Origin of the sequence: Massilia sp. CCM 8734 (assembly GCF_011682155.1) — a bacterium.
GTDB classification, from domain to species: domain Bacteria; phylum Pseudomonadota; class Gammaproteobacteria; order Burkholderiales; family Burkholderiaceae_D; genus Telluria_A; species Telluria_A rubra.
The window spans coordinates 1-53419 of sequence record NZ_WHJI01000005.1 but is presented as its reverse complement, the minus strand read 5'-3'; the positions used below and the strand labels follow the sequence as shown (position 1 = coordinate 53419).

The following is a 53419-nucleotide window of genomic DNA, read 5'->3' as shown; positions in this document are numbered from 1 at the left end:
TGGGCAGCAACCGCACATGCGGCTTGAGGTCGGACTGGTTGCCGGAAAAGCGGATCGTCGCCACCACCCGGTCGGCCACGCGCGCCACGCTGCAGGTGTTGGCCTGGCAGTCGACCGTTTCGTAACTCAGTTCGGCGCGCAGTTCCAGCGCCAGCTGGAAGCAGACCACGGCGCGGCAGCCGCCATCGACCTTCACGCAGCGCGGCTCGGTCAGCGGGTAGTGCTCGTAGACGACCACGTAGCTGCCCGGCGCCAGGTTGGCCACCGTGGCCTCGCCCGCGCTGCCGGTGACGGCGCTCGCTTCCAGGGCTTCGTACGACGGCGTCCAGCGGGCCGCCTCGAAACTGTCGATGCCGGACGGGTGGCGATACACGCTGACGGCGCCATTCGACACCGGCGCGCCGGTCCGGGCCTCGTGCACGGTCACCTCAAGCGACCCGGTACGGGCGTCCTTCAGATTGTTCTTGCTGCTCATGTCATTCTCCTCAATGGAAAGTCAAAGGTACCCGGGCAGGCGCCGGCGCTCGCGCATCGAGCGAGGCGCACAGGAAGCTCGTATCGAGCGTGCTGCGCAGCGCCCAATGGGTCAGCAGTTTGGCCAGCAGGACGTTTTCGTCTTCCGGCCCGACCAGGCCATCGGCGCGCGCCTGGCCCAGCACCGCGAACACCAGCGATGGCGGGGCGCGGTACATCTGCGCGGGCGCGTTCTCCCAGCGCCGGTACAGCGATAACAGGGCCGCCGGCTGGCGCGACGCCACGTCGAGCACCTCGGGCAGGGTTTTGCCGCGCAGTGCGGCGGGCCGGTGCCGGATCAGCAGCTGCACAAATGCCGGCATGCCGCGCCGCAGCCGCCCCAGGAGATCGACCGTCTCCGGCGCCAGGGTCGCGCTCGGGTAGTAGTCGTGCCACACCGTGGCCAGGCGCTCCCATTGCGGATGCGGATACAGTGCCTGCCCCATCGCGCAACTGAGCATCACGCGGATCCACGGAATCGGATGCGGGTCGTCGGGGCTTAAGCGAAACACGAACACGCGCGGCAGGCTGACCACGCCGATCAGGCCCAGGGTCGAGACCACGCCGACCCGCGCCACCGACCAGAAGTCGGCCACGATCTCGGAGATCCAGCGTTCCCACCACTGCCACACCTCGCGCTGGTGGGCATCGCTTTGCTGCATCGCCTGCAATCGCGGGCGCAGCGAATTGACCAGGTCGAGCAGGGCCGCGCCCTGGTGCCCGACCTCGTGGATGAGGGAAGACGCGATGCCGCTGCCGATCATGCGTTCGCGCGGCACCCGCACTACCGCCACCGGGTTCTCGCCGCCGCCCGGCAGGCGGGTGCGCGCGCGCCGGATCGCCGCGCCCGGCCCCCGGTCCAGGTAGCAAACCACGGGCGGCAGGCGGTAGTAGTTACCGGGCAGCGCCAGGGCGTCGGCCGCGACCGCGTCCAGGCCCGACAGCCACACCCCGTTTTCGTGCTCGCTGCGCTGGGTGATGACGTCGTTGAACAAATCGAACTGGGTCAGGGTGGCGTTGAACTTCAGGCGCAGGAAGGTAAAGCGGCGCTGGGCCTCAGCCGCCGTTGCGCTCGCGCGCGCGCCGGCCAGCCAGTGCTGGAAGGCCGACACCAGCGCCTGCAGCTCGCGCCGCCCCGTGACCAGGTAGCGCTCGAGCGCCGCCTGGGCCGACGGCAGCAGCGCGGCGGCCGGCACCATGGGCTCGATCAGGGCAAAGGGTCGGACCCGCGCCAGCCTGGTTTGCAGGGAGCGCGCCTCCTGTTCGAGCAGCGACGCGGCATACGGGCTCATGACGGTCAGGCGCCGTAGATGACGATCTTGTTGCCCTGGCGGCTCCAGCGTCCGCTGGCGCCACGGCCCCCGCCCGCCGACATGCCGCCACCCGCCGCCATGCCGCTGCCGCTTAATCCTCCCCCACCGCCGCAGCTGGCGCAGCCGCCCGAGGCGCCGCGTTTGAGCAAGCCGGGCGCATGCTGGCGTGCCGCCGCCATGGCCGCATTCTGGGCAATCGCGCGCGGGTCGCCCGAGCCGCTCGCCTGCGACGCCTTCTGCACCGTGTCGGCGGCCAGGCGCACGAACTGGCGCGCGCCTTCGTACTCGCGGTCTTCGCCACTCATTTCACCTTCCAGGCCAAGCGCGCCGCCGGCCGCCGAGGCCAGGCCGCTGCCGATCTTGGCGCCCAGCGGGCCACCGAAGTAGCCGCCGATGGCGCCACCGGCCAGCGGCAGCGCTTTTTTGGCCACGCCTTTGAGCACGCCGCCGACGGCTTGCCCGATCGGCGAGCGGATGACGCGGCCGGCGGTGGAGCCGACCTTGCGGATGAAGTCGCCCAGGAACTGGTCGAGCTCCGCTTCGCTGTTCACGTTCAGCAGCTCCTGCGCGAATTCCGCTTCCTGCTGTTCGTTCAGACTGGCCTCGCCACTCCACTCACCCTGGCCGAATTCGAACTGTTCGCCCTCGAAGCTGGAGGTTTCCTGGCCATATTCCATTGTCGTGCGGTCGATGTCATGCATGATGCGCTCCTCTAGAAAAATGAAACAACAAGGTGAAACAACGAAGTTAAACAACACAGCGCCCGGATGGACAATTCGTCCGGATCAGCAATCGTGAAGAATCAGTTGGCCCGCCTGGCGGGTCCAGCGTCCCTGCGTGGCCGGGCGCGCGTGCACATGCGGCAGCAAGCCCGGTGCGACCTGGCGCGCGGCGGCCTGCACGGCGGCGCGCGCGGACCGCGGCGATGGGTGGCCATCCTCGCCCGCACGGCCGGCGTGGCGCGCGGCCTGGTCGGCCAGGCGCACGAGCTGGCGCGCCAGGATGAATTCCTTGTCCTCGGGGCTGAGTCCTTCGAGTTCGAGGCCGAACATGCGCGCACCGAGGTTGATGCTCACCGTTTTTGCGCTGGCGCCACGCGCAAGGCGGCGCTGCGGCGACAGGATCGGTTGCACCGCGCGCAGCAGTTCGGCGACCAGCAAGGGACCCATGGGCGAGCGGGCCACGCGCGCACCGCGCACGCCGGCGCCGGCGATGGCGCGACTTAGCACGCGGCGCAGGTCGGCCGGTTCGGCCGCTTCGAGCAGTTCGGCGGCCAGCGCCAGGTCGGCGCTGTCGTCCGAGAGCGAGCCGGCTTCGTCCTCCTGCGCGCGCGGCGCGGGATGGGTGAAGATGTCGAACACCGGACTGTATTCAAGCAAGCGACGGTTCACGGGCGGCCCCTTTCATCTGTGCTGGATGCGCGGGGAAGAAAGGTGATGCTGCCGCGCGTCCTGCTTTATCCATTGCAAGGGCTGTGCCAGCGTGCGTGAGGGGCAAACGGCCGGCTTGCCGGCATCGGCGGCGAAACGCGTTTCGTGAAAGCGGTATAGTGACGCCGGCACGGCGAAAAGCGTTTCGCGATCGCGCCGGCCTCCCACTGTGAAGGAGAACGCATGCGTCAATGGATGTTTGCAATCGGTACGATGCTGGCCACATCGGCAGTCTGCGCGGGCGAAGCGACGGGTCAGGCTGGCCCAGCGCCGGTGGCGCAGCAGCAGCAGCAGCAGCAAGGCACGCACCCGCACATCGCGGCAGAACTGCTGGCGATGGTGGAGCGCGACCAGGAAGTGCGGCGGCGCCAGGACGCCGCACGCGATTCGGAATCGATCAGGGCCGAGATGATCGCGCTCGACGCGCAGCACGAGCCGAAGATCAAAGCCATCCTTGCGGACATTGGCTGGCCGGGCGTCAAGGCGGTGGGTGCGCAGGGCAACCAGGCCATGTGGCTGCTGGTGCAGCATGCCTCGCCAGCCTTGCTCAAGCAAACGCTGCCGGCGATGAAGAAGGCGGCGCAAGATGACGAATTGCCATGGTCGACGGTGGCGCTGAGCATCGACCGCGACCTGCTTAACGACTACAAGAAGCAGCTCTACGGCAGTCAGCTATTCATCAACAAGGCGGGCAAGCCGGAACTGAGCCCGGTCGAGGATGAAAGCCGGCTTGACGAGCGCCGCGCCAGCATCGGCCTGGAACCCATCGCCGCTTATCTGCGCCGGTTCGAGGCGCCATAGCGTGTTGCCGGCGCGGCGGGTCAGGCCGTCTCTGGATGAAGCGTCAAGCGCGCCCATCCCGCCGTGCGGTTCTTCTCCAATGAGGGTGGCGTACAACCGCGCTTGGTGCGCCCAATGGGCGTCAGCGTCCACAGCCCGACTTTTTCGTCCTCCGGGATCTCCTTTTCATGCTCCCGGTCCGATCCCCATTGATGGTCGCACACTTGAAACCCTGCAATATCCTTGGGCCAGGCCAGTGCGCTGTAGAAAGGATCGTCCGCCATCACCAGCAAGCCTTCTTCCACGTGCAAGCCCTGCACTACCCGATCCGCCAGGCACAGCAACAGGGCGGACGGGAACTGATTCGCGCCCGATTTGTCGTGCATGTTCCACGCTGGCGGAAGCACGATGAACAGTTCGATCATCGGCGCGTGGACATGGAACAGGCCGATGGTGAACAACATCTTGCTCTTGTTTTTGTTCACCAGCGCCACGCGCTGCACCACGTCCGCGCCAGGCACAATCGCGCTCAAGGCAACCGGCAGGACGCGGCCGAAGCGGTTATCGATAAATGCGAGGATGGGGCCGCCGTATTCTTTCGACCAGTCGGTCTTTTCCAGCAGCGAAGGCGCATTCCTTGCGCGCAGCAGGTCTTCGATCTGCGCATGCCCCCAGACCAGCGCCAGATCGAGCGGCGTGCGGTGCAGGCGGGTGTGCAGACGGCTCAGATCGGCGCCGGCGTCGACCAGCAGCCTGGCGATGTCGGCATGGCCGGGGATGATCGCATGCATCAACGGACTCAAAATGCTGCCCGGATCGCCATCCGGCGCCGCGCCATTGGCGAGCAGCCACGTCACCGTGGCGAGATGGCCGTGGTAGGCGGCCTCATCTAATGCAGTGTCGGACCGCCCGCGCCGCTGATTGACATCGGTCCCCCGTTGCACGAGCAATTGGCAGATCTGCGTCTGTCCGCAGCGCGCCGCGTAGGCCAACAGGGTAGCCTTCGTCACAATGTCGTATTCGAGTTCCATGATGTCGGGCTGGGCATCCAGGGCAGAGCGGAGGCCTTCGATATCACCGGTCTCGACCAACGCGCGTATCCGATCGAGGCGGGCGAACGATGCCGTCACAGACGGGTCTTGGTTTTTCATATTCAACATGCTCCAGATGCCCTCGCGCGAAAACGCTGTTCATAAATGCAGGTATAGTAACCTGAACAGCGCGGCAATCTTTCCGGCGCGCCCCCGAGTTACTGTCCACCAAGGAGAAACAATGCAAGTCCGTCATGATGTTCTGTTTCACGCACTGCACGCCGATGGCCTGCTGATGCTGGCCAATTGCTGGGATGCGGGCAGTGCGCGCATTGTGGCCGCGACCGGGGCAAAGGCGCTGGCGACGAGCAGCGCCGCTGTCGCCTGGTCGCACGGGTTTGCGGACGGCAGCACGCTTCCGCGCGCGTTGCTGATGGCCTGCGTGAAGGGCATCGTGCGCGCCTGTTCCCTGCCCCTGACGGTCGATGCAGAAGATGGCTACAGCGACGATCCGGCGCAGGCGGCCGCGCTGGCAGGCGAGTTGATCGATGCGGGTGTGGTCGGGATCAATATCGAAGATGGCAGCGGTACGCCTGAACTGCTGGCGGACAAGATCCGGGCGATCCGGGCAGTTGCGGACGCACGCGGGGTGAACCTGTTCATCAATGCGCGCGCCGACGTGTATTTGCGCGGGATCGAGGCCAGCGAACGCGTGCAAGAAACCATCCGCCGCGCCGCCTTGTACGAAGCGGCCGGGGCCAGCGGCCTGTTCGTGCCCGCCATGGTGGCCGAGGACGACATCGCCACCGTCATCAAGGCCACGCGCCTGCCGCTCAATGTGATGGTGCGCGACGGCGTGCCGCCGCTGGCGCGACTGGTGCAACTGGGCGTGCGCCGCCTGAGCGCGGGTTCGGCTATTTCCGAAGCGATGTTCGGCTGTGTCGATGCGCTGAGCCGGCAGTTTTTGGACAGCGGCAAGGTTAACGAGGCGGGGTTGCCGCGGATGGGCTACGGCGCCTTGAATAATCTGATGACTTAGGTGAGACTGAGGCAAGTGCTCACAGTGGCAAAATTGGAGAATTCGATGGCAGCAATTCGGTTCGACACCTTGAAAATGGCGGAGCGTCTGGAGAACGCAGGTTTCTCCACAGCTCAGGCGAAGGTACAAGCTGCCATGCTTGCTGAGATAGTCAGTGCGGAAGATGCCAGTATTGTGGAGCGATTTGCGAGAAAAGAAGATTTCTCCCAAGAGTTGACTGGCATTCGCTCATCCATCGATAAATTGGACAACAACATAGACCGTACCGCCGTCGAGGCAAACGCCATCCTCGCTGAGGCCAAAGCTGAACTGGTGCGCTGGGTCGGTGGCGTCGGGATTCTGCAAATGGCGTTAATCGCCGCACTCGTTCTGACGCTCGTTCAGAAATAGTCGACGCGGCAAACCGCCACATGGCCGCAGGCGCACAATTGCCGACACGCTCCACTGAATCACACTCACAACCGGTTGCTAAGTACTGGGCGTCAAGGCAACCCATCCATTCAGCGAGTTTCAAGAGACGATCCGCAACTGACGGTCTATTCGACGTTTCGACGACATAAAGCCCCAAACAGCATGAAGCGCGATCGCAAGCATAGCTCGCGAGGTGATAACTGCCACCTGTTGTACGCCCTCAAAGGTAAAGACGAACTACGCACGACATTTGAAGCGATTCGGAGGCTGATGCTATATTTCGACGACATTGTAGAGGCCATGGTCGATCAGTCTGGCAGGTATGACGCGATCATACCGATGCCATCTGATTACCCGATCTGCCGGATTTACGCGAAGCGACTTGCCGGGCGCTACCATTGTGAAGTATGCGACGGCATCTTCGACAAAATCACGATGGGAGCGGCAAAACACCTATTGTCCACCAGCCCACTATCGGCACCTGAAAAGCGAAGAATCGCGTCGCGTCTCAGCGGACCAGATTTCTCGTTGAAGAACATTCCAACCAAATATCGCAAGTACTTTCCTCCTTTGGTCTTGTCCAAAAATTCTTTACCAAAAGAGTTCAAACGTTTTCTTCTCGCCGATGACCTGCTGTCAACAGGAACAACATTATTGGCGGCACGCCGGCTGATTCTTGAAGCTGTTCCTGATGCTCGTATAGATGCCGCCTGCCTGTTCAGCGCCGTTTGACACCCTTACTGTCTTGAGGTAAGCTTATTTTGTAGTCAGAGTGTGAGTGAGTCTCCCTGCTCTATAAATCCAGACGAGACCCGCGTAGGCACCCGTCACGGTCGGCCTGTAAAAGGCGAGTAGTGGCAGATTAGGCAGCGGCTAATCCTTCAATCAGTCGATTGTTGTCAGTTTTACGGAGGAGCGATCCTCCACTTCTTCCAGGCCCTGTGTCCGACCGACACAGGGCTTTTTGTTTTTTCCCTGGAACGGTGAGCCCGGCCGCAGCCCCGCCTTCAAAAACAGATTGTTCCAGGCTGATGGATCCGGGCGTGCATCCCCGGCACACGTTCCTAAAACGCCGACTTGCCAAAACGCGCCACGCCCTGGTTCACACCCGGCGGATCGAGCGTTTCCAGCTTGAGCGGCAGCGGCTCGCCGATCCAGTGCGCCAGGGTGGTGTGATCGGCCACGTCGTCGTCGGTCAGCGGATGCACCAAAGCGCGCAAGCCGGACGCTTCGAGCAGCGCAATGACCGCCGGCAGCATCGCTTCACTATAGTGAATCTCGTACTCCGGCAGCGGATGCGGGCCGACCGCATGCTCGCCCAGTTCGCCGACAAAATACAGTTCCGGAATCGCGCCACCCGCCTTCGCGTCGAGCAGGCGCTGGCGCAAGGCCAGTGCCTGGGCGCGTGTCGCGGCGTCGTAGTAAATGTGGGCGTGGTATGGGGCGTTCAGTTCGTCCATGAAAATCATCCTTTCCAAATGGTGGCAGCCCGAAAAAAACCGCCAGGGCTTGCGCGCTGGCGGTTTTTTAACAAGCGTTATGCGATAACGATTACTGAGGAGCCGCTTCCGCGCCTTCGGCAGCTTTCATCGACAGCTTGAGACGGCCGCGGTCGTCGGTTTCCAGAACCTTGACGCGCACTTGCTGGCCTTCTTTCAGGTAGTCGGCGACCGCGTTTACACGCTCGTTGGCGATCTGCGAGATGTGCAGCAGGCCATCCTTGCCTGGCATGACCTGGACGATCGCGCCGAAGTCGAGCAATTTGAGCACGACGCCGTCGTAGGTCTTGCCCACTTCGACCGAGGCGGTCAGTTCTTCGATGCGGCGCTTGGCTTCCTGGCCGGCGGCGGCGTCGACCGACGCGATGGTGACGATACCTTCGTCGCTGATGTCGATCTGGGTGCCGGTTTCTTCGGTCAGCGCGCGAATGACTGCGCCGCCCTTGCCGATGACGTCACGGATTTTTTCAGGATTGATCTTGATGGTGATCAGGCGCGGTGCGAAATCCGACAGTTCGGTTTTCACGTGCGGCATGGCCTTCTGCATTTCGCCGAGGATGTGATCGCGGCCTTCTTTGGCTTGCGCCAGAGCCACTTGCATGATTTCCTTGGTGATGCCCATGATCTTGATGTCCATCTGCAGCGCGGTAATGCCATTGGCGGTACCCGCTACCTTGAAGTCCATGTCGCCCAGGTGATCTTCGTCGCCCAGGATGTCGGACAACACGGCGAACTTGCCGCCTTCCTTGATCAGGCCCATGGCGATGCCGGCCACGTGTGCTTTCATCGGCACGCCCGCATCCATCAGCGCCAGGCAGCCGCCGCAGACGGACGCCATCGACGAGGAACCGTTCGATTCGGTGATTTCGGACACCAGACGAACCGAGTAGCTGAAGTCTTCAGGGTTGGGCAAGGCGGCGATCAGCGCGCGCTTGGCCAGGCGGCCGTGGCCGATTTCGCGACGCTTCGGTGTGCCGACACGGCCGGTTTCGCCGGTGGCGAACGGAGGCATGTTGTAGTGCATCATGAAGTCGTCGGTGTACTCGCCCATCAGCGCGTCGATCTTCTGGCTGTCGCGCGCGGTGCCGAGGGTGGCCACGACCAGCGCTTGCGTTTCGCCGCGGGTGAACAGGGCCGAACCGTGGGTGCGTGGCAGGATGCTGGTGCGGATCGCGATCGGACGCACGGTGCGGGTATCGCGGCCGTCGATGCGTGGCTCGCCGTTGAGGATCTGCGAACGCACGACTTTGGCTTCGATGTCGAACAGGACGTTGCCGACGTCGACATTGTCCGGCTGGGCGATGCCGGTGGCGGCAGCGTCGGCGGCCAGGGCGGCGTAGACTTCCTGGAACGAGGCTTTCAGCTTGGCGGTACGGGCAACCTTGTCCTTGATCTGGTAGGTTTCGTTGATGTTCGTTTCAGCCAGTTCTTTCACGCGGGCGATCAGCGCTTCGTTCTTGGCTGGAGCGGTCCACTCAACTTCCGGCTTGCCGCCGTCGCGCACCAGGTCGTGGATCGCATCGATCACGACTTTCATCTGGTCGTGGCCGTAGACCACGGCGCCGAGCATGATTTCTTCGGACAGTTGCTTGGCTTCCGATTCGACCATCAGCACGGCCGTTTCGGTACCGGCGACAACCAGGTCCATCTCGGACGTCTTGAGCTGGGTGGTGGTCGGGTTCAGGATGAACTGGCCGTTGGCGTAGCCGACGCGCGCGGCGCCGATCGGGCCGCTGAACGGGATGCCCGACACGCACAGGGCGGCGGAAGCGCCGATCATGGCGGCGATGTCCGGATCGATCTCAGGATTGACCGACAGCACGTGGATGATGATCTGAACTTCGTTCAGGTAGCCTTCTGGGAACAGCGGGCGGATCGGACGGTCGATCAGGCGGCTGGTCAGGGTTTCTTTTTCGGAAGGACGGCCTTCGCGCTTGAAGAAACCGCCTGGGATTTTACCGGCAGCGTACGTTTTCTCGACGTAGTCGACCGTCAGCGGGAAGAAATCCTGGCCTGGCTTGGCGTCTTTGCGCGCAACCACGGTAGCCAGGACAACGGTGTCTTCGATCGACACCATGACGGCGCCGGAAGCTTGACGGGCGATTTCGCCGGTTTCCAGAGTAACTTGATGTTGGCCGTACTGGAAGGTTTTCGTAACTTTATTAAACATGGGTAATCCCTTTCTATTTGCCGACAGATTTTCAGGCGCTGTCGTCCACCTCACCACAGGCAACATTGCTTGTTGCCTTTACTACTTTTTCGGGACTAAAAATGCAAAAATGCCCGCGACAGCAAGCTGTGCAGGCATTTCTTGATCAACTTGAATCGGCAAAAATTACTTGCGCAGACCGAGTTTAGCGATCAGATCGCGATAACGGGTAGCGTCTTTGCTTTTCAGGTAGGACAGCAGGCTCTTACGACGATTGACCATCATGATCAGACCACGGCGCGAGTGGTGATCTTTCGCGTGGGCTTTGAAGTGGCCGTTCAGTTCGTTGATGCGTGCGGTCAGCAGAGCGACCTGAACTTCAGGGGAGCCGGTGTCGTTTTGCGCACGGGCGTTGTCCGCGATAATCGCGGCTTTGTTGATATTTTCTACGGTCATGATGATACCTTTCACATGCGGTGCACGAGTCGCAACCCGACACACCGTGAACTTCGATTGATGAACCAGCCAAAACGGCCAGACCCGCAAGTATATGCGAAAAGCGCCCGGGCTGCCAGAAAAGCTTGCGCCGCAACGGTGTCCAAGGGAGATTTGAGCTTCCCAACGGTGGCGATGGCGCAAAAAACCGGGCAAAACCGCTGTGCTTTCACGGCGACGCGCCGGCTCAGGACGCGTACATGGCAGCAATCGCTTGCTCGTCGTACCCTTCCGCCACCATGCGGGCGCGTACCGCCGTGACCAGGCTGTCGGGCTCGAATGGCACTTCTTCGGGCAACTTGCCCAGCGCGGTGGCCATTATTGGATGCTCAAGCACCGGATTGTCAAGGCCGAGCGATAGCCGCAGCTTGAACAACAGCAGGATCTCAATCGGCGTGCGCTTCAAGTCGCCAAAATCGAAAAAGATCTGTCTGGGGCTCTGCGGCTGGGAGCGGAACGTATGAATATCGCAAGCGCCCAGGCACAGCGGCGCCAGCAAGGCCGGGTCCGGCGTGCGCCAGGTGTCGAACAAGGCGCTGAGGATGGGTTCGGATACGGCATCGCCGCTGCCCTGCGGCACCGCTTCCCCAAGGAAGTCTGCCAACAAGCGAAACATGAAATGACAAACCGGGAAACGATCCGCATTTCCGACATACCCGCGCCGATGCGCAGACAGTTGCATGCGCGCGAGCGTGAACGCCTGCTCCTTGCAGCCGAGCACCAGCCCCAATGCCGTCAACAGGACGCTTTCGGGGCTCAGGGATTGCAAGGTTCTGCCTGAGTGACGGCGTTCAAACTTCGCATGGTTGGCCATATCGATCATTTGCTTCGTGTAACTAGCGGCAAATGCATGAACACCGGTGCTTGACGCCCAGCGTTTTTGTTTGATGCTGCTGATCTCGAACCAGCCCAGTGTCACCATGGCGCACGTGCTCAATGTCGAGCTGAGAAAAGAGGACTCCCACGCTTGCCGCGGCGGATCGGTTGGCTCAGGCGGAAACAGGGGCTGCACGATGGTCGTGCCACGGGAAGCGAAATGCATCAGCTCGCTGCGATAGGCCGACGCATCATTGCGCCGCATCTCCTCGATAAAACGCCAGTGCATTTTCCACGATTTTTCCCACTTCGGGTCGATACCCGGACCTTCGACTGTCGCCATCATGCATTCCTCAAAACGCGTTTAAGTGTTACGTCCAGTCATTTTGCCTGATCGGCGCCAGCGCGGCCAGAACCGCAAGTCGTGAAGATTTCATCCGGCTGGTGCATGATGGGGTTTTGAGCGATTCCAAGGTGGTTTTTATGCAAACACGAGCAAAAATGGCAATCCTGAGCGTGGTGCTGAGCCTGGCCGGCTGCGCGGCGATGATGCGCACCCCGCCTGTGCCAGGCGACACGCTCGACGTGGTGCGCGCCAAGTTCGGCGAGCCGACGGCGATCCACGCCCTGCCCTCGGGCCAGGTACTGGAATATGCGACCGGGCCGTTCGGCCAGTTCACCTGGATGGTGCGCATGGGGCCGGACGGCCGGCTGGCCGCGTTCGAGCAGGTGTTGGGCGACGTCGGCTTCGGGCGCATCAAGATCGACCAGGCGACCAGGGCCGACGTGCTGGCGACCGTCGGCCGCCCGGCCGAGCGCTCCTACCTGGCGCTGTCGGACCTCGAAGTGTGGTCTTACCGCTACAAGGAGAGCGGCGTGTGGAACTCGATGATGCACGTACACTTCGACCGCAACGGCATCGTGCGCAAGATGATCAGCGGACCGGACCCCATGTACGAGGAAAAGCGCGGCTTTTTCAGGGATTGACGCGCCAGCTTCCGGATCAGGCTGGAGGGTCGCTCATGAGGGCGACGATGGCCGCTTCGTCGAAGCCCTCGCTGACCATGCGCGCCCGCACCCGTGCGATCAACTCATCGGGAACGAAGGCGACTTCTTGCGGCAAGGCGCCGAGCGCCGTGGCCATCAACGGGTGGTCGATCACGGGATTGTCCAGGCCCAGCATCTGGCGCAGCTTGAACATCAGCAGGATCTCGATGGGAACGCGCTGCATGTCGCAAAATTCACGGAGGAACTCCCCGCGCCCATAGGGCAGCGAACGCATCGTGTGGATATCGCACACCGCGATACACAGGTCGACCAGGCTGGCCGGGTCGGGCGTGCGCCAGGCATCGAACAAGGCGTTCACAATCGGTTCGGACCATCCCTGTTTGTTTCCAAGCGGCGTTGGTTCCTGCAGGTAATCTGCCAGCAAACGAAACATGAACAGAAAAACCGGATAGTCGTAACCGTCCTGGAAGTAGCCGCGCCGGTGCGCTACGAGCTGCATTCGTGCAAGCGTCAACGCCTGCTCGCGGCATCCCAGCACCAAGCCCAATGCGGTGTACATCACAGCCTCGGCGTGCAGTCTTTGCAAGGTGCGGCCGATATACCGCTGCGGAAATTGCGCATGCCAGCTCATGCTGATGAATTGCTCCGTGTAGGCCGCGCTGAACACGTGCACACCCGTTGCGCTATCCCAGGCATTGCCTTCAATGCTCGCGATGTCGAATACACCGATTTTGACGCTGATGTACTTGTCCAGAACACTGCTCAGAAAGCCGCTTTCCCATCGCTCGCTTGGCGGATCGAAGGGTGGGTCCGGACGCATCGGCTGGACCAAGGTATCACCGTGCAGGGCAAAATTGTCGAGATTATCGCCATACAGGGATGCGGCATCGTCAAGCCGGTCGAGGTGAAACTGGCGGTTGGTTTGCCATATGGCGGCCCATTCGGGGTGGATGCCCGGCCGTTCGAACGTCAACATACATTCCTTCCTACGTAAAAGAGGCCGCCTATCCCGGCAGCTTGCGTGCGCAACCTTACCATCAAGCCAGCTCCCGGCCGGATTCCGGCAAGGGTGGGGGCCTGGTCACCCGCACCGGCGCTACTGTCCGATATGTGGGATGCGCTGGCATTGTCCGCAAGATGATCAGCGGAGCGGACCCGATGCACGAGGAACAGCGCGGCTTTGTCAGGGATTGAGGGGCGGCGCGCTCAGGGTCTCATCGGACCGCGTGACGGGAAACTCGAAACTGCGCATCATCCCGGCCCGGTCCTCGACCGACAGCACCACTGTCTTGAGGCCTTCGACCAGTTCGATTTTCGGCGTCGGTTCCTGGTACCAGGCGACCCAGTTGGTCGTGCTCTCGAACGTTTCCGGCCAATCCATCCCCAGCAAACTGGTTTCGAACAGGCGCGCGCCCGACTTGTTGAACACAAGGACGTGATAGGGATTGTGAATCTGCAGCTTGGACAGGCCGACGATGTACTTCGATGCCGGATCGATCCACAAATAGGTCAGCGCGGGCACCGGGCGGCGGAACAGTTCCGCGCCGGACTTGCTGTCCAGCACACGCAAGCTGGAATACGTATTCGTGGAAAGGAAGGGATTCTGGTCCGTTGTCATCATCTGCAAGCGCGCAGCGCGCGTCGGGTCGCTCCAGTCATGATGGTGCTCCACCCGCAGGGCTGCGGATGCGGCGCTCAGGTCGATCACCTTCTGGTAAGCGAAGCTGTCGGCGCGGGCCGCCGGAGCAGCGAGTGCGATGGAACAAAAGGCGATGGCGAGAAATTGCCTGCGATAGCGAGAGGTCATCAACGGTCATCCGGTAAGGTTAAGTTGCGCCGCGACTATACCATTACCCCCTTATGGCCACGCCGGCTATTCCCCGACGCGCCTGCCGGCCTGTTTGCCCGGCGCGCGTGGAGGCGGCGCGCGCCAGCGACTGTCGCTCTTGAGCAGCACGACCGCCTCTTGCAAAAAGCGATACAGGGCCGGTTGGCCGAGCGGCACCAGCATGCTGCGCTCGTACGATGCCGTGCGCGGCCGGCTGGCCACATGCAGCAGGGCCAGGTCGATGAGCTGCTCGTGCTTGAGCGCATCGAGGGTGGAACGGTCGACCACGGTAAAGTCCAGGCGCCGGTGCGCGCCGATCATTTGCAGCGCATTCTTGATCTGCGGCACATCGATGCGGGTGATGTCGCCGGTGGCAATGAGCGGCTCCAGGTCGGGAAAGCGGTGACCGCCCGGCGCACCGAAGCGCTTGCCGCGCAGCGAGTGCGGCCCGTCGTATTCCAGCGGCGCCGCGCGTGGCGACACCACCAGCGATTCATCGTCCATCAGCGGGCCGGTCCAGAAATAACGGGTGCGCTCCGGGTCGCCGAAAAAGCGCGGATGCACCCAGGAAACGACCATCGTCAGCTTCCCTTCCTGCAACAGCACGTCAAGCCGTCGGCGTGGAATATACACCGATTCGAAGCGGTAGCGCCCGCCGGACATCTCGCTCAGCCGGCTTGCCAGACGCGCGTTGAGTCCGGCGGAAGGCTGGCCCGGCACGAACCAGGGCATGTAGTCGTAATAGGTGGCCAGTTGCACAGTCTCGGCCGCTTGCGCGAGGCGCAGCGCCAGCACCGGCAACAACATCGGTAGCAGGAAAATTCTCAACCGCATGAGCACGCCATCGACTTATCCACCCGCTAGCCACTCCCATGCCGTGTTGAAAGAACAGAACATCCGCCCTATTTAACCACGCCCAGGCGGCAGGCGGCGCGCCTGGCGGCACCATGCGTACCGCCAGACGCCACTTTCACTAAACCATCAGAAGTGGCCAAGCCAATTTCTTTACGCGGATGAAACTAAAGATATACTCGGACCCATGGTCCCCGCCTTCACGCCCCCTTCCACCCGCCGCCGTTACGCCGCCATCGCACTGACATTGCTTGCGCACGCCTTGCTGGTGTTGGGCTGGCAATATGCACGCCGCATCCCGCCCGTCGATAACGATACGGGCCGGAGCATTCAATGGGTCACGATCACAGCGCCAACGGCGCCAGCGCCGACCGTCCCGCCGCTGCCGGCCCCCAGAAAAGCCGCCAGCGCGACTGCGAATGCGCCGGCGCCGCGCGCTGTCGCCGCCACGCCAGCGCCAGTAACGCCCGAGCGAGTGGCCGAGACGCCGCCCGAACTTGTCGTGCCGGATGATGCGCCAGCCGCGCCGGCGCCGAGTGCGGCCGAGATCATGCGGCAAGCCCGGCGCAGCATCGGCCAGATCGACCAGGACTTGCGCAAGGCCCATCCGGGGCAACCGATCAGCGCGCCGGTCAGCAATGGCGCAACGCGCCTGGCGCAGGGCTTGCAGGCGGCCGCCGACGCCGCCCCCAACCGCTGGTACGAGGCGCCCAAGGTCACCGAGATCATCGACCCCGGCCCGTACGCGCGGCGGCGCTACCGCGTGGTGGGAGCCAAGGGCACCTACTGCATCACGGTCGAATCGAACCACGCGCCGGACGGTCTGGATATCGGCAGCAAAGGCATCCAGCACAAGAAGACCAACTGCGAAGAAAGCGAGCAGGCCGCCACCAAGCAGGCATGGTGAAAGCGCGCGTCAGCCCGGATGCGCCAGCGCCACGCCGTGGCCGAGCGACAGTTCGAGCAGCGCGCCTTGGGTGTCGGAGGTGGCCAGTTGAAAGCGCGGTTGCGCCTTGACGCCGATTGCCGGTGGGGGGAGATAGCGATAAGCGCGCGGATGCGCCGTCATCAAGTCGCTTTGTAGCACTCCGTCCACGGCACGGTGGTCAGGGACTGGCCGTCGATCATGGTCCAGTTGGCGCCTGCGGCGAAGCTGACCCACAGTTTGTTCCTGCTCGCGTAAGCCATGCTGCCGTCATCGCCGACGAAGAAAGGGGGCGACTCGTTGCTCACGGCCTGGTCCAGATCCACGAGCTTGTCGGCCTTGCCACCGCTGGCGCGGTACAAGGCGGCTGCTTGTACTCCCCACTCCTGCGAATCGTCGCCACCGATGAAGTACAGGGTATGTCCTTGCGCACCGACCAGCACCACGTTGTACGGTGCGGGCGATCCGCCGAAATCGAGGTCCACCCTGGTCCAGGGCCCGCCAGCGCCGGCCTTGCGCACCAGATGGCGGCGCTGGCCGGTGGCGCGCGTGGCTAATTGCACGCCGTCGGCGCCGGTGTGCACGAAGGATTGCGCCGTGACGCCAGCGGCAAGCACGGGAGCGCCGCTGATCGCCTCCCAGGTCTTGCCACGGTCGGCGCTGCGTACCGTGCCAAAACTCGCGCCCACCACGATCTGGCCGGTGGCGCTGGTGCGGGCCCAGTAGATTTTCTGGAACGTGCAGGAACTGCCTTGCGCGGCGCCGGCGGCGACGCACAAACCGGCGAACATGAGCGAGGAGAAGCGCAGGCGGCTACTCCTGCGCATTGACCCGCTCGATCTTCGAGTGCAGCTTGTTCAGCCCTGACAGATAGGCCTTGGCCGAAGCGACGATGATGTCCGGGTCCGAGCCGACACCGTTGACGATCCGCCCCGAGCGCGACAGGCGCATCGTGACCTCGCCCTGCGACTGGGTGCCGTTGCTGATCGCGTTGATCGAAAACAGCACCAGTTCGGCGCCGCTGGCTGCTTCTTTTTCGATGGCGTTGACGGTGGCGTCGACCGGGCCATCGCCCTCGCCTTCGCAGGCGAACTCCTTGCCGCCGATTGCAAACACCACTTTGGCGCGCGGGATTTCGCCGGTTTCGGAGCGCTGCGAGAGCGACACGAAGCGGTAGTGTTCATCTTGCTGCGCGTGTTCTTCATCCGACACCAGGGCCATGATGTCTTCGTCGAAAATCTCGGACTTGCGGTCGGCCAGTTCCTTGAAGCGGGCAAAAGCGGCATTCACTTCAGCCTCGGATTCGAGCACGATGCCCAGTTCGCGCAAGCGTTCCTTGAAGGCGTTGCGGCCCGACAATTTGCCCAGCACGATCTTGTTGGCGGCCCAGCCCACGTCTTCGGCGCGCATGATCTCGTACGTTTCGCGCGCTTTCAGAATGCCGTCCTGGTGGATGCCCGATGCGTGCGCAAAGGCGTTCGCGCCCACCACCGCTTTGTTCGGCTGCACCGCAAAGCCCGTAATCTGCGACACCATTTTCGACGCCGCCACGATCTGGGTCGTGTCGATGCCCAGTTCCAGGCCAAAGTGGTCGCTGCGGGTACGCAGCGCCATGACCACTTCTTCCAGCGCGGTGTTGCCGGCGCGTTCGCCCAGGCCGTTGATGGTGCATTCGATCTGGCGCGCGCCGCCGATCATCACGCCGGCCAGCGAGTTGGCCACCGCCAGCCCGAGGTCGTTGTGGCAGTGGACCGACCAGATGGCCTTGTCGGAGTTGGGAATGCGCTCGCGCAGGCGACGGATGGTGGCGCCGAATACCTCGGGCACGGCATAGCCGACCGTGTCGGGGAAGTTGATGGTGGTGGCGCCTTCGGCGATCACCGCTTCGAGCACGCGGCACAAAAAATCTTCGTCGGAGCGGCTGCCGTCTTCGGGCGAAAATTCAATGTCGTCGGTGTACTGGCGCGCGCAGCGAATCGCAATCTTGGCCTGTTCGAGCACCTGTTCCGGCTCCATGCGCAGCTTCATCTGCATGTGCAGGGGCGAGGTGGCGATGAAGGTGTGGATGCGTTTGCGTTCGGCCGGCGCCAGCGCTTCTGCGGCGCGCGCGATGTCGCGGTCGTTGGCGCGCGAGAGCGAGCAGATGGTCGACTCGCGCACCGCACTGGCGATGGCGCGGATGGCCTCGAAGTCGCCCGGCGAGGCGGCGGCGAAGCCGGCTTCGATGACGTCGACGCGCATGCGCTCCAACTGGCGCGCAATGCGGACCTTTTCATCCTTGGTCATCGATGCGCCGGGCGATTGCTCGCCGTCGCGCAGGGTGGTGTCAAAAATGATCAGGCGATTCGAATTCGTCATGGCGGCTCCATTGGGCAGGGTAAAAAGGCGAGCTTGCGCCGGCCGCCATCGGATCGATGGTCAGCGGCGTTCGCTCTGGTCGACAGGTTCGTCGTCGGTTTGCACGATGCTCACCGGCTTGCCCTTGGCAAGGCGCCATGCGTACACCACATAACCGGACAAACCATAGATAACAAACAGCGGCATCAGCACTTTTGGCGGGTCGATCGAGACCAGCGCCAGCGCCAGCGCGATCAGGAACACGACGATGAAGGGCACCGACTTGCGGAAGTTGACGTCCTTGAAGCTGTAGAACGGTACATTGGTCACCATGGTCAGGCCGGCGAACAGCGCGATGCCCCACGAGATCCACGGCAGTTGGGAACCGGAAAACCCGAGGTCGGTCATCATCAGCACGAAGCCGGCCACCATGGCGGCGGCGGCCGGGCTGGGCAAGCCCTGGAAGAAGCGCTTGTCGACCACTTCGATATTGGTGTTGAAGCGCGCCAGGCGCAAGGCGGCGCCGGCGCAGTAGACGAAGGCGGCCAGCCAGCCGAATTTGCCGAGGCCGCGCAGCGACCATTCGTAGATCACCAGCGCCGGCGCGGCGCCAAACGAGACCATGTCGGCCAGGCTGTCGTACTGGGCGCCGAATTCGGATTGGGTGTTGGTCAGGCGGGCGATGCGCCCGTCGAGGCCATCGAGGATCATGGCGATGAAAATGGCCCAGCCGGCGTGTTCGAAGCGCTGGTTCATGGCCATGACGATGGCGTAAAAGCCGCAGAACAGCGCGGCCGTGGTAAAGGCATTCGGTAACAGGTAAATTCCCCGGCGCCGCATCGGGTTGCCTTCGGCATCGACCCGGCGGCCGATCTTGCTGAAGCGGGACAGTTTGCCGCCCTTCGCTTTCGGGACTGAGGGCTTTCTGCGGCGTGGGAAGGTCGGCATATGTTTCCGTTTCAAGTAATGGGATCGCTGCATCCAAGTAAGTGCGCATAAATTCTTGTAATTTCTGCACACTTACTTAGCCGCGTCCGAAGGTGGAGCGGCCGCCATGAAATTGGCTGGTTTCCCACTCATTATAGTGGGAGCACCGTCAACTTAGCGATCAGATACTTTTACTTGAATTTCACCTTTCCTACAAGACGCATCTGCAAGGTGGTTTCGCCCGGTTCGAAGCTTGGCTCGGCCACTTCGGTGCTTTCAGCCTTGGCGGAGCGCAACATCATCGGGGCGCTGTCTTGCTGGGCGTAGTTGCCCGAACCTTCGTAGTCCAGCGTATCGATCACCGCTTCGCTCATCTTGCGGCCCATCGCGCTGGCGATCGCGGCAACGCGCTCGTTCAGGTTCCTGTAGGTGGCGATCAGGCGCTCGTCGTCGAGCTTACGGATGGTAGCGGGCGCCAGGCCGAAGTTCAGGCCGTTCAGGGCCAGGACCTTTTGCACGGCGGCCGTCATTTTCGGCAGGTTGGCGAGGTTGGTGGTTTTTACTTCCAGATACTGGCCAACCCTCCAGCCGGTCGGCACGAGCGGGCGCGGCTGCGGCTGGCCGTCAGGACGGGGCACCACTTCCGGATAGATCGGGTAAGTGTAGTAGTTGACCGTTTTGAGGATCGCTTTCGGATCTTCGCGGCGCACGATGTCGGTGCCCTGCTTCATCTTCTGGTTGACGCGCGAGGCGGCGGCGGCTTTGTCCTTGTCCTGCTCTTCAATAAAGAAGGTGGCGACGACCTGGTCGTTCGGATGCGTGACTTCACCGTAGGCGGGAACGATCACCAGCGCGCCTGCGGTCGCGAGCGTGTTCTGGGCGAACGCTGGCAAGGCAAAGGCGACGGCGGCAATGAGTGCAATTTTTTTGAGGGACATGATTTTCTCCAGGTGAATGGCAAGCATGCGAGGTAGCGGTACCTCATCAGCTTGGTTAACCCGGACGATAACCGGAATCGGACGAACCACGTACCGTTGTAATCAAAATTTGCAAATTTGGGAAGGTTGCTTACATTTGGGATACATCGCTCCCGCGCGGCGGGAGCGATGCGGGCGACACTTAGTTCTTCGACTGATCGACCAGCTTGTTCTTGGCAATCCACGGCATCATCGCGCGCAGTTTTGCGCCAACTTCTTCGATCGGGTGCTCGGACGTCAAACGACGGCGCGAAATCAGGGTCGGGGCGCCGGCCTTGTTTTCCAGGATGAAGCTTTTTGCGTACTCACCCGTCTGAATATCTTTCAGGCACTGACGCATCGCATCCTTGGTCGCCGACGTCACCACTTTCGGACCCGTCACGTACTCGCCGTACTCGGCGTTGTTGGAGATCGAGTAGTTCATGTTGGCAATGCCGCCTTCGTAGATCAGGTCGACAATCAATTTCAGCTCGTGCAGGCACTCGAAGTACGCCATTTCCGGCGCGTAGCCCGCTTCGGTCAGGGTTTCGAAACCGGCCTTGATCAGCTCGACCGCGCCGCCGCACAGAACCGCTTGCTCACCGAACAGATCGGTCTCGGTTTCTTCGCGGAAGTTGGTTTCGATGATGCCGGCACGGCCGCCGCCGTTGGCCATGGCGTACGACAGGGCGATATCGCGCGCCGAGCCGGACTTGTCCTGGTAGACGGCGATCAGGTGCGGCACGCCGCCACCGGCTGCGTAGGTTCCGCGCACGGTGTGGCCCGGGGCCTTTGGCGCGATCATGATCACGTCGAGGTCGGCGCGTGGCACGACCTGGCCGTAGTGCACATTAAAACCGTGCGCGAAGGCCAGCACCGCGCCCTGCTTGGCGTGCGGCGCCACGTTCTCGGTGTACACCTGGGCGATGTTTTCATCAGGCAGCAAGATCATGATGATGTCGGCGGCTTTGATCGCGTCGTTGACTTCGGCAACTTTCAGGCCGGCTTGCTCGACCTTGGTCCAGGAAGCGCCGCCCTTGCGCAGACCGACGGTGACGTTGACGCCCGAATCGTTCAGGTTCTGTGCGTGCGCGTGGCCCTGCGAGCCGTAGCCGATGATGGCAACGTTCTTGCCTTTAACGAGGGAGAGGTCGCAATCTTTGTCGTAAAAAACGTTCATGATAATTTTCCTATAATTTTTGGTGTGGGACGTGCGCGCCCTGGATCAGGACCGTGGGCACGGATTAAACTTTGAGGATGCGTTCGCCGCGGCCGATACCCGATCCACCGGTACGCACCGTTTCGAGGATGGAGGCGCGGTCGATGGAATCGATGAACGCGTCGAGCTTGCCTTTGTTGCCGGTCAGCTCGATCGTGTAAGTCTTTTCCGTGACGTCGATGATGCGGCCGCGGAAGATGTCCGCCGTGCGCTTCATCTCTTCGCGTTCCTTGCCGACCGCGCGCACCTTGATCAGCATGAGCTCGCGCTCGATGTGCGCGCCTTCGGTCAGGTCGACCACCTTGACCACCTCGATCAGGCGGTTCAGGTGCTTGGTGATCTGTTCGATCACATCGTCCGAGCCGCTGGTGACGATGGTCATGCGCGACAGGGTGGCGTCTTCGGTCGGGGCGACGGTCAGGGTTTCAATGTTGTAGCCGCGGGCGGAAAACAGCCCGACCACGCGCGAGAGCGCACCGGCTTCGTTTTCGAGCAGGACAGAAATGATATGGCGCATTACAAGTCCTCCGAGCCGAGCAGCATTTCGGACAAGCCCTTGCCGGCCTTGACCATCGGCCAGACGTTTTCGGACTGGTCAGTGATGAAGTTCATGAACACGAGACGGTCTTTCATGCCAAACGCTTCTTTCAGCGCGCCATCGACATCGCCCGGCTTGTCGATCTTCATGCCGACGTGGCCGAACGATTCGGCCAGCATCGAGAAGTCCGGCAGCGAATCCATGTAGGACTCGGAATAGCGCGAACCGTAATCGATCTGTTGCCACTGGCGCACCATGCCGAGGAAGCGGTTGTTGAGCAAAATGATTTTCGGCGTCAGGTGATATTGCTTGCAGGTAGCCAGTTCCTGGATGCACATCTGGATCGAGCCTTCGCCGGTGATGCAGGCAACTGTCGCGTCCGGATTGGCCATCTGCACGCCCATGGCGTACGGCAAGCCCACACCCATCGTGCCCAAGCCGCCGGAATTGATCCAGCGACGTGGCTTGTCGAACGGGTAGTACTGGGCCGCCCACATCTGGTGCTGGCCGACGTCGGAGGTAATGAAGGCGTCGCCCTTGGTGATTTCCCACACCTTTTGCACCACCGACTGCGGCTTGATGACCAGGTCGGAATCGGCGTATTTGAGGCACTCGCGCCCGCGCCATTCGCCGATCTGCTTCCACCAGTCCTTGAGCGGCGCGGCGTTGACCTTGGCGTCGGCGGCGTCGAGCTGCGCCAAAAATTCGATCAGCACGTCCTTGACGTTGCCGACGATGGGAATATCGACCTTGACGCGCTTGGAAATCGACGATGGATCGATGTCCACGTGGATGATCTTGCGCGGGTTGGAGGCGAAGTGTTTCGGGTTGCCGATCACGCGGTCGTCGAAGCGCGCGCCGATGGCGATCAAGACGTCGCAGTGCTGCATCGCCATGTTCGCCTCGTACGTGCCGTGCATGCCGGGCATGCCGAGGAACTTGTCGCTTGAGGCGCGGTAGGCGCCCAAGCCCATCAGGGTGTTGGTGACCGGGAAACCGAGCTTGTCGACCAGCTTGTTCAGCTCGGGCGAGGCATTGGCCAGGATCACGCCGCCGCCGGTGTAGATCATCGGACGTTCGGCCTGCAGCAGCAATTGCACCGCCTTGCGGATCTGGCCCGAATGGCCCTTGTCGATCGGCTTGTACGAGCGCATTTCGATATCCTTCGGATAGTCGTAGGCGCATTTGTGCATGCTGATGTCTTTGGGGATGTCGACCAGGACCGGACCGGGACGGCCGGTGCGCGCAATGAAAAACGCTTTCTTGATCGTGGCGGCCAGGTCTTTCACATCCTTGACGAGGAAGTTGTGCTTGACGCAGGGACGCGTGATGCCGACGGTGTCGCATTCCTGGAATGCATCCTGGCCGATCGCGGTGCTCGGCACCTGGCCGGAAATGACGACCATCGGAATCGAATCCATGTACGCCGTGGCCAGGCCCGTGACGGCGTTGGTGACACCGGGACCGGAAGTGACCAGGGCCACGCCGACGGTGTTCGAGCTGCGCGAATAGGCATCTGCCGCATGCACGGCGGCCTGTTCGTGGCGTACCAGGACGTGTTGGAATTTGTCTTGCTTGAAGATGGCGTCGTAGATATACAGTACGGCGCCGCCTGGATAACCGAAAACGTGTTTAACGCCTTCTTCCGCCAGACAACGGACAAGTATTTCGGACCCCGTGATGGTGGCCGATGATTCGTTGTTCATGATACATTCCTTTCAAGACCCATTGGGAGGTGATCGGATGCTCTTTCCTAACGAAATTCGCGTGGCGCGACAGTGCTCAGGCTTCCCTTCTTTCTGCGGTCACGGCGATCTTTCACGTACCCATAGATACGTTACGAACCGACGCTAAACGCAACTCGTTTGGCGTGAGTTTCTGTAGCGATTACTGCGAACCTCTCGCGCTTGTGGCGCGGGTTAGAGCAAACTGCCTACATATGAAAGCGCGTCAGGTCGAGCTTGGCCTTGTGTGGCGTTTTCGACTTGACCATACAGCTTCGGGGTTGCAAAGCGTCATATACCTTACTGCGTTGCACCATTGCGGTCAAGTTAAATCGGTCCGGCGTTGCCGCTTTCGCATCGCCGGGCAGGGCTGCAATGGTAAATACCATGCAAACAGGTCCATTCTTTGCTAGCATGCGTCAGTTTTCTCCAATGCCACAGGCTATGTCCCTGCGGCGCGTCCCTTCCCACCCTCGTTCGCATGGCCACAGACAAAGAGTTATCCGATTTTCTTGAGAATGTCGAACGGCGCGCCTTCAAGCAAGCCGTGTACGCCGTGCGCAAGGATGAAGCTGCGCTCGATATCGTGCAGGACGCGATGATCAAGCTCGCCGAAAAATACGGAGACAAGCCGGCCGCCGAGCTGCCGATGCTGTTCCAGCGCATTTTGCAAAACACCATCCTCGATTACTTCCGCCGCGAAAAAGTGCGCAATACCTGGGTCAGCCTCTTCTCGGGCATGGGCCGGCGCGAGGGAGAAGACGAAGAATTTGATATACTTGAATCGTTTGAGGCGGAACAAGGTTCGGCCTCAGCGGAGTCGAGCGCGGATCAGGTCGAGCGCCAGCAGACCTTGAGCCTGATCGACGCCGAAGTACAAAAACTGCCGGCGCGTCAACGGGAAGCCTTCCTCATGCGTTACTGGCAGGACATGGACGTGGCTGAAACAGCCGAAGCGATGGGATGTTCCGAGGGAAGTGTCAAAACGCACTGCTCGCGAGCGACTCATACCCTCGCCGAATCGCTGAAAGCCAAGGGAATAAAATTATGAACACCGACGATCTGAACTTTGCGTACAAAGTACGCCACGCCCTGAACGACCATCTCGACGCGCTGCCCGCTGAGACGACCGACCGCCTGGCGGCCGCGCGCAAGGCCGCCATGGCCCGCAAGAAGCCGCACGCCCCGGTCAAGGTCGCGCAAACCCAGCTGGCCGGCAATATCGGCGCCCTGTTCTCGTTTTCCTCGCTCGGCCGCATGAGCGTGGCCATTCCACTGATGGCGCTGGTCGCTGGCCTGGCCGGCATTTATCAGTACGAAGAACAGCAGCGCCTCGAAGAAATCGCCGAGCTCGACGCGGCTGTGCTGTCCGACGAGTTGCCGCTGACTGCCTACCTGGACCAGGGCTTCAACGCCTACCTCGCCCAGCGCGCCCAATAAGGATGACGCGCGCGACTTCGTCCCGGCCCTTGCTGGCGCTTGCGCTTGCATTGTTGACAACAAGCGGCATCGCCGCAGCCCAACTGGCCGCACCGGCACCCGCCGGCGCGCCCTTGCCGGCACCGGCCGCCGTGCCGCCGGGGCAGCCGGCAAAGCCGGTCGTGGCGCCCATTTCCACGCCGGCGCCGGCGATTGCCGCCAAGCCCGCACCGGTGGCGGGCAAGCCCATGTGGAAAGACCTGTCGCCGCCCCAGCAAGTCGCGCTCGACCCGCTCAAGGGCGAGTGGGACCGCATGGAGTCGGTGCGCAAGCAAAAATGGCTTGATATCGCCAACCGCTATTCGTCCATGAAGCCCGATGAGCAAGTGCGCATGCAGGAGCGCATGCGCGCCTGGACCCGGCTCACGCCAGACGAACGGCGCGTGGCCCGCGAAAACTACACGCTGAGCAAAAAGATCGACAAGAGCCAGAAATCGGCCGAATGGGAAAAATACCAGCAGTTGCCCGAAGAAGAAAAGAAGAAGCTGGCGCTTGACGCCGCCGCCGCCAAAAAGCAGGTAACCAACTTGCCGCCGGCGACGCAGCTCAAGCCGCTCGCGCCGAGCAAGCCGCCACCGGCTGGCTGTCCGCCTGGCACCATCCGCAACGCCCCGGCGGCCGTGCCGCGCTGCATCGCGAGCCCGTCGGCGGGGACGCCGCTGGCTGTGCCGGCCATCACCGCCCCACCTACCACAGCGCCGACCGCCCCTGCGCCGGCCAATCCCCTTTCCAATGCAAAATAGTAAGACCCCGGTTGCCACGCCCACCCTGAAACGTCGTCTGATCTGCATGGTGTACGAGCTGTTCCTGCTGACCGCCGTGGTCATGTTCGGCCTGCTCGTTTTCCTGCTGATCACGCAGAAAATGAGCCAGGGCGTGATCGAGCATGGCCGCACGGTCGTGCTGTTCCTCGTGCCGGGCGCCTATTTCATCTATTCCTGGACCGGCAGCGGCCATACGCTGGCCATGAAAACCTGGCGCATCAAACTGGTCAAGGTCGGCTATGCGACAGTGCCGCTCAAGGCTGCCGTGGTGCGCTACCTGCTGGGCTGGGGCTGGGTGCTGCCGGCGCTGCTTATCTGCTGGCGCTTTCACCTGACCGGCAAGAGCCAGGTGGCGATCGCGCTGGCGATCAATATCGTGGCGTGGGGCATGACCGTGTTTCTCGACAAGGACCGCCAGTTCCTGCACGACAGGCTGGCCGGCACCCGCCTCATTTCGCTGCCCAAGCCGGTCAAGGCCGACAAGGCGGCCAAGCCGGCCCAGGCGTGATCACGGGGGCGACATGAGCGAGGCCTTGTGTCCCCTGTGCGGCCGGCCCCTCGGCACACGCAATGTCGACCGCCATCACCTGATCCCCAAGACCTACAAGGGGCGCGAGCAGTTCGATATTCACAAGATCTGCCACCAGAAAATCCATTCGACCTTCACCGAGCATGAATTGTTCAAGTCCTTCCATACCTGGGAGGCCTTGCGGGAGCACGAGGATATCCGGGCGTTTATCGATTGGGTCGCAAAGAAGGACCCGGCGTATTTCTCGCGCAATGTGCGCTCGAATAGCAAAAAGAAGCGTCGAGCATAATCCACTTGGCTCTTCATTATCAATCGGTTAATATCTTGCTTGAGAAGGCTTAGGTTGGGCTTCCTTCTATCATAAGACCAGTCTGATCGATTTCCTTCTCACCTTAAAACGGATCATGGTTCGCGCCTGAATCCGTTTTTCTATTTGGACCAGCATGCTTCCCGTTTTTTCCGAAACCCACGCGATTTTCTTGCGGCGCCGCTCGACACTGTTTATCCCCGCCGGCACCGGGCATCTGCCCGAAACCTTCCTGCAAGCCTTCGACCTCAACCTGGCCGTACTCGGTTACGTTGCCTCGCTGCGCCTGCGCACGCGCCTGCGGACATTGACGGCGCAGGCGCTCACTGGCGTTCAGACTTGGCTATGGGCCATCCTGTCCACGCAAGTGGGCGCAGATCGCCAGCACACGCCACTGTTCCGGCACTTTCCCGATGACGTACCAAGCGACACCGGCGCGCTGTGGATACGCAAGGTCCTGACCCATTTCATGCAGGCCGAGGAACAGCCCTGCCTGCACTGCGGCCAGCGCAACACGACGCATGTGCTCAAGCCATGCCAGCACGTCGTGTGCGATGCCTGTTTCGACGGAAGCAATTACAGCGCCTGCCCCGTCTGCGAGCACCATGTCGACCGGACCTCCCCTTTCTTCACGCCTGACCAGGCGCTGCCGCTGCCGGCCGAGCGTGTACGCCTGAAACTGCTCCGCCTCGGTGATGACCTTGACGCTGGAGTGCGGGCGCTGGTGCTGTCGATGTGCGAACGCAAGCAGGTAATGTCGCCGCTCGATACGGGCGACTTTACAACGCTGGTGAGCGACTACGGACTGGACGTGCTGGCGTCGATTCCCGGACGGATTCCAGTGCGGGAAAATATCGCCCTGCTGTTCGGCACCTTGCTGCAGCGCTGCGAGCCTGGTGCGGTAATGGCGGCTGCGGCAGCCCATATCAACACCGCCACCGACGTGATCCGCCTGATTGCCGCTTACTCCGGGGCCGATCCCGCCTTGCACAAGCAGATCAGATACAAGCAGGTCCCAACGTCGCAAGTGAGAGGCATCAAGCGCTTTGCCGCCTACTATGGACCGGGGGGATTCGGACATGAGCAGTCAACGTGCATGCTCGAGGTACACGTCAAGCGCTTCAAGGTGGCCAGACTGAGCCGCCCTCTGCGCCGCGAGCTGCTCGGTTTGCTGGACCGTTTGCCAGTTCAATCGCTGGTCGAAGACATGCTGCGTCATCAGTCTTACTGGGTATGGGTTGGCCAGTTCCTCCATCCCGATGAATATCGGAAGCGCTATCCGCAGGTGGCATTCGCCTTCAGCGTAATCCGAAAAAAGGGGGTGGATGGTACGCCCGCGCCAGCGTTTGAAACCTACTACACGAAGCTGGAAAAAGCGGTCATGCGCAAGGATGCCAGCGCCATGATCGCGCTGCTGCGGCAGCGGCCGGGCGAACTGGCGCGGCGCTTCGACCACGCCTTGCGCGTGGCCGACGGCGACAGTGCTGCGAGCGCACAACTGCTGGCCGCCTTCGCGACCTGCGTGGCGCAGTTTTCAACGCCGGTCCTGCTCACCTTGTGCGCCCTGCTACCCACCCGCGCCCACGTCGGCAGCACCCGGATCTTTTGGCCGGCAAGCAACATCGTGACAGGCGTGGTCGCGCCCGACCATCGACCGGCCTTGCCAAAAGCAGTGATCGACCAATCGCTGGCCCTGATCGAGCGCGCGCTGCTGGCGCGTTTCTCGGCCAAGCCGCATTTCGGCGACTTCCTGATCGATGTTGCCTTGACCGACATCATGGCGCCGTTCAACGAGCGCACGGCAAGCCGCTCGGCTGTTCAGTTGCCGCGCGGGTCCACGCTGGCAGTCCCCCAAGGCAAGAAAGCGCGCCTGTTCCTGCACTGGTGCGAACCGCAGGACGGCGACGCTTATGCCAACTCCGACCTCGATCTGGGGGTCGGATTCTACGATGAAGATTGGAAGCTTGTCGGTGAATGCTCATACTGCGAGCTCACCTGGCGGGGACGCGATGGCGAAACCATTGCCATCAGTGCCGGCGATCTGCGCAACGCGCCCTTTCCCGATGGCGCGACCGAGTTCATCGACCTCGATTGCGAGCTGGCGCGCCGTCATGGCGTGCGCTATGCGGTCATGGAGATCAACAATTATTCCGGCTTGCCCTTCGAGGCCCTGGAACATGCGTTCGCCGGCCTGATGTTCCGCGACGACGTGCAGGGCGCGCACTTCGACCCACGCACGGTGGCGTTGAGGTTCGACCTGCAAGGCCAGAAAGGCGTATTCATGCCCATGGTGTTCGACCTGGAGCAGCACCGCTTGCATTGGCTGGATGTGTATTCGGGGGATGGCTTCGAATACAACGACGTGGAAACGTCGGACACGGCCGTCAAAACCGTCTGCCCCGCCATGATCGCCTACTTCGCCAGTGGCGTGCGCACGAATATGGCCGGGCTGGCCCTGCTGCATGCCGCTGCGCGTGGGCAGCGCGTCATCTTGCGGGGCGACGGCATGCAGGCGATGGTGCGCCGCGACGGTGAGGACAATGCCGGCTTCCTGGCGCGCCTGCGCGCGTGGAACGCGAACGAGGTGGACGTCGTCACGATCCTGCCGCAACAGCCGCTGTTTGCCGCCTTGCTCGACGCCGACATCGTGCTGCCCGAGAACAGCGTCGTGTACGCGCTCAGGCCCGGTGTGACGGCGGCGGCCATCGCCGCCAGCGACCTGATTTCCTGATACGTGTCGGCCCTCAGGAGCGCTCGTAGTCGCGCAGGTAGCGCCACTGCCAGCTACACGTTATCGGGGTCGTCGATTCGTTTCCAGTTGACGCCGTCGAACACCAGCAGCCAACGCTCCGCGACAACAAGTAGTTGTCCATCTGCGGAATCGAGCGCGACGCACGAAAAACTCCCCTGTTTCGTGTCAATCGCGTGCAGGCCATCGGGTTCGAGCCGATACAACCCCTTGAGGCCACCGACGTAGACCAGCCCGTTGAAGGAGGTAAGCGCGTAAAAATCGTCGTTCACGCCGGTCTGCAACGCCTGGAATCCCTTGTCATTGCCGCGCAGCAGAACGCCTGGCTCGCCGGCCGCGTAAGTCCAGCCATCAGCGGCACAGTGAACGCAATGTAGATTTGCATTGGTCGGCGATTCGACCTCAATCCACGTCGCGCCATCGAATCGAAAAATCAGGCCCGCTCGCCCCACACAGTAAATCTCCTGTTCCGACAAACCATCGATTGCATTCATATTGCGTTGCGTATTGCTGGCGGCGACCAGGGCTTGCTTGATCGGCAATCCCTGCTTCATGTAGTCGCCAAGATCGAACGCTTTCAATCCTTGATCGAGAATTGCCCATTTCCCCGAGCTGCGGCGGAAGACCTTGCCGCCAAAGCCGCACACATACAATGCAGTGCCGATCTGTTTCACGTCCGTTAATGACGCAATGCCATGTCCATCCTCCGCGCCCGGCAGCACCCCATCGTCGGTGGCCTTGGCGCCTGGCCAATACAGGCCGACGATACCGCTTCCTTCTTCAAGCGCGATGGAGGCCCGTCTTGCTTCAGTCGGCGTGGGGCGCATGACGCAAACCGAACTGACTTGCCAATCGCGCTTTTGGTAGATCCATTTTCCCTGCACGTACCACTCTATGATGCCGAGATCGTATTCATCGATGGGCTGCGAATCCAATCTGCAGGAAAACAGGTAGATATCTTTTTCGACAACGCAGCCATCCAAAAAGGTGACCGAAGTTTTTGTACTATCCATTTAAATTCCTCGCGTTATCACAGAATCCCAAGCGATTCTTACGATCGGCTACCTGCCGATGAATCGCGAGCAAGCCGACCGGTTCGTCCAAGTGATCGCCGCTGCGAGCGCAGCAGTCTGATCGTGACCAGCAATCTGCCGTTCGGGCAGTGGGATACGACGTTTGCGCAGGAAACCACCTTGACTACAGCGCTGCCGGACCGCCTGCTGCACCGCGCGCACATCGTGCCGATCACGCGCGAAAGCTACCGGATCAAGCATCAGCGCCAGGCCGGCACGAGGCGCGCAAGCGAGGTCACGGAAATTGCTTGAACACATGGTGTGTTCGGTGACAGAGGTGATTCAGTCTTAAATCGCTGGCACTACGAATACTGTATCAGTTTTGAATCAACGTTGACACCAGCGATTTGATTTCGTTGTGTTGTTACGGAGCAGGCCTCAGAAGCGCTCGTAGTCGTGCAGGTAGCGCCACTGCCCCGACGGCAGGCTGGCCATCGGCACGCGGCCGATGCGCAGGCGCTTGATGCTGACAATGCTCAGGCCCACCAGGCGGCACATGTGCATCAGCTGGCCGGGCTTGACGTTCTTGAGCGCGAAGCGCAGGCGCGTTTCGTTCTGCCAGCTGACCTTCATCGGCGGGATTTCCTTGCCGTTGAAGGTGAGGCCGTGATTGAGCAGCGCCAGGCCGCCTTCACGGATGTCGCCTTTGACTTCCACCACGAACTCCTGCTCGACGCGCGCGCCTTCATCGACGAGTTTGCGCGCCACGCGGAAGTCCTGGGTGAACACAACGAGGCCGCTGGCCTTGGTCTCCAGCGGGGATGTCAATGTCAGTCCGCTCAAGTGGCGCTTCAGGAAGCGCTGCTTGCCATGTTCGGCCACCAGCAGGTTTTCTTGCGTGAGCAGGTTCAGGGCCGCTTCGGCGTCCGAGTCCGCCCCGGCGCTGTAGCCGGCCGGCTTGTGGAACAGGATAGTCACCGGCGCCAGTTCGACCAGGGTGGCGTCGGCGTGGATGACGACGTCCTGCTCGTCGGCCACGCGCGCGCCGGCTTCTTCGACGACCACGCCGTCAACGCTGATCCATCCTGCGGCGATGTACTTGTCGGCTTCCGCGCGCGAGCACGGCATCATTTCGGAAACGCGCTTGGCGAGGCGGATGGTGGAATCGGTCATGAAGCTTGGTGCCAGTCTTTAAAAAATGTGGTGAATACGGCGACGACGCGCTCGACGTCGGCGGCCGTGATGTTGAGGTGCGTGACCAGCCGCGTATGCTGGCCGACGGTGGCGCGGATATGCTCGCGCGCGAGCGTGGCGCGCAGGGCCTCGCAAGCCGCTGGCGGCACCTCGATGTAGAAAATATTGGTCTGCGGCGTGGCCACCTTGAGCTGGGTGATCTGCGCCAGTGCGCGCGACAGCCTGGCCGCATTCGCATGGTCATCGGCCAGGCGCTGCACGTTGTGCTCCAGCGCATAAAGACCAGCGGCTGCGATCAAGCCGGCCTGGCGCATGCCGCCGCCGAGCATCTTGCGCCAGCGCTTGCCCTGTTCGATAAACGCTCTGTTCCCCAGCAAGACCGAACCGACCGGCGCCCCGAGGCCCTTCGACAGGCACACCGACACGCTGTCGAACCCGGCGCAGGCCTCGCGCAGGCTGATGCCCTGCTTGACGGCGGCGTTGCAGATGCGCGCGCCATCAAGGTGGGTGGCCAGGCCGCGCGCATGCGCGAGCGAGGTGGCCGCCGCCATGTAGTCGGCGCCGAGCACGCGCCCGCCGATGGTGTTTTCCAGCGCCAGCACGCGGGTGCGCGCAAAGTGCATGTCGTCGGGCTTGATGTAGGCGTCGATGTCGCTTAGTGCGATGCTGCCGTCCGGCTGGTTGGCGATCGGCTGCGGCTGGATGCTGCCCAGGACCGCTGCGCCGCCACCTTCGTACTTATAGGTGTGCGCTTCCTGGCCGACCAGGTATTCGTCGCCGCGCGCGCAATGCAGCAGCAGCGCGATCAGGTTGCTCTGCGTGCCGGACGGCGCGTACAGGCCGGCCTCGAAGCCGAACATCCCGGCGGCGGTATCCTGCAAGCGATTGACGGTGGGGTCGTCGCCGTACACGTCGTCGCCCACGGGCGCAGCGTGCATGGCGTCGCGCATGGCGTCGCCCGGTTGGGTGACGGTGTCGCTGCGCAGGTCGATCCAGGGTGTGGCGTGGCTCATGTCGTCGATTCGGCTTCGGCTAAATGCTGCGTGTAGAAACGCTCGCCCATTTCTTCCAGGCCGAGCGTGGCGAGGACTTCCCGCAAGCGTTCGGTGGGACGCTTGCGCGGCAGGTTCTTGTAGCTGGCGATGATCAGCTCATTTTTCATCGAGTGCTCCCAGCCCACCAACTCCGTCACGTTGACCTGGTAGCCGTGCGCTTCGAGCTGCAGGCAGCGCAGCACGTTGGTGACCTGGCTGCCGAATTCGCGCGTATGCAGCGGGTGGCGCCAGATTTCGGTCAGGGCGCTCTTGCCCAGGTCCTTGCCCTTGTTTTTCTTGAGGACGGTGGCCACTTCGGCCTGGCAGCACGGCACCAGCACCATGAATTTGGCGCGCTTTTTCAGGGCGAAGTCGATCGCGTCGTCGGTCGCCGTGTTGCAAGCGTGCAGTGCGGTGACGATGTCGATTTGCTCCGGCAGCTTGTCGGAGCGGGTCGATTCGGCCACCGACAAATTCAGGAACGACATGCCGGGAAAGCCCAGCTTGTGCGCCAGCGCGGTCGACTTTTGCACCAACTCTTCGCGCGTCTCGATGCCGTAAATGCGCGAGCCGTCATCCAGGCCTTTGAAAAACAGGTCGTACAGGATGAAGCCAAGGTAGGACTTGCCGGCGCCATGGTCGACCAGCGAAATGGCGGCGTGATCTTCCTGAATCTCCTTGAGCAGCGGCTCGATGAACTGATACAGGTGGTACACCTGCTTGAGTTTGCGGCGGCTGTCCTGATTGAGTTTGCCGTCGCGCGTGAGGATGTGCAGTTCCTGCAGCAGCGCGATCGACTGGCCCGGACGGATCTCGGGCGCCAGCGTTTCAGCCGGCTTTGCCTTCTCGGCCGTGCTGTCAGCGCGCTTCATCGATCCACGCCGCTTGTATCGCTTCGAGTACCTTCTCGCCGCCGCGCGTGCGGTCGTCGTCGAAGCCGTCGAGTTCAAGCACCCAGTTGTGCAGGTCGACGAAACGCACCGCGGCCGGATCGACCTCGGGGAATTTGTCGCACAGCGCTTCGGCGATGGCCGTAATGTCGCTCCATTTCATGGTGCTCTCCCGATCAATGGTTCTTTTCAGCCGCATGATTGATCGTGTACTTCGGAATCTCGACCACCAGGTCTTCGGTTCCCACGATCGCCTGGCACGACAGGCGCGAGACGCTCTCTAGGCCCCACGCGCGGTCGAGCAGGTCTTCTTCTTTTTCTTCGGGCTCGTTGAGCGAGGCATAGCCCTCGCGCACCAGCACGTGGCAGGTGGTGCAGGCGCAGACGCGGTCGCAGGCGTGCTCGATTTCGATATCGTTTTCGAGCATGATGTCGCACACCGACTTGCCGGCGGGCGCCTCGATGACGGCGCCTTCAGGGCAGAAGACGGGATGGGGAAGGAATACGATTTGGGGCACGGTGATTGTCCTGGTAGTGTGTTCGTGGGACCCGGCAGTGCCGGGTCCGGGGTGTTCAGACTTCGTCGAGCGTTTTGCCGGCCAGCGCGCTGCGCACGCTCTGGTCCATGCGGCGCGACGCGAATTCTTCGGTGCCGTGGGCCAGCGCATCGACCGCGGCGTGCAGGGCAACTTGTTTTTCCGCCGGCTCGCCGTCGTCGATGTTCGATGCGGCCAGTGCGGCGCGCACGCTGGCCATCAGCGTGCCTACCGAGCCGCGTTCGTCGGCGGAGAGCAGCGCGGCGTCGCCATCGAGGGCCGACTGCGTGGCCAGCAGGATACGCTCGGCCTCGACCTGTTCTTCGCGCAGCGCGCGCAGCACCATGTCGCCTTGCGCCGAGGTGTACGAATCCTGCAGCATGCGCGCCACTTCATCGTCGGCCAGGCCGTACGATGGCTTGACCGTGATCGACGCTTCCACGCCGGAACGCGTTTCGCGCGCCGCCACCGACAGCAGGCCATCGGCATCGACCTGGTAGGTGATGCGGATGCGCGCGGCGCCGGCCACCATGGGGGGAATGCCGCGCAGCTCGAAGCGCGCCAGCGAACGGCAATCGGACACCAGTTCGCGCTCGCCCTGCAGCACGTGCACCGCCAGCGCGGTCTGGCCATCCTTGAAGGTGGTGAATTCCTGCGCGCGGGCGCACGGAATGGTCGAATTGCGCGGGATGATTTTTTCGACCAGGCCGCCCATGGTTTCGATGCCGAGCGAGAGCGGAATCACGTCGAGCAGCAGCCAATCGTCGCCGGCGGCGCGGTTACCGGCCAGCAGGTTGGCCTGGATCGCGGCGCCCAACGCCACCACTTTATCGGGATCGATGTTCGCGTGCGGGATGGTCTTGAAAAATTCGGTAACCGCGCGCCGCACGTGCGGCATGCGGGTGGCGCCGCCGACCATCACCACGCCGTCGACATCGTCGACCGACACGGAAGCGTCGCGCATGGCTTTTTTGATCGCGGTCATGGTCTTGTTGACCAGGTGCTTGGTGATGTCGGCAAAGACTTCGGCGCTGATTTTCACCTGCACGATCTCGCCGGAGTTGAGGATGGCGTCGATGGTGGTGTCGACGTTGGTCGACAACAGTTCCTTGGCCTGGCGCGCCTTGACCATCAGGACGGCCGTGTCCTCGTCCGACAAGGGGGCCAGTCTGGCTTGCTCGCAGATCCAGCAGAACAGGCGGTGATCGAAATCGTCGCCGCCCAGGGCCGAATCGCCGCCCGTGGACAGCACTTCGAACACGCCCTTGGACAGCTTGAGGATCGAAATATCGAAGGTGCCGCCGCCAAGGTCGTAGACGGCGAACACGCCTTCGGAGCCGTGATCGAGGCCGTAGGCGATTGCCGCTGCGGTCGGCTCGCTCAAGAGGCGCAGCACGTTCAGGCCGGCCAGTTGGGCCGCGTCCTTGGTGGCCTGGCGCTGGGCGTCGTCGAAATAGGCGGGCACGGTGATGACCGCGCCGACGAGTTCGTCGCCGAGCGAGTCTTCGGCGCGCTGGCGCAAGGTGGCAAGGATCTGGGCCGAGATTTCAACCGGGCTTTTGATGCCGGCCACGGTCTTGATCTGCACCATGCCGGGCGAATCCTGGAAATCGTAAGGCAGGTTTTCGGCGTAGGCGATATCGGCCAGGCCGCGCCCCATGAAGCGCTTGACCGAGACGATGGTGTTCTTGGGATCGGTGGTCTGGTGGGCCTGGGCCTTGTAGCCGATGTTGGCGTGGCCGTTCGGCAGGTAGCGCACGATGGACGGCAGCAGCGGTCGGCCTTCTTCGTCACTCAACACTTCGGGATTGCCGCTGCGCACGGTGGCGACCAGCGAATTGGTGGTGCCCAGGTCGATGCCGATGGCCAGCCGATGCTGGTGCGGCGCGGTCGACATGCCGGGTTCTGAGATTTGCAAAAGTGCCATGTGATTACCGATTTCTTGTTATGTGCTAAGGCCGGCGTCGTTCCCGCGCAGGCGGGAACCTAAGTCCGTCAATCAGCCTGCGGCTACAGTACCAACTTGGGTTCCCGCCTGCGCGGGAACGACGCGGGCACGTCTGGCGCAAGCGTCCAAGGCGTGCTTACTGCTCCAACGCGTCAAAGGCGAAGCTGAGCTCTTCACCGAATTTTTCCAAAAACATCAGCGCCCTCACCCCCTGCGCCGCTTGCTCGTAATCGCCCGTGTCAAGCTGCCCGCCGATCTGGACCAGGCGCGAGGTGCGCTCCTGCTTGACCTGCTCGTCGAGTTCTTCCAGCGCGCTGAGGTCCTTGCCTGCTCGCGCGTCGCCGAGCGCCTCGCGCCATTCCATCTGCTGCATCAGGAACGCCATCGGCATGGCCGTGTTCGACTCCGTTTGCAGGTCGACGCCGTTTTGCTCGCACAGATACTGCGCGCGCTTCTGCGGATTTTTCAGGGTCTGGTAAGCCTCGTTGGCGCGCGTGGCCCATTGCATGGCGACCCGTTTTTCGGCGTCGGTGGCGTTGACGAAGCGGTCGGGGTGGACCTGGCCCTGGACGTCGCGGTAGGCGCAATCGAGGGCGCCCGTGTCGAGCGAGAAACGGGGCGGCAGGTTGAAGAGATCGAAGTGATTCTGCATGGGTGCGACTACCTGACCGCGGTCAGATGCGGAAGCTTTCGCCGCAACCGCACTCGTCCTTGACGTGCGGATTGTTGAAGCGGAAGCCTTCGTTCAAGCCCTCGCGCGTGAAGTCGAGCTCGGTACCGTCGATGTACGGCAGGCTTTTCGGGTCGACAAAGACCTTCACGCCATGCGACTCGAAGACATTGTCTTCGGCCGCCGCTTCATCGACATATTCGAGCTTGTAGGCCAGGCCCGAGCAGCCCGTGGTGCGCACGCCAAAACGCAATCCAACACCCTTGCCGCGACGTTCAATATAGCGGTTGATGTGCTTGGCTGCTTTTTCGGTCAGTGTGATTGCCATGTTTCCCTCCGCGTGTGACGGCGCTTAAGCGACAGCAGGATGCTTGGTCTTGTAGTCCAACACGGCCGCCTTGATCGCGTCTTCCGCCAGGATCGAGCAGTGAATCTTGACCGGCGGCAGTGCCAGTTCTTCGGCGATCTGGGTGTTCTTGATCGACAGCGCCTGGTCCAGGGTCTTGCCCTTGACCCATTCGGTCACCAGCGACGACGAGGCAATCGCCGAGCCGCAGCCGTAGGTCTTGAATTTGGCGTCTTCGATCAGGCCATCGGCGCCGACCTTGATCTGCAATTTCATCACGTCGCCGCAAGCCGGCGCGCCAACCATGCCGGTGCCGATCGTTTCGTCGCCCTTGTCGAAGGCGCCGACGTTACGTGGATTTTCGTAGTGGTCCAACACTTTGTCCGAGTATGCCATGGTAAAACTCCTTCAATATTCAATACGGTTAGTGGGCTGCCCATTGGATCGAACTGATGTCGATGCCTTCTTTGAACATGTCCCACAGCGGCGACAGTTCGCGCAGCTTGTGGACTTTCGACTTGAGCAGGTCCACTGCGAAGTCGATGTCGGCTTCGGTCGAAAAACGGCCGATGGTAAAGCGGATCGAGCTGTGCGCGAGCTCGTCGCTGCGGCCCAGCGCGCGCAGCACATACGATGGTTCCAGGCTGGCCGAGGTGCAGGCCGAGCCGGACGACACGGCGATATCCTTGATCGCCATGATCAGCGATTCGCCTTCGACGTAATTGAAGCTCACGTTCAGGTTGTGCGGCACGCGGTGTTCCATGTCGCCATTGATATAGACTTCTTCGATCTCTTGCAGGCCCTTGGCGAGGCGGTCGCGCAGGGCGGTCACGCGCGTCAGTTCGCTGTCCATCTCTTCTTTTGCGATGCGGAACGCTTCGCCCATGCCGACGATCTGGTGGGTCGCCAGGGTGCCCGAACGCAAGCCGCGCTCGTGACCGCCGCCGTGCATCTGCGCTTCGAGCCGCACGCGCGGCTTGCGCCGCACGTACAGGGCGCCGATCCCTTTCGGGCCGTAAGTCTTGTGCGCAGTAAAGGTCATCAGGTCAACCTTGCTGTTGGCCAGGTCGATCTGCACCTTGCCGGTCGCTTGCGCGGCGTCGCAGTGGAAAATGATGCCTTTCGAGCGGCACAGCGCGGCCAGTTCTTCGATCGGCTGGATCACGCCGATTTCGTTGTTGACCAGCATGACCGACACCAGGATCGTGTCCGGGCGGATCGCCGCTTCGAGCTGGGCGACCGTGATCAGGCCATTGTCTTGCGGCTCGAGGTAGGTGGCGTCGAAACCGACGCGTTCGAGTTCGCGCACGGTGTCGAGCACGGCTTTATGCTCGGTCTTGACGGTGATGATGTGCTTGCCGCGGGTCTTGTAGAACTGGGCCGCGCCCTTGATCGCCAGGTTGTTGCTTTCGGTCGCGCCGGAAGTCCAGATGATCTCGCGCGGATCGGCGCCGACCAGCGCGGCGACGTGCACGCGCGCTTCCTCAACCGCCGCTTCCGCGGTCCAGCCGTACATGTGGCTGCGCGACGCCGGATTGCCGAACTGCTCGCGCAGGTAAGGAATCATTTTGTCCGCGACGCGCGGATCGATCGGCGTGGTCGCCGAATAGTCCATGTAGATCGGGAAATGCGGGGCAGTCACGAAAGTCTGCTCGAGGTTTTTGTCCAAAGGCGCGTTCATCAAATCACTCCAATATGCTTCAATTTTGTCCGACGGCGGCGTGCGGCCGGTGTACGTGCACGACGTTTTGTTCAGAATTCTTTTGCTTTTGCTGGTCGACCAGGTCTTGCAGCGAGACCGAATCGAGATAGTCGACCATCTTTTCGTTGAGCGTGGCCCACAGCTCGTGGGTCATGCAGCGGGTGCCGGTGGCCGCATCGGCGCCGTGGCAATTTTCTTTGCCGCCGCACTGGGTCGCGTCGAGCGGCTCGTCGACGGCGATGATGATGTCGGCGACCGTCACTTTGTCGGCGCGGCGGGCCAGGCTGTAGCCGCCGCCTGGACCGCGGATCGACTCGACGATCTCGTGACGGCGCAGCTTGCCGAACAATTGCTCCAGATACGAGAGCGAAATGGCCTGGCGCTGGCTGATGCCCGACAGCGTGACGGGACCCTTGCCCTGTCGCAGGGCAAGATCGATCATCGCAGTTACAGCAAAACGGCCTTTTGTGGTCAGACGCATCACAACCCCGGTCACAGTGGTAAAATATTGCCTCGTTTCAATCAACACAGTTTGATGCGGACTGCCATCAAAGACCTGATTAGTTGATCGAATTAGTCAAGTATACCAAAGATGGGGCGTCTTGTCTTGGGGACGCCCTTTTTGGCCGCCTGTGCTTGCGCGGCATGGCGCGCCGGGCTGGCGGCGGTTGCGCCTCTCCTGGTTCAGCCGCGCTTACTTGGCCGCTGCGCAGTTGGCGCTCTTGTTGAGCGTCATGGGTACCACTTTCGCCCTCCCCTCCGACATGTCGATCCGGCCCAGCGCCACCCAGCAGCGGCCATCTGCCACCCCGGTTGACATCTCATAGTCGATGCCCTGGTCGGGAACGAAGGTATAGCTTGGAAAAGGGCAGGTGAAATCGTCGGCGCGCGTAACGAACATATAACCGGCCTGGAGGGCGACTGGCTGGCCTGGCGTCAACACAAATTCCCTGTAGGCCACCTTACTCAACAACGGCCCCATGCGCGCCTTCATGGCTTCCAGGCTTGGCGTTTCGGGTATGCCGATCGACACCGCGGCGTTACTGCGGAACGTGGCAGCCTGCCTGCTGGTATTGTTGGTCGCGATCACGCCATCACCGTCCGGGCACGTGCTGTTGCGGTAGAAGCGCACGTCCACCCTGGCGTCGTCAATGATGCGCAGGCGCGTGTGCACCCGGGCTTTGCGGGCGGCGCGGGCCGTGGGAGTGGCTTGCCCGGCTGGCGTGGCCTGCTCGGTCGGCGCCGGTGCATCCTGGGCCGCGCTTGCCAGGCCGGCGCTGCCAAAAGTCAACAAGCCCATCGCGAGCAGAAGATTGTTCATGTCATGCATTCCTTACAGGCAGGCTTGGGGCAAGCGCTGCGGGTCACTGGGCGTCGGCGCGCAGCAACTGCATCGGCCCGAACAGCTCCTGCATGCCAGCGTGCTGGATGAATGACAAATTATACGGATGCTCCGAGCTCAATTGCAGAAAACTCTTAGTTTCTGGCAATTTCTGTAGTTGCTCCGCAATTTTTCCCCACAAAACCAGGGTTGGCTTGGGTGCGCGGCCCGCCAGCGCGGCCATGACGGTTTGCAGGAACGGCAGCCAGGCGCGCGCATCGACGACCGGCGGCACGTGCGAGCGGAACACCAGCGAGGCGTTGAGCAGCAGAAAGCCCTGGCGGGTCAGATTGTGCTGCAACTCGGCCAGGGTCTGGATGCTGCCGCTATCGGTGGCCGCCGCCGCAGCGGCCACCGGCGCCAGCGCCGCGCCCCCGGTGTCGTCGGCGTTCAACTGGCCATCGGCCACCAGCAGCAGTTTCATGAAATTGCGCAGCGAGGTCGCCTTGTTGACCGGCTTGGACAGCCCGCTCTCGCACCACAGTTTGCCGACAGCGCCATCCATGAAGCAGACGCCGGTCGCACTCTCGGCGCGCGGATACGGCCCCTCGCCGACCAGCACATAGCGCACCTGGTCGAGCGGCAGGGCAAAGGCGGCGAACAGGCGCTGTTCGGTCGGCAGGTAGGTGTCGGCGGCCAGGGTCGGCAGGTACAGCGGCTCAGCGCGCATGACCGCTTCGAGCCCCTGGCGCAGGACGGGCTGCCAGGACAGGTCGGCACGCGAGACGGCGTCGAGGATGGCGGGAGGAATGGGTTGGACGGACATTGGAACCTGCCGGTAAAAAGAAGGATTGTAGCCGACAGCGGTCCCGGCGCCGCGCCGAAAGATGCAATTTCAACCACGCGGCCCTTTTTTGGAAAACAGTGCATGATGCTGCCAACCCGATTGGGATGAAAGTACCCGCCCATAAATAACTGTGATTTTTGTCTTCCATAGCCAGCGCGCTGCGGCGTTGCCCTCCGCTCGCAGTGCTCGCACTGCGTCGCGTCGGGCGCACGGCAATCGCATCCGGCTATGTTCGCCAAAAACTCACACTTATTTCTGCGCGGGTACTTAGTAACAACTAACCTGTTCAGCTTTGGAGACTCATATGCAAACCATTCAAGATGTCATGACCCGCGATGTTCAACAAGTTTCGCCGGAAGACAGCGTGCACCGCGCTGCACAGATCATGAAAGAATTCAATATCGGCTCCGTGCCGGTCGTCGACGGTGGCAAGCTGGTCGGCATGATCACCGACCGCGACATCACCGTGCGCTCCACCGCCGCCGGCAAAGCGCCTGAAGCGAGCCGCGTGGGCGATTCGATGAGCACCGAAGTGCGCACCTGCTACGCGACCCAGTCGGTCGACGAAGTACTGACCCAGATGGGCGACGTGCAAATCCGTCGGGTACCGGTCGTGGACCAGCAATCGCACTCGCTCGTTGGCATTGTGTCGCTGGGCGACATGGCAACCAAGCAAACGACCGGCATCGGCCAGGCCTTGCAAGAAATTTCGTCGCCAACCGACGCTGCCGCAAAAGCAAAATAAGCCAGGTTGACGCTTGCCGTGGGCGGAGCCGTGCGCCTCGCCACGGCAACACCCGCGCCGACGCCGATACACGCGCGCCTGGCTCGGTAAGTACCCTTTAGCGCCAGCTACGTGCGCCGCTACACCCCCTCCCCCGCATCACGCCGCACTGCGCCCCATTGCTTCGAGCGCGCCGGCCCGGCATGATGCGCTTAGGCATGGCGCTGCCTTGGCGCAGTCAATCGAGCACGCTTGATCATACTTGTTCTCCCGCATGGCGAGCGCAATCGGCTCACCTGTGCATAGGACCGCAGCGGCGCCGGCTTGGTTCCCGGGTTTTGATATGGTCTCGCGCGCCGATCTGCTCCTGTTGCACGCATGGCGCAGCGGCTATGCTCGACGGAATCGGGGCGCTTGCCTCGCGCGCGGTATCGAAAGGGGAATAACATGCTTGATAAGAATCCTGTCCAGGCCACCGAACGGTCTTTTTTCGCGACCCTGGCGGCGATCGCCTGGTCGTTCGTCGGCCTGCGCCGCAAATCGGATTTCGACCGCGACGTGACCGCGCTCAATCCCGTGTATGTAATCCTGGCCGGCCTGATCGGGGTGGCGCTGCTGATCGCCACCCTGGTCGGCGTGGTGGCCTTCGCCACCCGTTGAGCACGCCTTACTCGGCGTCGGGCTGGCGGGCCGGATGCGCCTCGGCGAAAGCCGGCAAGGCCGCGCACATGGCATCGATGCGGGCAATGGTGGGATACGGCGCCAGATCCACATGGAAACGGCGCGCGTTGAACACTTGCGGCACCAGGCAGCAGTCGGCCATGGTCGGCGTATCGCCATGGCAAAAACGCCCGGTGTCGCGCGAATTGGCCAGATGCGCCTCGAGCGCGGCCATCCCCTCGCGCAACCAATGCACATACCACTCGGTCTTGGCTTCTTCCGACAAGCCGACCTGATGCACCAGATGGCGCAGCACGCGCAGATTGGTCAGCGGATGGATGTCGCAGGCCACCATCAGCGCCAGCGAGCGCACGCGCGCCCGGCCCAGCGCGTCGCGCGGCAGCAAGGGCACTTGCGGATGGACCTCTTCCAGGTATTCCAGGATCGCAATCGACTGCGTCAGCGTGGCGCCCTTGTCCTGCAAGCTTGGTACCAGCCCGCTCGGATTGACGGCCAGATACTCGGGCGCCAGTTGCTCGCCGCCATTGCGCAGCAGATGCACGGGAATGGCCTGGTAACCGACCCCTTTCAGGTTCAGCGCGATGCGCACCCGGTACGCCGCCGAACTGCGGAAATAGGTGTACAGCTTCATGGATGGCGCTCCTGGTAGACGGTCACGGTCTGGTCGATGGCGCCGAAGATGCTGGCCCCGGCGGCATCGAACATGTCGATACGCACGCTATCGCCGAATTTGAGGAACGACGTTTTGGGTGCGCCATGCTCGATGGTTTCGTACATGCGCACTTCGGCCAGGCAGCAGTAGCCGACCCCGCCGTTGTCGATGCTCGACCCGTGCAGGTTGCCCTGCTTGTTCGATACCGTGCCCGAGCCGATGATGGTACCAGCCGCCAGTTCGCGCGTCTTTGCCGCATGTGCCACCAGTTGCGCGAAGTTGAAGGTCATGTCGTCGCCCGCGTTCGGCTTGCCGAAAGGCTTGTCGTTGATGTGCACGTTCAGCGGCAGGCGCAATTTGCTGTCTTGCCAGGCGTCGCCCAGTTCGTCGGGCGTGACGCATACCGGCGAAAACGCGCTGGCCGCTTTCGACTGGAAGAAACCGAAGCCCTTGAGCAACTCGTTTGGAATCAGGTTACGCAGCGATACGTCGTTGACCAGCATCGCCAGGCGCACGGCCGCGGCGCTGCGCTCGATGCTCGCCCCCATCGGCACGTCGCCCGTGATGACGGCCACTTCCGCTTCGAGGTCGATGCCCCACTCCTCGGACAGCGCATAAATCGGGTCGCGCGGGCCGATGAAGGAATCCGAACCGCCCTGGTACATCAGCGGATCGGTGTAGAACGATGCCGGAACCTCGGCGTTGCGCGATTTTCGAACCAGTTCGACGTGGTTGATATAGGCCGAACCGTCGGCCCACTGGTAGGCGCGCGGCAACGGCGAATGGCACAGGGCCTGGTCGAAGGGCTGGGCGTCCCAGGTCGCGTTCTCGTTCAGGGAGACATAGACACCCTGCAAGCGTTCGAGCACATCGTCCCAGTTGTCGAGCGCGAACTGCAAGGTAGCGGCGATCTTGGGAACCTTCTGGTAGCGCGACAGGTCGCGGCTGACGACGACCAGCGCGCCATCACGCCCGCCTGTTTTTAGTGTTGCAAGTTTCATGTGTGCCTTTAGTGGTGGTCCGCTGCGGGTTTTTCGTGCATCCAGGCAGCGTGTTTCGGCGCCTTGCGGGTCTGCGACCACTCGTTGAGCATATCCCATTTGACGGCGTCGAGCTGTTGCTGCATCTCGGGCGTGGCCGTGTTGACGGCCAGTTCCAGGCGGTGTCCGTTCGGATCGAAGAAATAGATCGACTTGAAGATGGTGTGGTTGGTCGGCCCGATGACCTCGATGCCGTCCGCTTCGAGGCGCGCCTTGGCAGCGAGCAACTCGTCCATCGAGCCGACTTCCAGGGCCAGGTGCTGGACCCAGGCCGGGGTGTTCTCGTCGCGGCCCATCGGCGCCTGGCTCGGCAGCTCGAAAAAGGCCAGCACATTACCCATGCCGGCATCGAGGAAAACGTGCATGTACGGGTCGGGCGCGCCGGTCGACGGCACCTGGTCTTCGGCAATGGCCAGCACGAAGTCCATGTTGAGGTACTTCACGTACCACTCGACTGTCTCTTTGGCATCCTTGCAGCGGTAGGCTACGTGGTGAATCCTGGTGATTTTCATGCTCGCTCCCCTGTTGATTCTTCTATTAGAGTGCAAAACGAACTATCATTCAAACAATATTTTCAACGCGACTTATCAGATAAACCTATGAATCCCACCTTGCGCCAGATGCGCGCTCTTGTCGCGCTTGCCAAGACGGGCAGTTTCACCCTGGCGGCCGAGTATTTGCACGTGACCCAGGCGGCGCTGTCGGGCCTGATCAAAGAGCTGGAACTGACCCTCGGCGTGCGCGTGGTCGACCGCAGCACGCGCCGGATTGCCCTGACCGAGGTCGGACGCGAGCTGACGCCCCTGTTTTCCAAGATGATCGACGACCTCGACGGCGCACTGCGCGATATCGCCAGCCAGACGCGGCTGAAAAAGGGGGTGGTGCGGATTGCGGCGCCGCAATTGATGTCGTGTACCCTGCTGCCGCAAGTCATCGCCGCTTACCGCAAGATGTATCCGGAAATCCAGGTCCGCCTGGTCGATTGCGCGGTCGAGAACGTGACGGCGCGCGTGTTCAGCGGCGAGGTCGACTGCGGCATCGGCCCGGAGCGCGATCCGACCGCGCAGATCGAGGCGACGGTGCTGTTCGAGATGCCCTTCGTGCTGGTGTTTCCGCAGCAGCATGCGCTGGAGCAGCGCGAACGGGTGACGTGGTCGGACCTGGCGGCGCACCCTTTCATTTCGCTGCAAGGGCAGTTCACCGAGCGCCTGCTGAGCGACATGCATCATTCGCTGCGCGATGTACCGCTCAATCCCGTCAACGAAGTCACCTTCATGACCACCGCGCTGGCCATGGTCAGCGCCGGCCTGGGCGTGACCGTGTGCCTGCCGTATGCGGAGCCGCTGGTGCGCCTGCACCAGTTGCACATGCGCCAGCTGCACGAGCCGGAACTGACGCGGCGTTTTTTTGTGTACACGCGCGACAAACGCTCGCTCTCGCCGGCGGCCGACAGTTTTATCGCCTTCCTGTTCAAGTTCGTCGAGTCGCACGACTGGAATATTCCGCTGGTGAACGCGCAGCCGGCGCCGTAGACAGCGGACGGGTGCGGGTCGCCGGCCGCGAGCGAGCCCGCAGTGCCGGCGGCGGCGCCCGGGCCCACCACTGCAGCGATGGCGAACCGCCCCTATAATTGATGCTCGCTTCCAACGGAACCTGCCCATGTCCTTTAACACCATCGCCATCAACCAGCGCATGGATCAATTCGACGGCCACCATCGCGTGTGGCTGTTCGGCTACGGCTCGCTGATCTTCAAGGCGGACTTTCCGTACATCGAGCGCCGCCCGGCCACCATTCGCAATTGGACCCGGCGCTTCTGGCAAGGTTCCCACGATCACCGTGGCACGGAAACGGCGCCGGGCCGCGTCGCCACGCTGGTGGCCCAGCAGGGGGCAGTCACCGCCGGCATGGCGTACCTGATCACGCCCGAAGTGTTCACCCACCTGGACCACCGCGAAAAGAACGGCTACCTGCGCCTGGCGATCGAGATCCGCTTCGACGACGGCAGCAGCGAGCTGGGCCTGGTGTACATCGCCACCGAAGACAATGCAGCCTTCCTCGGCGAAGCCAGCGAGCGCGATATCGCCCGTCAAATCGCGCGCTCGCACGGCCCGAGCGGCGCCAACCGCGACTACCTGATCGAGCTGGCGCACGCGCTGCGCGAACTGGGCATGGAAGACGCGCATGTGTTCGACATCGAACGCTATCTGTCTGAGATAAGTGATTCGTAAACGCGGTGAAGAATCAGGAAAAAATGCCTCAGCGACTTAAGGTGCGCTGCTGAGCGAAAGTGCAATCAACAGATCAGGATCTCTGTAAGCAAGCCGGACAATACCGTTGCGACCAGGTTCCTCGTCGCGATACACCACGATTCTCACGGATTCCTTACGCTCTACCGTTGCCGCGTTCCAGTTGATGCGCAAGCCACGCATGCTTGCGCACATGCGAATTGCCTGGATTACCCCCGCCATTTCCGCCCCCCTCGTCGCGAGAAGACCTCGCAACAACTATCTCCGGCGCGATGAATTCAGTCCTGAAAACGGCACCATTGCTCCAATCATTCGCTGCTTGTTGTTTTTGACCAACGAGTAGCAAGAGACGGCCTCAGCATCTGACAAGTATCAAAAAAATATTAAATATTTGTCAACGATGGGGTATTGTTAACAGGCAAATTCGCCGCACAGCGGTATGAGCCCCGAGCTTGCTGCGGCCCGTACAACCCTGGGCAACGAAACGTGACCATGGCAACAGGGATTGCCATGGTTTTGTTGGCGATTGACCTATAGGAGAGATCTTCATGCATGTTCGGGGCACATTGGGATATGGCCTTCGCCAGCTTGAGACGAGCCGCCTGGCTCGGCTCGTTGGCGTCGGGGCACTCTCTTTGTTCGGCGTTTTAGGTTTGGCTGTGAACGAAGCCAAAGCCGACACCAAGGGAAAGGTGTTGTACGGAAAGCTGACATATGACCGGGTACCGTCGACGCTGGAGAACGGGCTTAACTACAGCGCGGCTGTGCAAAAGCCCATTCGCAACGTGCGGGTGGTGCTGGTTGAATACAGCAAAGAGGGCGGCGCGAACACGGAACTCGCGGTCACCACCTCAGGGGAAGACGGTAGCTACAGCTTCCCGGTTCCCGATCTGGTCACGCGGGTCAGGGTCCGGGCGTTCGCCGAGACGGCCAATCCGCCATTGCGGGTTCAGGACAACACCAACGGCAACGCCTTGTACGCACTGGAGTCTGCCGCAATTACAACCACTGCGGCGGTCACCGTCAAGGACCTGAACGCAGGCAGCGGCTTTGGAGGAGTGCCATCCTACACGGGCGCGCGTGCGGCTGCACCGTTTGCCAGCCTCGACACGCTCTACGCGACGGCACGCGCTTTCATGGCGGTGCGGCCCCTGGTGAATTTTCCTTTGCTGCCAATTAACTGGAGCGTCAACAATCGCCCGGAACCTGGCGATAGTGCTTTGGGCCAGATCAACACTTCGCACTACAACAAGGGCGTGGGCGCCATCTTCATCCTCGGCAAGGCGGATGTGGATACCGACGAATACGATGCCCATGTCATGGTGCATGAATGGGGTCATTACTTTGAAGACAAGATGGGTCGCTCGGACAGCATCGGCGGCAGTCACGGCTCTGGCGACATCGTCGATCCACGGCTTGCCTTTGGCGAAGGGTGGGGAAATGCGCTGAGCGCGATGATCCTTTTTCCGGACGCGAAATACAAAGATACCGGAGGAGTCGGCCAAGCCCGGACGACGCTCGTCATCGACATGGAAACCAACGACTCCGACGATCCGAATCCGGGTTGGTTCTCCGAAGCGTCGGTGCAATCCGTGCTGTATGACCTTTTCGACCCGGCAAACGAGTCGTTTGACAACGTAGCGCTTGGACTGGGACCCATCTACGACATCATGACGGGGGGGCAGAAGAGTACCCAGGCTGTGACTTCCATTTTTTCGTTCACCAAGGCCTTGAAAGCAGTCCCCGGCACCTCGGCCTCCACGATTGCGGCAATCGACAGACTGACCTCAGCGTCGGGTATCGCCCCCATTCAAGACGCGTTCGGGACCGGCGAGACCAACGACGGCGGCAATGCGGCGAACCTGCCGCTGTTCCGGCAGATGACGGTGGACGGCCCCAGCGAGACCCTGACGTTCCTGGCCGATGTGGACAACATCAACAGGCTTGGAGCGAACCGCTACATCAGGTTCACCAGCCCTGCCGCAGGTTCGATCCAGGTCATCGGGGACTCGATCCGCGACATCGGGCTCACGCTGCTCGAAGACGGCAAGCAGATCGCCGTTGCCGACAACAATTACACCGGAACCGAGCAGTTCTCGTTCCTTGCCAAGGCAAACAAGGTGTACGTCCTCACGGTGCAAGGCTTCGTTAACAAATCGAGCGGCCAATACACGGCCTCGGTTCGCATCGCAAGCGGTGATATCGCGGGCAAGGCCACGATTGTCAATCAAAAAACCAAAGCGGTCCGCTAAAGCGTTCCCGTCTCCCTAAGGATGCCATCATGCAAGTGAAAATTTCAACGCTGGCGGCGGCGCTCGCCGTCGGACTGATCACCTCATTCACGGCCGCGGCCGCCGAGGGCAAGCCACATGCGCCTGTAGAAATCGTTGGAACTGTGCAAGCTCAACAAGCCACGCTGAAGATCGCCTTCGAGTCAGCTGCGCAGCAGGTCAATGTCCGTGTCTACGGCGTGGATGGCCTGACCGTGGTTGGAACCAAGTCACCCGTCATCGGCGGCACTTTCGCCGCCGGCCAGGTGATGACGCTGCTTGTCAAGTACACGCCAGGAGCGGGCACGAGCAATCTGGCGGTGCAGGTCGATGGTCAGTTTGACGGCCAACAACGTTCGAAGATTTCGTCGTTCACCGTGCAAAACGGCCGGGTTGCCACATCCAGCACGGCGGCGAACATATCGGTCGACGGGCGAGGCCGGAGGATGATCATCCTGCCAGCGCAAACCAAATAGCAACGTGCCGGCAGGACCCGCGCTCTTTACGAGCGCTGCGGCCTTGCTTGCGCTTTCGCCCTACCACCCAATGACTTAGCAATTATCAAAAAGGAATGACCATGTTTCTGAAATCGACACTGCTCGCCCTCGCCTTTTGTGCCTTTGCATCGACTGCCCAGGCTGATTCCATCCACACCATCACCGGCGACACGACTGGCGCCGCCATTTTTGATCGTCCGGTCGCGGACCTTTCCGGCTTGTCGGCAGTCGGCACGGATGTCAGCTTCAACCAATTCCGATTCACGGTTTCCGCGGCGGGCGAGTACTCGTTCTTGACGACGGCAGCTTTCGACTCGTTGCTTTTCATTTACAGCCCGAGCTTCGATCCCAACTCGTCGCTGACGAACGCCCTGATCGGCAACGACGATCTTCTTGGTACGACCACATCGGGCTTCATGACCAGGCTGGCCGCCGACACCCCTTACGTACTGGTGATTACCGGTTATGAAGGCTTCGAGTATGGCAAGTACAGCACGACCATTGGCGGGCCCGGCGCCGTCACCGTCATCGCCGTTCCCGAACACGAGATCTATGCGCTGATGGCACTTGGGCTGGGCGTCGTGGGTTTGGCACGCCGTCGTGCGAAGTCACTGAAGACGGCCTGAACAGGACTTACGCGCTGCGCGCGCGGAGCGACCATGACAGGGCATGCAAGCACCTGAACACCGTGGTCGGCTTTGCATCGGCATGCATGACGAGCGAATAAAAAAGCCTCGGTGAGTGCTTCACTGTAGCGTCGGCCCAGCCTGCCGATTACCCACCATTCGCTTGTCTACGTTTGCCAGTTCCAAGACTGGGCCAGTACAAAAGCGGTCGTGCGCAAACGCCGCGCCGGCGCCGCCGCGCGCGGCTCGAGCGTGCGCGAGATGGCAGGGTCGAGCGTGGTGATCGTGACCGCCGCAATCGCCTGGTTCCTGGCCGCCATGGCCCCGATCAGGTCGATGTCGCGTTCTATCAGCGAGGACTTGCTGATCAGCGCGACCGGATGCTCGCAGTCGTGCAGCACTTCCAGCACGCGCCTTGTGATGCCCAGGGCGCGCTCGCACGGCTGGTAGGCGTCGGTGTTGACGCCGAGCGCGATCGGCTCCGGCACGTAGGAGGGCCTGGCCAGCTCGCGCCGCAGCAGCTCGGGCGCGTTGACCTTGGCGAACAGGCGGCTTTCGAAGTCCAGCCCCGGCGACAGGCCAAGGTAGCTGTGGGTCGGCCGCGCAAAGCAGTAAATGCAGCCGTTTGTTATGGCGACTTAAATACCCGCCCATAAATAAGTGTGATTTTTGTCTTCCATAGCCGGCGCGCTGCGGCGTTGCCCTCCGCTCGCAGTGCTCGCACTGCGAGCGGAGGGCGCACGGCAATCGCATCCGGCTATGTTCGCGAAAAACTCACACTTATTTCTGCGCGGGTACTTAGTTTGTTCACGTGTATGTTTAAACCCTTGTCTTTAAAGGGAAAACCAACACTCGTAGCGATCAGGGTGTTCATGAACGAATTGACCGTTGAACTGACGATCGAAGGCGAAGCCATCGAGAGCATCCCGCGTGCTCGGGCCTCACCGCGCCCGCCGCCTGTCCGCCCATCAGCACCGAGGCCATCGCGGCCAGCAGCCGGAGAGTCAGCACGCGCTGGCATCCCGATGTGGACCTAGTGTCCCGAGTTAAAAATTCGTTGAATAATATGGCGACAATCGCACCGATACTGCGTCACAAATGCTCGCCAGGCCTCGGCCTGTCTGCGCTTTGTTCCTTGTCTCGTTACGATTTCACCACATTTAATCATCAACGAATTTCTAACTCGGGATACTAGAGACGGCTGTCGCAAACCCCAAGCAGATCACGACGTATGTCTACAACGGCCAGCCAAATGCTACCGGTGTCGGTGGAGGCGGCGCGCGACGCTGGCGCCGTCAGCGCGCATTACGTCGTGCTGCGCTTGCCATGGGAAGTCAATCCCCTGTTCCAGCAATGGCTGGAGATACATTTCCCCGAGCGCGCCCGGCGCGTGATGAACCGCGTGCGCGATATGCGCGGCGGCAAGGAGTACGGCAGCGACTTCAGCAAGCGCATGTCGGGCGAGGCCGTGTTGGCCGACCTTATTCGACAGCATTTCGTCAAGGCGGTGCAGCGGCTGGGCATGAACCTGAGCAGCGGGCGCTTTGCCGAGCTTGATACATCGCGTTTCAAGCGGCCGCTGGTGGTGCCGCCGTTGAAGGCCCAGCAATTCGGCAAGGCGACGGGACAGTTGGATTTGTTTTCGTAGGTCCCCCTGACGGGGTTTACCACTGCGATGTTTTTGCCCTTCATTGACCGCGCTATGCGCGGTGCATAGTCACGAAATATTTTAGAGGATGCACACAAAACATGATCACTTACATGGGATATTATTTGCTAATATTGCAAAAACATTAAAACGAAGCGTTTTGATGTGGGAAGTATCCAGATCAAAAAACGGGGGAAGCAAGTGTATGGCGGCTGCTTGTCGCTGCAAACCATCGTGTTCGACCGGATGGAAGAATCCGAATTCCCGCCATTCATCACGGAGAAAATCTTCCCTGGTTCCATGCTGCCGCAGCAAAGGGAAATCCTGGCAGCTTCCGACCGCGTGCTTAGCCTGGTCAACGTTCGCAATGACGCGCTCGATTATGCCCGCACCTGTCAGGAATGGGTCCAGCGGATCGAGGCCGCCAAACCCGAGCTGATCACGATGGTCGGGGCAGATAAGACTAATGAATATGTCCAATACCTGCGCATGTCGGCAGCGGCATTCGAGCGGCAGCAGTTCGGCTTGTTGCGCTTGAAATTCCGCTCGTACGCCAACGCATGCCCCCCGATTTCCACGGTTCTTACCATTCTCTTTAAGAGGTTGACATGCCCGACATTCACGAAATTGCACGCGAAATCTTTGAAGCCCAGCCGTTCAGCCAATTCCTGGCGGCCAAGCTCGTCAGCACCGGGCCGACTGAAGCGGAAATCCGCATCGACATCACTGACAATCTGAAACAGCAGCACGGTTTCGTGCATGGCGGGGTAGTCAGCTACCTCGCCGACAACTCCATTACCTTCGCTGGTGGCGTAGCGCTCGGCGGCAATGCCCTGACATCCGAGTACAAGATCAACTACGTCAGACCCGCCACGGGAACGCATCTGATCGCTCGCGCCCAAGCAAAGAGCGTCGGAAAGCGCCAGGCCGTTTGCTCGGCGGAGATCTATGCGGTGCAAGACGGGGTGGAGAAAATCTGCGCTATCGCACAAGGCACCGTGGTGCGCAGTGACTAGCTAAGTGAGTGCGCATAAATTTTTGTAATTTACAGCTTCCATAAGCGGCGCCTTGCTGTGTTGCCCACCGCTAGCAGTGCTCGCACTGCGTCGCGGCGTGCGCCTTGCAAGGCATCCGCTTCTGTTCCCTATAAATCACAATAATTTCTGCACACTTACTTAGAGTCTATTCTTATTGGTGAATGTTCCGTGCTGATTCTGGTCTAAGCATTTTTTCCTGAGGTGAGAAAAATGGCTAGGCAGTATGAAAACAGGGACGACGGTTGGCGGATTTCTGACGAGATGTGGAATGCCATGGAGAAGCTCTTGCCACCGCCGAAGCCACATCCTTTGGGCTGCCACCGGCCCAGGCTGAATAACCGGTTGGTGCTCGACATGATCTTTCTCGTGCTGCGCACCGGCATGCAGTGGAACGCGCTCAATGCAACGGGGATTTGTTCATGCACGCCAGGCTATCAGCGCTTTCGGGAATGGGCGGATGCCGGCGTGTTTGCCGAATTTTGGCGCCAAGGACTCTTGGAATACGACCGGCTCAAGGGCATCGATTGGGAATGGCTGGCACGTGATGGCGCGATGACGAAGGCCCCCTTGGGTGGGGAAAAAATCGGCCGCAATCCAACCGACCGAGGCAAAGGTGGCGTCAAGCGCAGCCTACTGACAGAAGGGCATGGCATGCCGGTCGCCATCGAGATCGAGGGCGCGAACCGGCGGAGCGTGTCAAACTATTTGAGACCGGTTTTGCAATTAGTTTAGGGAGCATTTTTCAGTCTGAACATCTCCCAGGATTGTCGCTTTTGGCATATTGATGCCGGCTTCGGTCGGCAGTGCCGGTGGCCGTGGATGCGTGTTCTTGAAGCGATTTGGATGCCGCGAGAAAGCGTTCTGCAAGACTCGATCGC

60 protein-coding genes and 3 pseudogenes (1 of these 63 cut by a window edge) are annotated in these 53419 nt (G+C 61.7%); 24 read left to right on the top strand and 39 right to left on the bottom strand.

Translation table 11 applies throughout. From position 1 onward, the window contains the following. The 4 genes from F2P46_RS06635 to F2P46_RS06620 all read right to left on the bottom strand — a co-directional run. Nucleotides 1-475, bottom strand: the 5' end (the start) of a protein-coding gene (locus F2P46_RS06635; RefSeq protein WP_166886498.1) for a carboxypeptidase-like regulatory domain-containing protein. The gene continues 1634 nt to the left of window position 1, outside the view; the window shows 475 of its 2109 coding nt (coding positions 1-475); it begins with the start codon at nt 473-475; the stop codon falls past the left edge of the window. Nucleotides 476-485: 10 nt separating this feature from the next. Further along, a complete protein-coding gene (locus F2P46_RS06630; RefSeq protein ID WP_166886495.1) occupies nt 486-1805 on the bottom strand; it encodes a hypothetical protein in 1320 nt (439 codons plus the stop codon). A gap of 5 nt (nt 1806-1810) precedes the next feature. After that, nucleotides 1811-2527 (bottom strand): hypothetical protein, encoded by a 717-nt coding sequence (locus F2P46_RS06625; RefSeq protein WP_166886492.1) that lies wholly within the window; start codon nt 2525-2527, stop codon nt 1811-1813. 84 nt (nt 2528-2611) lie between these two features. Then, on the bottom strand, nt 2612-3217 hold the full coding sequence (locus F2P46_RS06620) for a hypothetical protein (protein WP_166886489.1): 606 nt from the start codon (nt 3215-3217) through the stop codon (nt 2612-2614). A 222-nt stretch (nt 3218-3439) separates the two neighbouring features. Here F2P46_RS06620 and F2P46_RS06615 point away from each other — a divergent pair, with 222 nt between their 5' ends. Beyond that, nucleotides 3440-4057 (top strand): DUF6624 domain-containing protein, encoded by a 618-nt coding sequence (locus F2P46_RS06615; protein WP_166886486.1) that lies wholly within the window; start codon nt 3440-3442, stop codon nt 4055-4057. A 20-nt stretch (nt 4058-4077) separates the two neighbouring features. Here the strand turns inward: F2P46_RS06615 and F2P46_RS06610 are convergent, their stop codons facing one another. Next, entirely contained in the window at nt 4078-5187 is a 1110-nt protein-coding gene (locus tag F2P46_RS06610) for an ankyrin repeat domain-containing protein (protein ID WP_166886483.1), read from the bottom strand. A gap of 121 nt (nt 5188-5308) precedes the next feature. On the opposite strand from F2P46_RS06610, the gene F2P46_RS06605 reads away from it, so the two are divergent. The 3 genes from F2P46_RS06605 to F2P46_RS06595 all read left to right on the top strand — a co-directional run bounded on the left by F2P46_RS06605 (nt 5309) and on the right by F2P46_RS06595 (nt 7249). Beyond that, nucleotides 5309-6106, top strand: a complete 798-nt coding sequence (locus F2P46_RS06605) for an isocitrate lyase/phosphoenolpyruvate mutase family protein (protein ID WP_166886481.1) — start codon at nt 5309-5311, stop codon at nt 6104-6106. A gap of 45 nt (nt 6107-6151) precedes the next feature. Continuing rightward, nucleotides 6152-6496 (top strand): DUF1640 domain-containing protein, encoded by a 345-nt coding sequence (locus tag F2P46_RS06600; RefSeq protein ID WP_166886479.1) that lies wholly within the window; start codon nt 6152-6154, stop codon nt 6494-6496. 183 nt (nt 6497-6679) lie between these two features. Continuing rightward, a complete protein-coding gene (locus tag F2P46_RS06595; RefSeq protein ID WP_166886476.1) occupies nt 6680-7249 on the top strand; it encodes a phosphoribosyltransferase in 570 nt (189 codons plus the stop codon). A 332-nt stretch (nt 7250-7581) separates the two neighbouring features. Here the strand turns inward: F2P46_RS06595 and F2P46_RS06590 are convergent, their stop codons facing one another. The 4 genes from F2P46_RS06590 to F2P46_RS06575 all read right to left on the bottom strand — a co-directional run bounded on the left by F2P46_RS06590 (nt 7582) and on the right by F2P46_RS06575 (nt 11819). Further along, on the bottom strand, nt 7582-7977 hold the full coding sequence (locus F2P46_RS06590) for a DOPA 4,5-dioxygenase family protein (RefSeq protein WP_166886473.1): 396 nt from the start codon (nt 7975-7977) through the stop codon (nt 7582-7584). A gap of 91 nt (nt 7978-8068) precedes the next feature. Continuing rightward, nucleotides 8069-10186: a polyribonucleotide nucleotidyltransferase gene (gene pnp, locus F2P46_RS06585; protein ID WP_166886470.1), complete on the bottom strand. Its 2118-nt coding sequence runs from the start codon at nt 10184-10186 to the stop codon at nt 8069-8071. A gap of 165 nt (nt 10187-10351) precedes the next feature. Next, the gene (gene rpsO / locus F2P46_RS06580; RefSeq protein ID WP_054263682.1) at nt 10352-10621 is read right to left on the bottom strand and encodes a 30S ribosomal protein S15; all 270 of its coding nucleotides are present in this window, start codon (nt 10619-10621) and stop codon (nt 10352-10354) included. 226 nt (nt 10622-10847) lie between these two features. Continuing rightward, the gene (locus F2P46_RS06575; protein WP_166886468.1) at nt 10848-11819 is read right to left on the bottom strand and encodes a hypothetical protein; all 972 of its coding nucleotides are present in this window, start codon (nt 11817-11819) and stop codon (nt 10848-10850) included. Between the two features lie 158 nt (nt 11820-11977). Here F2P46_RS06575 and F2P46_RS06570 point away from each other — a divergent pair, with 158 nt between their 5' ends. Next, the gene (locus tag F2P46_RS06570; RefSeq protein WP_166886465.1) at nt 11978-12463 is read left to right on the top strand and encodes a hypothetical protein; all 486 of its coding nucleotides are present in this window, start codon (nt 11978-11980) and stop codon (nt 12461-12463) included. A gap of 16 nt (nt 12464-12479) precedes the next feature. On the opposite strand, the gene F2P46_RS06565 is transcribed toward F2P46_RS06570, so the two are convergent. The 3 genes from F2P46_RS06565 to F2P46_RS06555 all read right to left on the bottom strand — a co-directional run bounded on the left by F2P46_RS06565 (nt 12480) and on the right by F2P46_RS06555 (nt 15146). Further along, on the bottom strand, nt 12480-13460 hold the full coding sequence (locus F2P46_RS06565) for a hypothetical protein (RefSeq protein ID WP_166886463.1): 981 nt from the start codon (nt 13458-13460) through the stop codon (nt 12480-12482). 207 nt (nt 13461-13667) lie between these two features. Next, nucleotides 13668-14291, bottom strand: coding sequence for a hypothetical protein (locus tag F2P46_RS06560; RefSeq protein ID WP_208296529.1), 624 nt, complete (start codon nt 14289-14291; stop codon nt 13668-13670). A 66-nt stretch (nt 14292-14357) separates the two neighbouring features. After that, nucleotides 14358-15146, bottom strand: coding sequence for an ABC transporter substrate-binding protein (locus F2P46_RS06555; protein WP_166886460.1), 789 nt, complete (start codon nt 15144-15146; stop codon nt 14358-14360). A 205-nt stretch (nt 15147-15351) separates the two neighbouring features. Between F2P46_RS06555 and F2P46_RS06550 the strand changes: the two genes are divergently transcribed. After that, nucleotides 15352-16071, top strand: coding sequence for a hypothetical protein (locus F2P46_RS06550; RefSeq protein WP_166886458.1), 720 nt, complete (start codon nt 15352-15354; stop codon nt 16069-16071). 9 nt (nt 16072-16080) lie between these two features. On the opposite strand, the gene F2P46_RS06545 is transcribed toward F2P46_RS06550, so the two are convergent. The 9 genes from F2P46_RS06545 to F2P46_RS06505 all read right to left on the bottom strand — a co-directional run bounded on the left by F2P46_RS06545 (nt 16081) and on the right by F2P46_RS06505 (nt 24179). Continuing rightward, nucleotides 16081-16233: a hypothetical protein gene (locus tag F2P46_RS06545; RefSeq protein ID WP_166886455.1), complete on the bottom strand. Its 153-nt coding sequence runs from the start codon at nt 16231-16233 to the stop codon at nt 16081-16083. Then, nucleotides 16233-16916, bottom strand: a complete 684-nt coding sequence (locus F2P46_RS06540; protein WP_166886452.1) for a hypothetical protein — start codon at nt 16914-16916, stop codon at nt 16233-16235. Before F2P46_RS06540 ends, F2P46_RS06545 begins: the two co-directional genes overlap by 1 nt. Further along, entirely contained in the window at nt 16903-18447 is a 1545-nt protein-coding gene (locus tag F2P46_RS06535) for a 2-isopropylmalate synthase (protein WP_166886450.1), read from the bottom strand. Before F2P46_RS06535 ends, F2P46_RS06540 begins: the two co-directional genes overlap by 14 nt. A 60-nt stretch (nt 18448-18507) precedes the next feature. After that, on the bottom strand, nt 18508-19374 hold the full coding sequence (gene pssA / locus F2P46_RS06530) for a CDP-diacylglycerol--serine O-phosphatidyltransferase (protein ID WP_166886447.1): 867 nt from the start codon (nt 19372-19374) through the stop codon (nt 18508-18510). 170 nt (nt 19375-19544) lie between these two features. Then, nucleotides 19545-20291: an SIMPL domain-containing protein gene (locus F2P46_RS06525; RefSeq protein ID WP_208296528.1), complete on the bottom strand. Its 747-nt coding sequence runs from the start codon at nt 20289-20291 to the stop codon at nt 19545-19547. A 181-nt stretch (nt 20292-20472) separates the two neighbouring features. Next, nucleotides 20473-21489, bottom strand: coding sequence for a ketol-acid reductoisomerase (ilvC, locus tag F2P46_RS06520; protein ID WP_054263690.1), 1017 nt, complete (start codon nt 21487-21489; stop codon nt 20473-20475). Between the two features lie 64 nt (nt 21490-21553). Further along, complete coding sequence (gene ilvN, locus F2P46_RS06515; RefSeq protein ID WP_054263691.1) at nt 21554-22045, bottom strand: acetolactate synthase small subunit; 492 nt, start codon at nt 22043-22045, stop codon at nt 21554-21556. Further along, a complete protein-coding gene (locus tag F2P46_RS06510) occupies nt 22045-23772 on the bottom strand; it encodes an acetolactate synthase 3 catalytic subunit (RefSeq protein ID WP_166886444.1) in 1728 nt (575 codons plus the stop codon). Before F2P46_RS06510 ends, ilvN begins: the two co-directional genes overlap by 1 nt. A 227-nt stretch (nt 23773-23999) precedes the next feature. Beyond that, complete coding sequence (locus tag F2P46_RS06505) at nt 24000-24179, bottom strand: hypothetical protein (protein ID WP_166886441.1); 180 nt, start codon at nt 24177-24179, stop codon at nt 24000-24002. Nucleotides 24180-24271: 92 nt separating this feature from the next. Between F2P46_RS06505 and F2P46_RS06500 the strand changes: the two genes are divergently transcribed. The 6 genes from F2P46_RS06500 (at nt 24272) to F2P46_RS06475 (ending at nt 29600) form a co-directional block, all read left to right on the top strand. Continuing rightward, the gene (locus F2P46_RS06500; protein WP_166886438.1) at nt 24272-24841 is read left to right on the top strand and encodes an RNA polymerase sigma factor; all 570 of its coding nucleotides are present in this window, start codon (nt 24272-24274) and stop codon (nt 24839-24841) included. Further along, nucleotides 24838-25230 carry a DUF3619 family protein gene (locus tag F2P46_RS06495; protein ID WP_166886435.1) on the top strand — a complete coding sequence of 131 codons (393 nt, stop codon included), beginning with the start codon at nt 24838-24840 and terminating at the stop codon, nt 25228-25230. Before F2P46_RS06500 ends, F2P46_RS06495 begins: the two co-directional genes overlap by 4 nt. A 50-nt stretch (nt 25231-25280) precedes the next feature. Next, the gene (locus F2P46_RS06490; RefSeq protein WP_267875831.1) at nt 25281-26012 is read left to right on the top strand and encodes a DUF3106 domain-containing protein; all 732 of its coding nucleotides are present in this window, start codon (nt 25281-25283) and stop codon (nt 26010-26012) included. Further along, nucleotides 26002-26541 carry an RDD family protein gene (locus F2P46_RS06485; RefSeq protein ID WP_166886433.1) on the top strand — a complete coding sequence of 180 codons (540 nt, stop codon included), beginning with the start codon at nt 26002-26004 and terminating at the stop codon, nt 26539-26541. The genes F2P46_RS06490 and F2P46_RS06485 overlap by 11 nt, the downstream gene beginning before the upstream one ends. Before the next feature lie 13 nt (nt 26542-26554). Further along, nucleotides 26555-26851: a hypothetical protein gene (locus tag F2P46_RS06480; RefSeq protein ID WP_166886430.1), complete on the top strand. Its 297-nt coding sequence runs from the start codon at nt 26555-26557 to the stop codon at nt 26849-26851. Nucleotides 26852-27005: 154 nt separating this feature from the next. Beyond that, nucleotides 27006-29600 carry an MXAN_6230/SCO0854 family RING domain-containing protein gene (locus tag F2P46_RS06475; protein WP_166886428.1) on the top strand — a complete coding sequence of 865 codons (2595 nt, stop codon included), beginning with the start codon at nt 27006-27008 and terminating at the stop codon, nt 29598-29600. Nucleotides 29601-29653: 53 nt separating this feature from the next. Here the strand turns inward: F2P46_RS06475 and F2P46_RS06470 are convergent, their stop codons facing one another. Further along, nucleotides 29654-30631, bottom strand: a complete 978-nt coding sequence (locus tag F2P46_RS06470; RefSeq protein ID WP_229509122.1) for a hypothetical protein — start codon at nt 30629-30631, stop codon at nt 29654-29656. A 43-nt stretch (nt 30632-30674) separates the two neighbouring features. Between F2P46_RS06470 and F2P46_RS37520 the strand changes: the two are divergent. After that, nucleotides 30675-30943: pseudogene (locus F2P46_RS37520) on the top strand (ATP-binding protein); the annotation flags it as partial. 126 nt (nt 30944-31069) lie between these two features. On the opposite strand, the gene F2P46_RS06460 reads toward F2P46_RS37520, so the two are convergent. The 13 genes from F2P46_RS06460 to F2P46_RS06400 all read right to left on the bottom strand — a co-directional run bounded on the left by F2P46_RS06460 (nt 31070) and on the right by F2P46_RS06400 (nt 41098). After that, on the bottom strand, nt 31070-31804 hold the full coding sequence (locus F2P46_RS06460) for an rRNA pseudouridine synthase (RefSeq protein ID WP_166886420.1): 735 nt from the start codon (nt 31802-31804) through the stop codon (nt 31070-31072). Beyond that, nucleotides 31801-32838 (bottom strand): low-specificity L-threonine aldolase, encoded by a 1038-nt coding sequence (ltaE, locus tag F2P46_RS06455; protein ID WP_166886417.1) that lies wholly within the window; start codon nt 32836-32838, stop codon nt 31801-31803. Before ltaE ends, F2P46_RS06460 begins: the two co-directional genes overlap by 4 nt. Beyond that, complete coding sequence (locus F2P46_RS06450; RefSeq protein ID WP_166886414.1) at nt 32835-33731, bottom strand: SAM-dependent methyltransferase; 897 nt, start codon at nt 33729-33731, stop codon at nt 32835-32837. The genes ltaE and F2P46_RS06450 overlap by 4 nt, the downstream gene beginning before the upstream one ends. Further along, the gene (gene iscX, locus F2P46_RS06445; RefSeq protein ID WP_166886412.1) at nt 33718-33912 is read right to left on the bottom strand and encodes a Fe-S cluster assembly protein IscX; all 195 of its coding nucleotides are present in this window, start codon (nt 33910-33912) and stop codon (nt 33718-33720) included. Before iscX ends, F2P46_RS06450 begins: the two co-directional genes overlap by 14 nt. A 13-nt stretch (nt 33913-33925) precedes the next feature. Beyond that, complete coding sequence (fdx, locus tag F2P46_RS06440; RefSeq protein WP_166886409.1) at nt 33926-34267, bottom strand: ISC system 2Fe-2S type ferredoxin; 342 nt, start codon at nt 34265-34267, stop codon at nt 33926-33928. 55 nt (nt 34268-34322) lie between these two features. Next, nucleotides 34323-36212, bottom strand: coding sequence for a Fe-S protein assembly chaperone HscA (hscA, locus tag F2P46_RS06435; protein ID WP_166886406.1), 1890 nt, complete (start codon nt 36210-36212; stop codon nt 34323-34325). 157 nt (nt 36213-36369) lie between these two features. After that, complete coding sequence (gene hscB / locus F2P46_RS06430; RefSeq protein ID WP_166886403.1) at nt 36370-36885, bottom strand: Fe-S protein assembly co-chaperone HscB; 516 nt, start codon at nt 36883-36885, stop codon at nt 36370-36372. Between the two features lie 22 nt (nt 36886-36907). Beyond that, the gene (gene iscA, locus F2P46_RS06425) at nt 36908-37231 is read right to left on the bottom strand and encodes an iron-sulfur cluster assembly protein IscA (RefSeq protein ID WP_054263704.1); all 324 of its coding nucleotides are present in this window, start codon (nt 37229-37231) and stop codon (nt 36908-36910) included. Nucleotides 37232-37255: 24 nt separating this feature from the next. Next, the gene (gene iscU, locus F2P46_RS06420; protein ID WP_099876445.1) at nt 37256-37645 is read right to left on the bottom strand and encodes a Fe-S cluster assembly scaffold IscU; all 390 of its coding nucleotides are present in this window, start codon (nt 37643-37645) and stop codon (nt 37256-37258) included. Nucleotides 37646-37673: 28 nt separating this feature from the next. Beyond that, nucleotides 37674-38930: an IscS subfamily cysteine desulfurase gene (locus F2P46_RS06415; RefSeq protein WP_166886401.1), complete on the bottom strand. Its 1257-nt coding sequence runs from the start codon at nt 38928-38930 to the stop codon at nt 37674-37676. A gap of 19 nt (nt 38931-38949) precedes the next feature. Next, the gene (gene iscR / locus F2P46_RS06410) at nt 38950-39432 is read right to left on the bottom strand and encodes a Fe-S cluster assembly transcriptional regulator IscR (RefSeq protein WP_166876672.1); all 483 of its coding nucleotides are present in this window, start codon (nt 39430-39432) and stop codon (nt 38950-38952) included. Between the two features lie 213 nt (nt 39433-39645). Next, on the bottom strand, nt 39646-40272 hold the full coding sequence (locus tag F2P46_RS06405) for a hypothetical protein (RefSeq protein WP_166886398.1): 627 nt from the start codon (nt 40270-40272) through the stop codon (nt 39646-39648). 43 nt (nt 40273-40315) lie between these two features. Further along, nucleotides 40316-41098, bottom strand: coding sequence for a uracil-DNA glycosylase (locus F2P46_RS06400; protein ID WP_166886395.1), 783 nt, complete (start codon nt 41096-41098; stop codon nt 40316-40318). Between the two features lie 325 nt (nt 41099-41423). On the opposite strand from F2P46_RS06400, the gene F2P46_RS06395 reads away from it, so the two are divergent. Together F2P46_RS06395 and F2P46_RS06390 are read left to right on the top strand one after the other, a co-directional pair. Then, a complete protein-coding gene (locus F2P46_RS06395) occupies nt 41424-41864 on the top strand; it encodes a CBS domain-containing protein (RefSeq protein WP_166886393.1) in 441 nt (146 codons plus the stop codon). A 426-nt stretch (nt 41865-42290) separates the two neighbouring features. Further along, nucleotides 42291-42503 carry a DUF2970 domain-containing protein gene (locus F2P46_RS06390; protein WP_166886391.1) on the top strand — a complete coding sequence of 71 codons (213 nt, stop codon included), beginning with the start codon at nt 42291-42293 and terminating at the stop codon, nt 42501-42503. Nucleotides 42504-42510: 7 nt separating this feature from the next. Here the strand turns inward: F2P46_RS06390 and maiA are convergent, their stop codons facing one another. The 3 genes from maiA to F2P46_RS06375 are packed head-to-tail and all read right to left on the bottom strand — an operon-like array spanning nt 42511 to nt 44728. Beyond that, on the bottom strand, nt 42511-43155 hold the full coding sequence (gene maiA / locus F2P46_RS06385) for a maleylacetoacetate isomerase (RefSeq protein WP_166886389.1): 645 nt from the start codon (nt 43153-43155) through the stop codon (nt 42511-42513). Then, nucleotides 43152-44177, bottom strand: coding sequence for a fumarylacetoacetate hydrolase family protein (locus tag F2P46_RS06380; RefSeq protein ID WP_166886388.1), 1026 nt, complete (start codon nt 44175-44177; stop codon nt 43152-43154). Before F2P46_RS06380 ends, maiA begins: the two co-directional genes overlap by 4 nt. Before the next feature lie 8 nt (nt 44178-44185). Further along, nucleotides 44186-44728, bottom strand: a complete 543-nt coding sequence (locus tag F2P46_RS06375) for a VOC family protein (protein ID WP_166886386.1) — start codon at nt 44726-44728, stop codon at nt 44186-44188. A gap of 87 nt (nt 44729-44815) precedes the next feature. Here F2P46_RS06375 and F2P46_RS06370 point away from each other — a divergent pair, with 87 nt between their 5' ends. From F2P46_RS06370 to F2P46_RS06350, 5 genes are all read left to right on the top strand, one after another. Continuing rightward, nucleotides 44816-45748, top strand: a complete 933-nt coding sequence (locus F2P46_RS06370; protein WP_166886384.1) for a LysR family transcriptional regulator — start codon at nt 44816-44818, stop codon at nt 45746-45748. A 127-nt stretch (nt 45749-45875) separates the two neighbouring features. Beyond that, nucleotides 45876-46445, top strand: a complete 570-nt coding sequence (locus F2P46_RS06365; RefSeq protein ID WP_166886382.1) for a gamma-glutamylcyclotransferase — start codon at nt 45876-45878, stop codon at nt 46443-46445. A gap of 566 nt (nt 46446-47011) precedes the next feature. After that, a complete protein-coding gene (locus tag F2P46_RS06360; protein WP_166886380.1) occupies nt 47012-48715 on the top strand; it encodes a hypothetical protein in 1704 nt (567 codons plus the stop codon). A gap of 29 nt (nt 48716-48744) precedes the next feature. Continuing rightward, on the top strand, nt 48745-49209 hold the full coding sequence (locus tag F2P46_RS06355; protein WP_166886377.1) for a hypothetical protein: 465 nt from the start codon (nt 48745-48747) through the stop codon (nt 49207-49209). A gap of 101 nt (nt 49210-49310) precedes the next feature. After that, nucleotides 49311-49856, top strand: a complete 546-nt coding sequence (locus F2P46_RS06350) for a hypothetical protein (RefSeq protein WP_166886374.1) — start codon at nt 49311-49313, stop codon at nt 49854-49856. Between the two features lie 209 nt (nt 49857-50065). Here F2P46_RS06350 and F2P46_RS06345 read toward each other — a convergent pair. Then, nucleotides 50066-50482: pseudogene (locus F2P46_RS06345) on the bottom strand (radical SAM protein); the annotation flags it as partial. Between the two features lie 626 nt (nt 50483-51108). Here F2P46_RS06345 and F2P46_RS06340 point away from each other — a divergent pair. From F2P46_RS06340 to F2P46_RS06325, 4 genes and pseudogenes are all read left to right on the top strand, one after another. After that, the gene (locus F2P46_RS06340; RefSeq protein WP_166886371.1) at nt 51109-51504 is read left to right on the top strand and encodes a hypothetical protein; all 396 of its coding nucleotides are present in this window, start codon (nt 51109-51111) and stop codon (nt 51502-51504) included. Nucleotides 51505-51750: 246 nt separating this feature from the next. Further along, nucleotides 51751-52242 carry a class I SAM-dependent methyltransferase gene (locus F2P46_RS38775; RefSeq protein WP_368737889.1) on the top strand — a complete coding sequence of 164 codons (492 nt, stop codon included), beginning with the start codon at nt 51751-51753 and terminating at the stop codon, nt 52240-52242. Next, nucleotides 52131-52520 carry a PaaI family thioesterase gene (locus tag F2P46_RS06330; RefSeq protein WP_368737888.1) on the top strand — a complete coding sequence of 130 codons (390 nt, stop codon included), beginning with the start codon at nt 52131-52133 and terminating at the stop codon, nt 52518-52520. The genes F2P46_RS38775 and F2P46_RS06330 overlap by 112 nt, the downstream gene beginning before the upstream one ends. A 231-nt stretch (nt 52521-52751) precedes the next feature. Then, nucleotides 52752-53228: pseudogene (locus tag F2P46_RS06325) on the top strand (IS5 family transposase); the annotation flags it as partial. Nucleotides 53229-53419 lie beyond the last annotated feature (191 nt).

What these genes read in the sequence shown, in the direction of transcription:
- F2P46_RS06630 (WP_166886495.1), bottom strand. Translation starts at nt 1,805, where the DNA reads ATGAGCCCGTATGCCGCGTCGCTGCTCGAACAGGAGGCGCGCTCCCTG.
- F2P46_RS06625 (WP_166886492.1), bottom strand. Translation starts at nt 2,527, where the DNA reads ATGCATGACATCGACCGCACGACAATGGAATATGGCCAGGAAACCTCC.
- F2P46_RS06615 (WP_166886486.1), top strand. Translation starts at nt 3,440, where the DNA reads ATGCGTCAATGGATGTTTGCAATCGGTACGATGCTGGCCACATCGGCA.
- F2P46_RS06610 (WP_166886483.1), bottom strand. Translation starts at nt 5,187, where the DNA reads ATGAAAAACCAAGACCCGTCTGTGACGGCATCGTTCGCCCGCCTCGAT.
- F2P46_RS06605 (WP_166886481.1), top strand. Translation starts at nt 5,309, where the DNA reads ATGCAAGTCCGTCATGATGTTCTGTTTCACGCACTGCACGCCGATGGC.
- F2P46_RS06600 (WP_166886479.1), top strand. Translation starts at nt 6,152, where the DNA reads ATGGCAGCAATTCGGTTCGACACCTTGAAAATGGCGGAGCGTCTGGAG.
- F2P46_RS06595 (WP_166886476.1), top strand. Translation starts at nt 6,680, where the DNA reads ATGAAGCGCGATCGCAAGCATAGCTCGCGAGGTGATAACTGCCACCTG.
- F2P46_RS06590 (WP_166886473.1), bottom strand. Translation starts at nt 7,977, where the DNA reads ATGGACGAACTGAACGCCCCATACCACGCCCACATTTACTACGACGCC.
- pnp (WP_166886470.1), bottom strand. Translation starts at nt 10,186, where the DNA reads ATGTTTAATAAAGTTACGAAAACCTTCCAGTACGGCCAACATCAAGTT.
- rpsO (WP_054263682.1), bottom strand. Translation starts at nt 10,621, where the DNA reads ATGACCGTAGAAAATATCAACAAAGCCGCGATTATCGCGGACAACGCC.
- F2P46_RS06575 (WP_166886468.1), bottom strand. Translation starts at nt 11,819, where the DNA reads ATGGCGACAGTCGAAGGTCCGGGTATCGACCCGAAGTGGGAAAAATCG.
- F2P46_RS06570 (WP_166886465.1), top strand. Translation starts at nt 11,978, where the DNA reads ATGGCAATCCTGAGCGTGGTGCTGAGCCTGGCCGGCTGCGCGGCGATG.
- F2P46_RS06565 (WP_166886463.1), bottom strand. Translation starts at nt 13,460, where the DNA reads ATGTTGACGTTCGAACGGCCGGGCATCCACCCCGAATGGGCCGCCATA.
- F2P46_RS06560 (WP_208296529.1), bottom strand. Translation starts at nt 14,291, where the DNA reads ATGACCTCTCGCTATCGCAGGCAATTTCTCGCCATCGCCTTTTGTTCC.
- F2P46_RS06555 (WP_166886460.1), bottom strand. Translation starts at nt 15,146, where the DNA reads ATGCGGTTGAGAATTTTCCTGCTACCGATGTTGTTGCCGGTGCTGGCG.
- F2P46_RS06550 (WP_166886458.1), top strand. Translation starts at nt 15,352, where the DNA reads ATGGTCCCCGCCTTCACGCCCCCTTCCACCCGCCGCCGTTACGCCGCC.
- F2P46_RS06545 (WP_166886455.1), bottom strand. Translation starts at nt 16,233, where the DNA reads ATGACGGCGCATCCGCGCGCTTATCGCTATCTCCCCCCACCGGCAATC.
- F2P46_RS06540 (WP_166886452.1), bottom strand. Translation starts at nt 16,916, where the DNA reads ATGCGCAGGAGTAGCCGCCTGCGCTTCTCCTCGCTCATGTTCGCCGGT.
- F2P46_RS06535 (WP_166886450.1), bottom strand. Translation starts at nt 18,447, where the DNA reads ATGACGAATTCGAATCGCCTGATCATTTTTGACACCACCCTGCGCGAC.
- pssA (WP_166886447.1), bottom strand. Translation starts at nt 19,374, where the DNA reads ATGCCGACCTTCCCACGCCGCAGAAAGCCCTCAGTCCCGAAAGCGAAG.
- F2P46_RS06525 (WP_208296528.1), bottom strand. Translation starts at nt 20,291, where the DNA reads ATGTCCCTCAAAAAAATTGCACTCATTGCCGCCGTCGCCTTTGCCTTG.
- ilvC (WP_054263690.1), bottom strand. Translation starts at nt 21,489, where the DNA reads ATGAACGTTTTTTACGACAAAGATTGCGACCTCTCCCTCGTTAAAGGC.
- ilvN (WP_054263691.1), bottom strand. Translation starts at nt 22,045, where the DNA reads ATGCGCCATATCATTTCTGTCCTGCTCGAAAACGAAGCCGGTGCGCTC.
- F2P46_RS06510 (WP_166886444.1), bottom strand. Translation starts at nt 23,772, where the DNA reads ATGAACAACGAATCATCGGCCACCATCACGGGGTCCGAAATACTTGTC.
- F2P46_RS06505 (WP_166886441.1), bottom strand. Translation starts at nt 24,179, where the DNA reads ATGGTATTTACCATTGCAGCCCTGCCCGGCGATGCGAAAGCGGCAACG.
- F2P46_RS06500 (WP_166886438.1), top strand. Translation starts at nt 24,272, where the DNA reads ATGGCCACAGACAAAGAGTTATCCGATTTTCTTGAGAATGTCGAACGG.
- F2P46_RS06495 (WP_166886435.1), top strand. Translation starts at nt 24,838, where the DNA reads ATGAACACCGACGATCTGAACTTTGCGTACAAAGTACGCCACGCCCTG.
- F2P46_RS06485 (WP_166886433.1), top strand. Translation starts at nt 26,002, where the DNA reads ATGCAAAATAGTAAGACCCCGGTTGCCACGCCCACCCTGAAACGTCGT.
- F2P46_RS06480 (WP_166886430.1), top strand. Translation starts at nt 26,555, where the DNA reads ATGAGCGAGGCCTTGTGTCCCCTGTGCGGCCGGCCCCTCGGCACACGC.
- F2P46_RS06475 (WP_166886428.1), top strand. Translation starts at nt 27,006, where the DNA reads ATGCTTCCCGTTTTTTCCGAAACCCACGCGATTTTCTTGCGGCGCCGC.
- F2P46_RS06470 (WP_229509122.1), bottom strand. Translation starts at nt 30,631, where the DNA reads ATGGATAGTACAAAAACTTCGGTCACCTTTTTGGATGGCTGCGTTGTC.
- F2P46_RS06460 (WP_166886420.1), bottom strand. Translation starts at nt 31,804, where the DNA reads ATGACCGATTCCACCATCCGCCTCGCCAAGCGCGTTTCCGAAATGATG.
- ltaE (WP_166886417.1), bottom strand. Translation starts at nt 32,838, where the DNA reads ATGAGCCACGCCACACCCTGGATCGACCTGCGCAGCGACACCGTCACC.
- F2P46_RS06450 (WP_166886414.1), bottom strand. Translation starts at nt 33,731, where the DNA reads ATGAAGCGCGCTGACAGCACGGCCGAGAAGGCAAAGCCGGCTGAAACG.
- iscX (WP_166886412.1), bottom strand. Translation starts at nt 33,912, where the DNA reads ATGAAATGGAGCGACATTACGGCCATCGCCGAAGCGCTGTGCGACAAA.
- hscA (WP_166886406.1), bottom strand. Translation starts at nt 36,212, where the DNA reads ATGGCACTTTTGCAAATCTCAGAACCCGGCATGTCGACCGCGCCGCAC.
- hscB (WP_166886403.1), bottom strand. Translation starts at nt 36,885, where the DNA reads ATGCAGAATCACTTCGATCTCTTCAACCTGCCGCCCCGTTTCTCGCTC.
- iscA (WP_054263704.1), bottom strand. Translation starts at nt 37,231, where the DNA reads ATGGCAATCACACTGACCGAAAAAGCAGCCAAGCACATCAACCGCTAT.
- iscU (WP_099876445.1), bottom strand. Translation starts at nt 37,645, where the DNA reads ATGGCATACTCGGACAAAGTGTTGGACCACTACGAAAATCCACGTAAC.
- F2P46_RS06415 (WP_166886401.1), bottom strand. Translation starts at nt 38,930, where the DNA reads ATGAACGCGCCTTTGGACAAAAACCTCGAGCAGACTTTCGTGACTGCC.
- iscR (WP_166876672.1), bottom strand. Translation starts at nt 39,432, where the DNA reads ATGCGTCTGACCACAAAAGGCCGTTTTGCTGTAACTGCGATGATCGAT.
- F2P46_RS06405 (WP_166886398.1), bottom strand. Translation starts at nt 40,272, where the DNA reads ATGAACAATCTTCTGCTCGCGATGGGCTTGTTGACTTTTGGCAGCGCC.
- F2P46_RS06400 (WP_166886395.1), bottom strand. Translation starts at nt 41,098, where the DNA reads ATGTCCGTCCAACCCATTCCTCCCGCCATCCTCGACGCCGTCTCGCGT.
- F2P46_RS06395 (WP_166886393.1), top strand. Translation starts at nt 41,424, where the DNA reads ATGCAAACCATTCAAGATGTCATGACCCGCGATGTTCAACAAGTTTCG.
- F2P46_RS06390 (WP_166886391.1), top strand. Translation starts at nt 42,291, where the DNA reads ATGCTTGATAAGAATCCTGTCCAGGCCACCGAACGGTCTTTTTTCGCG.
- maiA (WP_166886389.1), bottom strand. Translation starts at nt 43,155, where the DNA reads ATGAAGCTGTACACCTATTTCCGCAGTTCGGCGGCGTACCGGGTGCGC.
- F2P46_RS06380 (WP_166886388.1), bottom strand. Translation starts at nt 44,177, where the DNA reads ATGAAACTTGCAACACTAAAAACAGGCGGGCGTGATGGCGCGCTGGTC.
- F2P46_RS06375 (WP_166886386.1), bottom strand. Translation starts at nt 44,728, where the DNA reads ATGAAAATCACCAGGATTCACCACGTAGCCTACCGCTGCAAGGATGCC.
- F2P46_RS06370 (WP_166886384.1), top strand. Translation starts at nt 44,816, where the DNA reads ATGAATCCCACCTTGCGCCAGATGCGCGCTCTTGTCGCGCTTGCCAAG.
- F2P46_RS06365 (WP_166886382.1), top strand. Translation starts at nt 45,876, where the DNA reads ATGTCCTTTAACACCATCGCCATCAACCAGCGCATGGATCAATTCGAC.
- F2P46_RS06360 (WP_166886380.1), top strand. Translation starts at nt 47,012, where the DNA reads ATGCATGTTCGGGGCACATTGGGATATGGCCTTCGCCAGCTTGAGACG.
- F2P46_RS06355 (WP_166886377.1), top strand. Translation starts at nt 48,745, where the DNA reads ATGCAAGTGAAAATTTCAACGCTGGCGGCGGCGCTCGCCGTCGGACTG.
- F2P46_RS06350 (WP_166886374.1), top strand. Translation starts at nt 49,311, where the DNA reads ATGTTTCTGAAATCGACACTGCTCGCCCTCGCCTTTTGTGCCTTTGCA.
- F2P46_RS06340 (WP_166886371.1), top strand. Translation starts at nt 51,109, where the DNA reads ATGCTACCGGTGTCGGTGGAGGCGGCGCGCGACGCTGGCGCCGTCAGC.
- F2P46_RS38775 (WP_368737889.1), top strand. Translation starts at nt 51,751, where the DNA reads ATGGAAGAATCCGAATTCCCGCCATTCATCACGGAGAAAATCTTCCCT.